General features: G+C 51.9%; 48 protein-coding genes, 2 tRNA genes and 1 riboswitch (2 of these 51 running past the window's edge). Of the genes, 28 read left to right on the top strand and 22 right to left on the bottom strand.

The genetic code is table 11. The annotated features are described in order from the left end of the window. Together DRET_RS04900 and DRET_RS04895 are read right to left on the bottom strand one after the other, a co-directional pair. Positions 1–59, bottom strand: partial view of a hypothetical protein gene (locus DRET_RS04900; protein ID WP_015751418.1) — the beginning only. Its footprint begins 178 nt before the window's first position; 59 of the gene's 237 nt are visible here — the first part of the coding sequence; it begins with the start codon at positions 57–59; its stop codon lies beyond the left edge, outside the window. 227 nt (positions 60–286) lie between these two features. Further along, on the bottom strand, positions 287–2,044 hold the full coding sequence (locus DRET_RS04895) for an ABC transporter ATP-binding protein (RefSeq protein ID WP_015751417.1): 1,758 nt from the start codon (positions 2,042–2,044) through the stop codon (positions 287–289). A 128-nt stretch (positions 2,045–2,172) separates the two neighbouring features. On the opposite strand from DRET_RS04895, the gene DRET_RS04890 reads away from it, so the two are divergent. Further along, complete coding sequence (locus DRET_RS04890; protein ID WP_015751416.1) at positions 2,173–2,874, top strand: DUF1614 domain-containing protein; 702 nt, start codon at positions 2,173–2,175, stop codon at positions 2,872–2,874. 645 nt (positions 2,875–3,519) lie between these two features. Here DRET_RS04890 and thpR read toward each other — a convergent pair. The 5 genes from thpR to DRET_RS04860 form a co-directional block, all read right to left on the bottom strand. After that, positions 3,520–4,104, bottom strand: coding sequence for an RNA 2',3'-cyclic phosphodiesterase (gene thpR, locus DRET_RS04880; protein ID WP_015751415.1), 585 nt, complete (start codon positions 4,102–4,104; stop codon positions 3,520–3,522). A gap of 81 nt (positions 4,105–4,185) precedes the next feature. Continuing rightward, a complete protein-coding gene (locus DRET_RS04875; protein ID WP_015751414.1) occupies positions 4,186–4,923 on the bottom strand; it encodes a hypothetical protein in 738 nt (245 codons plus the stop codon). A gap of 165 nt (positions 4,924–5,088) precedes the next feature. Then, on the bottom strand, positions 5,089–5,571 hold the full coding sequence (locus DRET_RS04870) for a CinA family protein (RefSeq protein WP_015751413.1): 483 nt from the start codon (positions 5,569–5,571) through the stop codon (positions 5,089–5,091). 14 nt (positions 5,572–5,585) lie between these two features. Continuing rightward, positions 5,586–7,007, bottom strand: a complete 1,422-nt coding sequence (locus DRET_RS04865) for a sigma-54-dependent transcriptional regulator (RefSeq protein ID WP_015751412.1) — start codon at positions 7,005–7,007, stop codon at positions 5,586–5,588. A 234-nt stretch (positions 7,008–7,241) separates the two neighbouring features. Next, positions 7,242–9,647, bottom strand: a complete 2,406-nt coding sequence (locus DRET_RS04860; protein ID WP_015751411.1) for a c-type heme family protein — start codon at positions 9,645–9,647, stop codon at positions 7,242–7,244. A gap of 269 nt (positions 9,648–9,916) precedes the next feature. Here DRET_RS04860 and DRET_RS13645 point away from each other — a divergent pair, with 269 nt between their 5' ends. The 7 genes from DRET_RS13645 (at position 9,917) to ltrA (ending at position 15,563) form a co-directional block, all read left to right on the top strand. Next, on the top strand, positions 9,917–10,093 hold the full coding sequence (locus DRET_RS13645) for a hypothetical protein (protein WP_015751410.1): 177 nt from the start codon (positions 9,917–9,919) through the stop codon (positions 10,091–10,093). Positions 10,094–10,115: 22 nt separating this feature from the next. After that, positions 10,116–10,352 carry a DUF5395 domain-containing protein gene (locus DRET_RS04855; RefSeq protein ID WP_041282308.1) on the top strand — a complete coding sequence of 79 codons (237 nt, stop codon included), beginning with the start codon at positions 10,116–10,118 and terminating at the stop codon, positions 10,350–10,352. Between the two features lie 21 nt (positions 10,353–10,373). After that, positions 10,374–11,855, top strand: a complete 1,482-nt coding sequence (locus DRET_RS04850; protein WP_015751408.1) for a putative sulfate exporter family transporter — start codon at positions 10,374–10,376, stop codon at positions 11,853–11,855. Positions 11,856–12,149: 294 nt separating this feature from the next. Continuing rightward, positions 12,150–13,430 (top strand): serine--tRNA ligase, encoded by a 1,281-nt coding sequence (gene serS / locus DRET_RS04845; protein WP_015751407.1) that lies wholly within the window; start codon positions 12,150–12,152, stop codon positions 13,428–13,430. 64 nt (positions 13,431–13,494) lie between these two features. Further along, positions 13,495–13,570, top strand: a tRNA-Lys gene (locus tag DRET_RS04840). 12 nt (positions 13,571–13,582) lie between these two features. Next, a tRNA-Glu gene (locus DRET_RS04835) sits at positions 13,583–13,659 on the top strand. A gap of 647 nt (positions 13,660–14,306) precedes the next feature. Continuing rightward, a complete protein-coding gene (gene ltrA, locus DRET_RS04830) occupies positions 14,307–15,563 on the top strand; it encodes a group II intron reverse transcriptase/maturase (protein WP_244147912.1) in 1,257 nt (418 codons plus the stop codon). Here ltrA and DRET_RS04825 read toward each other — a convergent pair. From DRET_RS04825 to DRET_RS04815, 3 genes are all read right to left on the bottom strand, one after another. Beyond that, the gene (locus DRET_RS04825) at positions 15,548–16,663 is read right to left on the bottom strand and encodes a tyrosine-type recombinase/integrase (RefSeq protein WP_015751406.1); all 1,116 of its coding nucleotides are present in this window, start codon (positions 16,661–16,663) and stop codon (positions 15,548–15,550) included. The genes ltrA and DRET_RS04825 overlap by 16 nt on opposite strands. A 350-nt stretch (positions 16,664–17,013) precedes the next feature. Continuing rightward, positions 17,014–18,012 carry a site-specific integrase gene (locus DRET_RS04820; protein WP_015751405.1) on the bottom strand — a complete coding sequence of 333 codons (999 nt, stop codon included), beginning with the start codon at positions 18,010–18,012 and terminating at the stop codon, positions 17,014–17,016. A gap of 454 nt (positions 18,013–18,466) precedes the next feature. Further along, entirely contained in the window at positions 18,467–18,796 is a 330-nt protein-coding gene (locus DRET_RS04815; protein WP_015751404.1) for a hypothetical protein, read from the bottom strand. 100 nt (positions 18,797–18,896) lie between these two features. Here DRET_RS04815 and DRET_RS12930 point away from each other — a divergent pair, with 100 nt between their 5' ends. From DRET_RS12930 to DRET_RS13320, 6 genes are all read left to right on the top strand, one after another. Continuing rightward, entirely contained in the window at positions 18,897–19,172 is a 276-nt protein-coding gene (locus DRET_RS12930; protein ID WP_015751403.1) for a helix-turn-helix domain-containing protein, read from the top strand. Continuing rightward, on the top strand, positions 19,162–19,803 hold the full coding sequence (locus DRET_RS04805) for a lactate utilization protein (RefSeq protein ID WP_015751402.1): 642 nt from the start codon (positions 19,162–19,164) through the stop codon (positions 19,801–19,803). The genes DRET_RS12930 and DRET_RS04805 overlap by 11 nt, the downstream gene beginning before the upstream one ends. Before the next feature lie 915 nt (positions 19,804–20,718). Next, a complete protein-coding gene (locus DRET_RS13325; protein WP_015751401.1) occupies positions 20,719–21,123 on the top strand; it encodes an outer membrane protein assembly factor BamE in 405 nt (134 codons plus the stop codon). A 17-nt stretch (positions 21,124–21,140) separates the two neighbouring features. Next, positions 21,141–21,683, top strand: a complete 543-nt coding sequence (locus DRET_RS04800) for a hypothetical protein (protein WP_015751400.1) — start codon at positions 21,141–21,143, stop codon at positions 21,681–21,683. Beyond that, positions 21,680–22,099, top strand: coding sequence for a hypothetical protein (locus DRET_RS04795; protein WP_015751399.1), 420 nt, complete (start codon positions 21,680–21,682; stop codon positions 22,097–22,099). The genes DRET_RS04800 and DRET_RS04795 overlap by 4 nt, the downstream gene beginning before the upstream one ends. A 459-nt stretch (positions 22,100–22,558) precedes the next feature. Next, positions 22,559–23,959: an ISKra4 family transposase gene (locus DRET_RS13320; RefSeq protein ID WP_015751398.1), complete on the top strand. Its 1,401-nt coding sequence runs from the start codon at positions 22,559–22,561 to the stop codon at positions 23,957–23,959. A gap of 128 nt (positions 23,960–24,087) precedes the next feature. On the opposite strand, the gene DRET_RS04785 is transcribed toward DRET_RS13320, so the two are convergent. Next, complete coding sequence (locus tag DRET_RS04785) at positions 24,088–24,885, bottom strand: arsenite methyltransferase (protein ID WP_015751397.1); 798 nt, start codon at positions 24,883–24,885, stop codon at positions 24,088–24,090. A gap of 147 nt (positions 24,886–25,032) precedes the next feature. Next, positions 25,033–26,346, bottom strand: a complete 1,314-nt coding sequence (locus DRET_RS04780; RefSeq protein ID WP_015751396.1) for a radical SAM/SPASM domain-containing protein — start codon at positions 26,344–26,346, stop codon at positions 25,033–25,035. Between the two features lie 233 nt (positions 26,347–26,579). On the opposite strand from DRET_RS04780, the gene DRET_RS12925 reads away from it, so the two are divergent. The 5 genes from DRET_RS12925 to DRET_RS04750 all read left to right on the top strand — a co-directional run bounded on the left by DRET_RS12925 (position 26,580) and on the right by DRET_RS04750 (position 32,618). Then, positions 26,580–27,059: a MerR family transcriptional regulator gene (locus DRET_RS12925; RefSeq protein ID WP_015751395.1), complete on the top strand. Its 480-nt coding sequence runs from the start codon at positions 26,580–26,582 to the stop codon at positions 27,057–27,059. A gap of 171 nt (positions 27,060–27,230) precedes the next feature. Beyond that, positions 27,231–28,442: a glycine/sarcosine/betaine reductase selenoprotein B family protein gene (locus DRET_RS13900; protein ID WP_244147925.1), complete on the top strand. Its 1,212-nt coding sequence runs from the start codon at positions 27,231–27,233 to the stop codon at positions 28,440–28,442. 454 nt (positions 28,443–28,896) lie between these two features. Continuing rightward, on the top strand, positions 28,897–30,369 hold the full coding sequence (locus DRET_RS04760) for a multicopper oxidase family protein (protein WP_015751392.1): 1,473 nt from the start codon (positions 28,897–28,899) through the stop codon (positions 30,367–30,369). 62 nt (positions 30,370–30,431) lie between these two features. Then, positions 30,432–31,013, top strand: coding sequence for a hypothetical protein (locus DRET_RS04755; RefSeq protein ID WP_015751391.1), 582 nt, complete (start codon positions 30,432–30,434; stop codon positions 31,011–31,013). Positions 31,014–31,394: 381 nt separating this feature from the next. Beyond that, complete coding sequence (locus DRET_RS04750; protein ID WP_015751390.1) at positions 31,395–32,618, top strand: PQQ-dependent sugar dehydrogenase; 1,224 nt, start codon at positions 31,395–31,397, stop codon at positions 32,616–32,618. A gap of 195 nt (positions 32,619–32,813) precedes the next feature. Here the strand turns inward: DRET_RS04750 and DRET_RS04745 are convergent, their stop codons facing one another. Next, on the bottom strand, positions 32,814–33,614 hold the full coding sequence (locus DRET_RS04745; protein ID WP_015751389.1) for a hypothetical protein: 801 nt from the start codon (positions 33,612–33,614) through the stop codon (positions 32,814–32,816). Positions 33,615–33,832: 218 nt separating this feature from the next. Then, a riboswitch (cyclic di-GMP riboswitch) is annotated at positions 33,833–33,907 on the bottom strand. A 415-nt stretch (positions 33,908–34,322) separates the two neighbouring features. Then, complete coding sequence (locus tag DRET_RS04740; RefSeq protein ID WP_015751388.1) at positions 34,323–35,489, bottom strand: multidrug effflux MFS transporter; 1,167 nt, start codon at positions 35,487–35,489, stop codon at positions 34,323–34,325. Between the two features lie 652 nt (positions 35,490–36,141). Between DRET_RS04740 and DRET_RS04730 the strand changes: the two genes are divergently transcribed. Then, positions 36,142–36,990, top strand: coding sequence for an FCD domain-containing protein (locus tag DRET_RS04730; RefSeq protein ID WP_015751386.1), 849 nt, complete (start codon positions 36,142–36,144; stop codon positions 36,988–36,990). Between the two features lie 324 nt (positions 36,991–37,314). On the opposite strand, the gene DRET_RS12920 is transcribed toward DRET_RS04730, so the two are convergent. Beyond that, a complete protein-coding gene (locus DRET_RS12920; protein ID WP_015751384.1) occupies positions 37,315–37,782 on the bottom strand; it encodes a DUF4174 domain-containing protein in 468 nt (155 codons plus the stop codon). A 517-nt stretch (positions 37,783–38,299) separates the two neighbouring features. Between DRET_RS12920 and DRET_RS04715 the strand changes: the two genes are divergently transcribed. Next, entirely contained in the window at positions 38,300–39,010 is a 711-nt protein-coding gene (locus DRET_RS04715; RefSeq protein ID WP_041281902.1) for a metallophosphoesterase family protein, read from the top strand. A 406-nt stretch (positions 39,011–39,416) separates the two neighbouring features. Here DRET_RS04715 and DRET_RS12915 read toward each other — a convergent pair whose 3' ends face one another. After that, positions 39,417–41,828, bottom strand: a complete 2,412-nt coding sequence (locus tag DRET_RS12915) for a PAS domain-containing hybrid sensor histidine kinase/response regulator (RefSeq protein ID WP_015751383.1) — start codon at positions 41,826–41,828, stop codon at positions 39,417–39,419. Positions 41,829–41,876: 48 nt separating this feature from the next. Continuing rightward, on the bottom strand, positions 41,877–43,109 hold the full coding sequence (locus tag DRET_RS04705) for a Tll0287-like domain-containing protein (RefSeq protein ID WP_015751382.1): 1,233 nt from the start codon (positions 43,107–43,109) through the stop codon (positions 41,877–41,879). Positions 43,110–43,473: 364 nt separating this feature from the next. On the opposite strand from DRET_RS04705, the gene DRET_RS04700 reads away from it, so the two are divergent. From DRET_RS04700 to DRET_RS12910, 5 genes are all read left to right on the top strand, one after another. Next, positions 43,474–44,859, top strand: coding sequence for a sigma-54-dependent transcriptional regulator (locus tag DRET_RS04700; RefSeq protein WP_015751381.1), 1,386 nt, complete (start codon positions 43,474–43,476; stop codon positions 44,857–44,859). Positions 44,860–45,412: 553 nt separating this feature from the next. After that, complete coding sequence (locus DRET_RS04695) at positions 45,413–47,755, top strand: HAMP domain-containing methyl-accepting chemotaxis protein (RefSeq protein ID WP_015751380.1); 2,343 nt, start codon at positions 45,413–45,415, stop codon at positions 47,753–47,755. A gap of 114 nt (positions 47,756–47,869) precedes the next feature. Further along, positions 47,870–48,367 carry a chemotaxis protein CheW gene (locus DRET_RS04690; RefSeq protein WP_015751379.1) on the top strand — a complete coding sequence of 166 codons (498 nt, stop codon included), beginning with the start codon at positions 47,870–47,872 and terminating at the stop codon, positions 48,365–48,367. A gap of 68 nt (positions 48,368–48,435) precedes the next feature. Beyond that, the gene (locus DRET_RS13630; protein WP_015751378.1) at positions 48,436–48,921 is read left to right on the top strand and encodes a hypothetical protein; all 486 of its coding nucleotides are present in this window, start codon (positions 48,436–48,438) and stop codon (positions 48,919–48,921) included. Between the two features lie 50 nt (positions 48,922–48,971). Continuing rightward, positions 48,972–51,182: an MEDS domain-containing protein gene (locus DRET_RS12910; protein ID WP_015751377.1), complete on the top strand. Its 2,211-nt coding sequence runs from the start codon at positions 48,972–48,974 to the stop codon at positions 51,180–51,182. A 995-nt stretch (positions 51,183–52,177) separates the two neighbouring features. On the opposite strand, the gene tnpC is transcribed toward DRET_RS12910, so the two are convergent. The 5 genes from tnpC to DRET_RS04655 form a co-directional block, all read right to left on the bottom strand. Continuing rightward, positions 52,178–53,728 (bottom strand): IS66 family transposase, encoded by a 1,551-nt coding sequence (gene tnpC, locus DRET_RS04680; protein ID WP_015751093.1) that lies wholly within the window; start codon positions 53,726–53,728, stop codon positions 52,178–52,180. 49 nt (positions 53,729–53,777) lie between these two features. Next, positions 53,778–54,131, bottom strand: coding sequence for an IS66 family insertion sequence element accessory protein TnpB (gene tnpB / locus DRET_RS04675; RefSeq protein WP_015751094.1), 354 nt, complete (start codon positions 54,129–54,131; stop codon positions 53,778–53,780). Further along, the gene (gene tnpA / locus DRET_RS04670) at positions 54,128–54,469 is read right to left on the bottom strand and encodes an IS66 family insertion sequence element accessory protein TnpA (protein ID WP_015751376.1); all 342 of its coding nucleotides are present in this window, start codon (positions 54,467–54,469) and stop codon (positions 54,128–54,130) included. Before tnpA ends, tnpB begins: the two co-directional genes overlap by 4 nt. A 753-nt stretch (positions 54,470–55,222) precedes the next feature. Further along, entirely contained in the window at positions 55,223–55,426 is a 204-nt protein-coding gene (locus DRET_RS04660) for a hypothetical protein (protein ID WP_015751374.1), read from the bottom strand. A gap of 31 nt (positions 55,427–55,457) precedes the next feature. Next, positions 55,458–55,808, bottom strand: coding sequence for an HU family DNA-binding protein (locus DRET_RS04655; protein ID WP_015751373.1), 351 nt, complete (start codon positions 55,806–55,808; stop codon positions 55,458–55,460). Between the two features lie 386 nt (positions 55,809–56,194). Between DRET_RS04655 and DRET_RS04650 the strand changes: the two genes are divergently transcribed. Beyond that, positions 56,195–57,067, top strand: a complete 873-nt coding sequence (locus tag DRET_RS04650; RefSeq protein WP_083777128.1) for a DMT family transporter — start codon at positions 56,195–56,197, stop codon at positions 57,065–57,067. Positions 57,068–57,410: 343 nt separating this feature from the next. Continuing rightward, positions 57,411–57,671: the start of a PAS domain-containing protein gene (locus DRET_RS04645; protein ID WP_015751371.1), read on the top strand. The gene runs 1,044 nt beyond the window's last position; only the first 261 of its 1,305 coding nucleotides appear in the window; the start codon lies at positions 57,411–57,413; the stop codon falls past the right edge of the window.

The following is a 57,671-nucleotide window of genomic DNA, read 5'->3' as shown; positions in this document are numbered from 1 at the left end:
TCTGGAAAAATGATGGGTACCGGCTTGCCCGCAAAGTCCTCAAACATGATGTAATGCATTGCCTTCACTCCTTTCTGGCTTGAATAAGCCTGTATCCCTGACCATTTTGTACACGACCCGACTCACGGATCAAAAAAACCACGTCGCGACTCCAGCGACCCGCGCTTCTGGCATCGCATACCAAACGCAATGTGGACAAGCACCATGCCCACTTTCACGGTCCACACGGTTCGCCCGTCGAGTCCCTCTCCAGGCTCAAGCCCAACAAGCCCGGCAAAAACGGTGGCTATTCGCACAGCGCTCCGCCGCTTTGCACCCGCCACAATCCGGCATAGACCCCTTTTTGGGCCACAAGTTCGTTATGGGTGCCGTATTCGGCCACGCGGCCATCGACCAGAACCATGATCGACGAGCTCTGACGCACCGTGGACAAGCGGTGGGCCACGGCAATCACCAGACGGTCGTGTTGCAGACTCTGGAGATTGTCCTGAATCAATTCCTCGGTCTTTGTGTCCACCGAGGAAGTCGCCTCGTCCAAGACAAGAAGCGGGGGATTGCGCAGCACCGCCCGGGCCAAAGAGATCCGCTGCCGCTGTCCCCCTGAGAGGCTCAGCCCCCGTTCGCCGAGCAAGGTCGCAAAGCCCTTGGGCAAAACCTCAATAAACTCCAAAGCCCCGGCGATACGGGCCGCTTCGCGGACCGCTTCACTGGAGGCCTCGGGTGAGCCAAGCCGGATGTTGTCCTCGACACTGCCCTGGAAAATAAAGGCGTCCTGGGAGACATACCCTACCTGCCCGCGGACGCTGGCCAGGGTCAGCTGGTCGAGATCCCGACCGTTGACCTTGATGCGGCCCTGTTCCGGGGCGTACATGCGCAGCAGGAGTTTGACCAGCGTCGATTTTCCGGCCCCTGTTGGCCCGACCACTCCCAGCATCTCTCCCCGACCTACAGCAAAAGAGACATTTTGGAGTATCGGCATCTCGGGCTGATAGGCAAAACTGACGTTTTCGAATTCTAGACGTTCAATGGGCTCAGCAAGGGCAACGGCCCCGGCCGCATCCTGAATAAGCGGCTGCCGCTGAAAGACTTCCTGAATGCGCCGCGCCGACGCTTCGGCGCGCTGGACCTGATTGAGCAACCGCCCCACGGCGAAAATGGGCAAAATGAGCCGCATGGCCAGAAGAATAAATGTCGCATACTCCCCGAGACTCGGTCCGGCCGGGCGGGCCGCAAACCATCCGCCAAGTCCAATGAGCAGGGCAAAGGCTGTTCCCGCGATCAGGTAAATCAAGGGAATGAACCTGGCCCGCTCCCACAGGGCGGAACAGACCGAATCCCGGTACAGGGAGGATTGTTCGTTGACGAAATGGTCCTGCTCGGCCTCGGCTGTATAGGCTTGAATGACTTCCATGCCGTTGATATTGTTTTCGACCAGACTGTTGATACGCCCGACGGCCTGTCTGGCCTGCCGGTACTGCGGCTGAACCCGGCGGGCGAAAAAACGCACCGCCCACAATGCCAGCGGCAGCGGAACAAACAACACCAAAGCCAGTCGCCAGTCCAAATAGAGCAGGATGCCGTAAACACCGAAAAAGGTAATCACGATCCGCACCAAGCTCGTGCTGGTATCCGAAAAAAAGGTCTCCAGACTGTCCACATCGTTGGAGACCACGGCCAGGATATCCCCGGTCTGCCGTCGACCGAAAAACGTCATGTCCAGACGTTGCAAATGCCGGTACAACGCCGTGCGCAGATCATGGCGGACCTTCTGGGCCATGGTTCCGAGATTGTAACTGCTCAAGGACTGGAAGACAGCAAGCCCGGCAAACGTCGCTAGGACCAGCAGGGCATAAGTCACAAACCGGTCCGGCAAGACACGCCCCTGCTCAATAGCGTCCACGACCTGCCCGACAATGAGGGTTGGCAGGAGGTCGAAAAATCGGGCGCACCCGTTGGCTCCAAGCCCCACGGCGATTTGTCGCTTGTAAGGCCAGGTCAAAGGCAGCAGTCGCCACAAGGCGGATTCACGAATAGCTTGGTGCATGGCTCACGCAGGAAACAGTTTAAAGGGGTGTATCGCACTCCCGGAAAGCACCCTCTAGGGCAAGCCGGGCAACCAATCTCGGAGAAGAATTCTTACCACTTGTTCATAAGAACAACAAAGGAGCCTGTATGCCGAGGCCCCCGTACTTGTATTTCCCGTTTTTGATGTTCGCCGCCCTGGTTCTTGTCGTTGGGCTGGTCTTCCTGTTCGCCCTGATTCAGGTCGGAGCGATCAGCATAGCCTTTGCCAAACTGGGACTCAATCCCAATCAGGCAGTCCTGGTCCTGTTCGCTATCTTGTTCGGCAGCATGGTCAACATTCCCGTGGCCACACGTCCACGCCCCCGATCTCCCCAATCCTCCGCTTCCAGATTACGGCGTCCCTACTGGCGTCTGCCGCAACCCCAAAATACTGCGGCCACCCAGCAGCGTATCGGGCTCAATGTCGGCGGGGGTCTTATTCCCGTTCTCTTGTCCCTGTATTTTCTGCAGACCATCGGGGTTTCCCTATCCCTGCTCCTGTGTCTGGCCCTGGTCACCGGCATTACATACAAAACCGCTCGCCCGATCCAGGGAGTGGGAATCGGGGTTCCAGTCCTGATCCCGCCGGTAGTCACTGTCATGGCGGTCTGGCTTTTCACCCCGCTGGAACAGCAACCCCAGACAGCCTATATCGCCGGCACCCTTGGCACCCTGCTCGGCGCTGACCTCCTGCACCTGCTGTCCCCGCGCACCCGGCCATTATTGGACGCCCCGTTTCTGTCCATCGGCGGCGCCGGGACCTTTGACGGCATCTTCCTGACCGGCATCCTGGCCGTCCTGCTCACCTGATCGCGCTCTCTTCCCGCCCAAACTGGTTCCGGGGTTTTGCCTCCGGACTGGAAGGTTCCTGCGCCCGGAGAGCAATCGTCACCTCTACCCTGCGCGCGAACAGGCGAACACCCTCCGCCTCAAAACCACACCACGCGCCTTTTCCAGGCCGAGGGGCAAAATTCCGGAACCAGACCCAGACTGCCGCCCCGATCCGGTTCCGGGGTTTTGCCTCCGGACTGGAAGGTTCCTGCGCCCGGAGAGCAATCGTCATCCCTGCCCTGTGCGCGAACAGGCGAACACCCTCCGCCTCAAAACCACACCACGCGCCTTTTCCAGGCCAGAGGGCAAATTCCGGAACCAGCACCCAGACAGCCGCCCCAAACTGGTTCCGGGGTTTTGCCTCCGGACTGGAAGGTTCCTGCGCCAGGAGAGCAATCGTCACCCCTGCCTTGCGCGCGAACAGGCGAACGGTCTCTGCCTCCAACCCACACCACGCGCCTTTTCCAGGCCGAGGGGCAAAATTCCGGAACCAGCACCCAAAACCCAGGCCCGGGGTGTGCACGGAGACAAAGACAAACGTCCAGGTCCCTGCCGGAATACAAGCTGGAACCTGGACGCTTCAGTCAGCAATTCGTTTGCCAGACCGAGAGAAAATATCCACAGTCATGGCGATGCGCCGCTCGCATGGCGATCGCGCAAGGCATACCGCTGGACCGCGGTGTAAACTGGCCCCTTGGGTGTCAATTCGCTTTGCCAAAGCACAAACTCGGCGATCTGGCACGAGGGCCATTGCTTCTCGCCAAGGCTCCGAAATAGCGCCTCCCAGCTGTCCCCGCGTTCCTGCTTGACCCGCGCCAGAGTCAAGTGGGCCCGAAAAGGCCGCCCGGGCGGCTGTATCCCCAATGGGGCCAATACAGACCAGATCTGGTCGGCCAGCGCCGCACTTTCTTGCCTGCCGTGCTGCAACCCCACCCAGAGCACCCGCGGCTTCTTGCCCGGCGGGAAAGCGCCGCCCCCGGCCGCTTGGAGCGTGATGGGCGCACTGTGCACAGCTTCCAGGGCCTGGCGCACCCGTTCGGCCTCGGCGGAGCGTGTGTCACCGAGAAAAGCCAGGGTCAGGTGCCAATTGCCGGGCCGTGTCCAGCTCAGACGCGACCGTAGCTTGGGCGCCCATTCATCCCGCAGTGCTTCCAATCCCTGTTGATAGGTTTGCGGAAGCGGAAGTCCAATAAATAACCGCTGACTCATCGTTCGCCTCCCGAAATTCTGTCGCAATCAGGCGGCACCGTGTCTGCCATCCCGTCCCGGTGGCATTCCACGTTCGGAAGCTTACTTTTTGCGCCGCATAAAGACGACATAAATCAGGACCAAAACGCCGCCAATGGCAAAGGAGGTCCCAAGCACGCGACCGAGTTCCCGGAAATTGATGCCCCGAAACAACGGATACTGGTCAAGTTTGCTCTTGGCATAGCCGTAGCCTTCCTCCATACGGACGCTGTCCACCATGCGTTTGAACTTGGGCTGACAGGTCGGAGATTCGTCCTCATGACAAAAAAGACTCAGCTGAAGCAGACCGTTATTAGTGTAGTACATGGCGTTGGCCATACGCAGGGTGCCGGCCCCTTTGAGGGCAAAATCCATGTCAGCGCGCAACAGACGCCGCTGCGCTTCGTAGTGAAAATCGCTCAAGGTGCTGTTGGCGATATGCTCTGCGGAATCGGATTTTTTGAGGTTGGCCTTGATCTGACTGTTCATCTGCTGGATCTCAGGTTCCGGGACCCGTCCCTGGTCGTGGACGCGCACCAGGATATAGGGGTAGTCCAGAGGTGCTCCGGACCGGGGATAGAGGACATAATCGAAAGGGATATCTTTCAGATCCTGACCGTTGGACCCGGTGACTTCTTCCTTCATCTTTCCCGCTCCCTCCCGGTCCAGAACCACCCAGTTCTGGGGGGCGGTCAAACGGAACCCCTCGTCGAACGAGACGGACTGCTGGGCCAGACCAGTGGAAACAGCACAACAGGCCACACAGACAAGACTCAGAAACACAACCCGAAAACAGGACATATGTTCTCCTTTCTCCTCGCCCCGGCGCTCCACCGCGGCGTTTCGCATTGCACGCTTTGCACCGACACTCCGCGTCGTTTCGGCCTCACAGCCGGTCGCTTCCTGACAGGAGTTCGGCCCCGGCGACGGGGAGACTGCCGTTTGAGGCTCGCCCCATCCAGCGTTCTATTGACGCACATACGTTTCCAATCGCTCCAGGGCCATCAACGCGGACTGATTTTTGACCGCCGCGCGGTCGCCCTGAAATACAAACCGTTCACTATACACCGCCTCCGGCAACCGCCAGGCGATCCAGACCGTGCCCACCGGTTTGGCTTCCGAGCCTCCGCCGGGTCCGGCCACCCCGGAAAGCGCCACAGCACAGTCGGCGTGGCACTGTCGGGCCACCGCACAGGCCATGGTCTCGACCACAACCTGACTGACGGCGCCATGCTCCGCCAGGGTCTGCTCGGCAACCCCGAGCAGCTCACGTTTGACCGCATTCGCATAGGCGATGATGCCGCCGGCAAACCAGTTCGAACTCCCAGCCACCGAGGTCGCCCAATGCCCGACAAGTCCTCCGGTGCAGGATTCGGCCGTGGCCAGGCACCAGCCGCGCCGGACCAGGTTCTCCCCCAGTCGCGTTAGTAGCGGTATGGGAATCTCCATAACCTCCCCCTTCATCACGACGATGAGGGCTGCCGGAAATCCTTGGCCTGGATATCCAGCCGCCGCAGAATCTTTTGTAATGAAACCCGTTCCAGACCGCTTAGTCGGGCGGCCTCGGACACATTGCCCTCGGTCTCCCGGAGCACCGCCTGGACATAGGAACGGGTGAAATCGTCCACGACCTGGGATTTGGCTTCCTTGTAGGGCAAAATCCTTTGCTCCTCCGGGCTTTGACTGTTGCCGCCGTCCACGATGCGCACCACATGGTGGTCTACCGGCCCCTGTCCGGAAAAGACGACCAGCTTACGCATAAAATTCTGCAATTCGCGGACATTGCCGGGCCAGTTCCGGGCACTGAGAAGCGACATCGCCTCCGGACGGATCTCCTTGGGATCCGTGCCCATTTCCTGGCAGGTCTGGCGGACAAAGGCGTGGGCCAGAAGGGGGATGTCTTCCTTGCGCTCCCGCAGGGGCGGCACTCGGACGGTGAGGACATTGAGACGGTAAAAAAGGTCTTCGCGAAAACTACCGTCCTGGATCTTGTCTTCCAGATCCTGATTCGTGGTCGCCACTATGCGCACATCAATGGACACGCTCTTGCTCGCCCCGACTTGGCGGATCTCCTGCTCCTGTAAGACGCGCAAGAGTTTGGTCTGGATGTCCGGAGTAATGTCTCCGATTTCATCGAGCAACAAGGTTCCCTTGTCTGCTGTCAGAAAAACCCCTTTGTGCTCCCGGTTGGCCCCGGTAAACGCCCCCTGGACATGGCCGAACAATTCACTTTCCAGGAGTTGATCCGGGATCGCCGGGCAGTTCACAGTCAGCCACGGCTGGTTGGCTCGGGGACTCATCTCGTGGACTGTCCGGGCCACCAATTCCTTGCCGGTTCCGGATTCACCGAGAACGAGCACCGTGTAGTCCGTGGCCGCGACCATCTCCAGGTGGTCTTTCAAACGAGTCATGGCCGCGGATTCCCCGACCAGGCGGGACCCGGATGCGCCGGAGCCGACCTTCTCCCGCAACCGGTGATTTTCCCACAGCAACCGGCTGCGCTCGAGTGCTTTTTCCACCACCCGCTGCAGGTCCTGATAATCTACGGGCTTGGTCAAAAAGTCGTAGGCGCCCACTTTGAGGGCCTCGACAGCGCGTTCGATGCTGCCATATGCCGTGAGCAGCACAACGCTGACCAAGGGATCGATGTCCAGAGCCTTGGGCAAAAGCGTCATCCCATCCATACCCGGCATGCGCAGATCAGTGAGCATAACCCCGATGCGGCGCTGGGAAAGGTGAGCAAGGGCCTGCTCCCCGTCATGGGCGACAAGACAGGTGCAGTCGGGAAAGGCCCGTTCGAGAATCCGCTTCAGGCCCACGGCAAAATCCTGTTCATCGTCGACTATCAGTATATCGAATACAGGAGCCTCTGCCGTCTCAGACATCGGCGACCTCCTGAGGTAGTGTCAATTTCAAAATCATCACGTCTTTCCGCTCACTCTCGTAAACCCAATACAAACCGCACCGTTGCCATAGCTGTTTATTCAGACTGCTCTCAAAGGTCAGCGGCCCCGGTCAGCAATCCCGATCCCGATTTTGATCCCGATTGGGATGCCTCATTCCTGTCGAGGAAGGGGGGCCTTCGACCTTTGCGCCGCTCTTGGAATTCGTCTGGAACGCTACTGGTCTGCCGAGGCCGGAAAGCGGATCGTAAAACTTGCCCCGGCTTTCGATTCGACATCGATGCGACCGCCCAGTTCCTCGACCAGTCCGTAGACCACCGCCAGACCAAGCCCGGTGCCAGCCCCGACGCTTTTCGTCGTATAAAAAGGATCGAAGATCTTCTCCATGTCGTCCTTGCTGATGCCGGGGCCGTTGTCGGTAATGCGCACCCGCACGGTGTCCGGGGCCTCCTGACGGGTCTGGATCACAATCCTCCCCTCAGCGGGATCCACCGCGTCCATGGCGTTCATGAGCAGATTGGAAATGATCTGCTCCAGGATCGAACAGGTGCCGTTCACGGTGGGTACCCCTTCACCCAGATCGGTCTCCAGCGTGATCTCCCGGGCGGCGGTCTGCACCGAAAACACATCCACTATGGATTCCACGACCTCGTTGATGTGGCAGGCTCCCTTGGGGGATGGCTTGCGTCTGGCGAAGTTGAGCAGATCCTGGACCACTTTCTGGGCCTGCTTGGCATGTTTTTCTATGGTCTGCACATCAGAGAGCGCCTGATCGTCCTGAACTGTAGTTCGCAGCAATTCCACGTAGCACAGGATGACGCCGAGGGGGTTGTTGATCTCATGGGCCAGGCCAGCCGCGAGTTTTCCCACGGCGCTGAGTTTTTCTGCGCGCTGGACCTGTTGCAGCATCTGCTTTTCCGAGGTGTTTTCCCGGGCATAGACAACAACGCGGTCCATGACTTCCTCGAATTTGGGCAAGGGATACACGCTGACCCAAAAGGAGCGCCCGTCAGGGAAGGTGATATCCTGCGCCCAGGGACGGCCTTCGGTTAACGTGCGCTCGAGCACTGGCTCGCCGTCGCCTTCCAGACCCAGGGCCCGCCGCAAAATGGCCGGATTGGCTTTCTGTTCGCCGTCGGTATCCAAAAACGTCTGAGCCCCGCTATTGGCGATAAGCACACTGCCCCGCCCGTCCACCAACAACAGGGGATCGGAAATGCCGTCAAAGACCGACTGCAAAAGATCCTTTTGGCGCATGAGATCATACAGAGCGTGGATATTCTCCAGCGAGATGCCGACCTGCTGTCCCAGGGCCAGCAAAACCTCTTCACTATGGCGCTCCCGCGGGTCCGTCTCCCAGACCAGGCTGAGCACTCCCCAGAGCTGATCCTGGGATCGCACCGGAATATACACGGCATGGCCGTCGAAATGGAGATGCCCTTCCAGGGCAAAGTCCTTCCACTGTTCCGGCAAAGGCGCGATGCTGTTGGGGTCGGGCCATCCAAAGGCCTGATTGGACAGCGCCAAACAATAATAGTTGACCTGTTTGGCCTTGAATCGGCGCCCGAACAGTTCCAGCGTCTTGAGCAGGAGATCGTTGGTGTCCTGGCTGTTGTTCAGGTGGTCGAGCAGGTTGACGAAGAGATGGACGTCCGCATGGCGATCTTGGGCCTCCAGGCGCAGTTCATGCGTCCGCTCGGCAACACGGTGCTCTAAATTTTCCGCGTAATCTATGAGTTGGCGCCGGGTATCCTTGAGATAGGCGGCAAGTTCCTCGGTGCCGAGAATGAGTTCCTCGATCTCATCGTGGTCCTGGAGCTTGTCCAGGAGTTGCTCTTCGCGCTCACCGGGGAAATGGCGCCGGAAGACGCCTGTCAGGCGTTGCAGATTGTGGACGATGAGGCGCTGGAAATAGACCGAGATCATACCGCTGAAAATGAGCATGGCCGCCAGATAGAGCATCAGGTAGCCCAGCGTGGTGTCCTTGATCTGAGCCACAGCATGCTGGACTGGAAACCCGGCGCAAACCACGCCACTGGTCTCTCCCACCGTATGCCCGAATCCCCGCGAAGTATCGTATTTTTTCAAAAGCTCCTTCGGCGCGTCCTGGGGCTTGCCGTGGCATTGCATACACCGCTTGGTGAAGGTCACCGGCCGCGCCGAGAGATAAAAGCGCTGGCCGTTGAGCGTCTCAAACCCTTCCCAGTGCGAACTCTTCGGGTTGGACCGGAAATAGCGGATCAACTCCTTTTCGAAGTCGTTCGGCGCGTAGTCCGGGTTTCGGGCGTTGAAGGCCACGCGCCGGTAGTAATACTCGGCGTTATTTGGTGCAGAAAGGCCTTCCATGACTTGCCGGGAGATGTAGGACGAAGACATGGCCTGAATAATGAACTGCTGTCTCGGCAATTCCTCGAACATGGTCGGGCGCAGAGTGGTACGCACATACTTTTGCACCGCGTCGACATTGTTCAAAATCAGATTCGACTTCTCGCTGACCTCGGAGACATACAGGGCGTGGAGGTGAAAATACAGGATTCCCACAAAGATAAGCCCGAGCAACAGTGCTCCTGTGCCGAGCCCGATCAGGAACTTGGTTTGGATGGTCAGTGTCTTCCAGCGCATGGGGGAAGGTGTTTCCTCCTTTTTACGATAAATGACAAGTGTAGCCGAGCAGCAGCGAGGTGTAAACGCGAGTTGGCACCTCAAGCCCCCCCGCTCGCCCGTCGATCCCTGTCACACATCAATTTCAACCCCATGTCATTCTTGGCACGTCAGTTGCTAATGGAGCGCCGCAAGCGGGCTTGGCACCCAGCTCCGGCTCCCTCTCAATATCGCCGGGCCTGCTTTGAAAGGCACGAGGCAGTATGACGTTCAATGCAAAAGGAGGCTACATGTCTGAACAGGAAAAAGGCTCGCTCACCGGTGGTGAATACGATGCCGAAGATGTGTTCGAAGGCGCTGAGCCCTGGGAACCGATCGAGACCAAACTGGTGCTCGGTTCCTTTACCGCGGCGATTATCGCCCTGGTTATCTTCGGGTATCTGATCAACACCTTCTTGCTGCACTAATGAGGGAAAAACAGTGATTGAAATGGTCTTGCGCCACGACGGCGCCAATTGGATCGCTTCCAATGAGCACGTCACCGCCTCCGGAGACTCCCTGGAGGATCTCGACGTCGCGGTCACCCGGACCATCAAGGGGCATGGGTCGTATCAGGGGACCGGAACCCACCGGGTATGGATGTATTTTGACAACAGCACCTTGCCGGGCTGGATCCGGCAGTACATGCCCCATTATTTCAATCGGACTATCGACGTTCACACATAACGGATTTTGAAGGAGGTCTCTATGGCATCGCCTGCCTTTCAAAACAGGCGCTGGTACTCCGGCATGGCCACCCAGGAGGACTGGTGGGCCGTTTGGCTAGGGTTTATCTTTTTCGGCCTTGGCCTGCTGTCGATTTTCGGCGGCATCGACCTCGTTGGCTGGGTCGCCTATCCCTCGAAATGGGTCAATATATCCAACGCCGTCAGCCCGCTTGGTGACGCGTACCAGGGCCTTGGCAGTATCGGCAGTATCCTGGTGACCTACCTGCTGTTCACAGCAGCCACCTGCACCGGGGCGTACTTCCAGAAACTGGACATGAAGAAATACTTCCTGGGCTGGACGGCGATCTTCGCTATCACCTATATGGTCTGGGTCATCGGCCACCACGCCTTCTTCGCCGCCAACGTGACCAACCGGGCCAAGTTCGGCCTGGACTTCAGCCTCTCCCTGGGCGGCGGGGCGTCCTATATCCTGGCCCTGATCGTCGGCTTGATCATCGGGAACTTCTTCAAGGGCTTCGCCCGCTTCCTCAGTGAAGCCGCCAAGCCGGAATGGTACATCAAGACGGCCATCGTCTTTTTGGGCGTCAAGGTCGGCTACATGGCCCTGAAGGCCGCCGGTTTCGTGCTTGAACTCGCCCTGGCCGGGGCCGCCGCGACCATCGTGGCCTACCTGATCTTCTGGCCCGGCACCTATCTCATCGCCCGGCGCGGCTTCAAGCTGCCCCGGAAGATGGCCGCGGTGCTCTCCTCCGGTATCTCCATCTGCGGTGTGTCCGCTGCTGTGGCCACCGGTGGCGCTGTGCGGGCCAAACCCCTGGTTGTGGTCATGGTTTCGGCTTTGATCGTGGTCTACGCCGTGATCGAACTCGTTGTCCTGCCGCCGATCTTCACCGGCACCATGATGGACGAACCCATCGTGGCTGGCGCCGCCCTTGGCATGACCGTCAAGACCGACGGCGCTGACGCCGCTGCCGGCGCGGTCCTTGACGAACTGATGCGCAACAAGAAGATCGCCCAGGATGGCACCCAGTGGCAGGAAGGCTGGATCACCACCAGCGCAGTCATGACCAAGATCTGGATCGATATGTTCATCGGCCTGTGGGCCTTTATCCTCGCACTCATCTGGGTCTACCGCATCGACCACAGACAGGGCGAGAAGGTCCCCTTCTCCGAGGTCTGGCATCGATTCCCGAAATTCGTGCTCGGCTACCTCTTCACCTGGTTCGTTTATGTCGCTCTGCTCTTCCTGGTTTCCCCCGAGATGCAGGAATTCGCCAAGGTCGGCGCCATGCCAGTGGAAAAGGGCATGCGTAAGCTCTTCTTCATGCTGACCTTCGTGAGTATCGGCGCTATCACGGACTTCAAGAAGCTGGCTGAGGCCAAGTTCGGGCGGATGGTTTTCGTTTACTTCATTGCCCTGTTCCTGTTCATCGTGCCCGTGGGGATCATTGTCTCCTATGTCTTCCACCACGGCATGACTGTGCCCACAGTCACCTCATAAGCGACTCCATCAGACTGAAGAACCCCATCTTCACCTGAGAACCCCATGGCCCTGTAGCCTCGGCTACAGGGCCTTATTTCATGCGCACCCTGCCGCACCAATAGCCCAAGAATCACGCCGCGCCTTATTTCCAGGCCGGAGACAAGTCCCGGCAACGCCACCCTCCATGCCGCAATTCCTCAAAGGACCAATTTTGACAAACCGCGCCCAAACGGCATACATACGGCGCAGCTTGACTCGCCTGTCAGGGGCGCTCTTCCCCGTTCAACCCCAACCCGATGTGGAACACCGCCTATGCTCGACCTCAAATTCGTGCGCAAGTCTCCTGAAACCGTCAAGGACGCCTTGCGCAAACGGAATATGGACCTCGATCTGGACGCCTTTCAGGCCATCGACGCCAAGCGCCGGGAATACCTCCAGGAAGTCGAAGACCTCAAAAGCCGCCGCAACGAGGTCTCCAAACAGATCGGCCAGCGCAAGAAAAACGGCGAGGACGCTGAGGACCTCATCCAGGCCATGGGTGAAGCAGCCGAACGCATCAAGGAACTCGATGCTCTGGCCAAGGAGGCTGAGGCCGAGGTCCAGGACTGGATGCTCTCCCTGCCCAATATTCCTGATACCAGTGTCCCCGATGGCGAAGACGATGCCGACAACGAGGAACTGCGCACCTGGGGCGCGCTGCCCACCTTTTCGTTCCTTCCCAAAGAACACTGGGAACTCGGTGTCCAATTGAGCGGTCTCGATTTCGAACGCGCCGCCAAGCTCACCGGCAGCCGTTTCGCGGTCTACTGGGGCTGGGCAGCCAAGCTCGAACGCGCTCTCGCCCAGTTTATGCTCGACATCCAGACCACCGAGCACGACTACACCGAGGTCATGCCGCCGGTTATCGTCAACAGCCAGACCATGCGCGGTACTGGACAACTCCCGAAATTCGAGGAAGACCTCTTCAAGCTCGAAGGATGGGAGTACTACCTCATCCCCACGGCCGAGGTCCCGCTGACCAATCTTCACGCCGGCGAAGTGCTCGACGAGCAGGACTTGCCGCGCGGTTACGCCGCCTTCACCCCCTGTTTCCGTTCCGAGGCAGGGTCCTATGGCAAGGACACCAAAGGGCTCATCCGCCAGCACCAGTTCAACAAGGTCGAGCTGGTCCGATTTGCCCATCCGGACCATTCCTTTGAGGAGCTCGAAAACCTCCTCGGTCATGCCGAGACTGTGCTCAAGCGCCTGGAACTGCCCTACCGCGTCGTCACCCTCTGTGGGGGCGACATCGGCTTCTCCGCGGTCAAAACCTACGATCTCGAGGTGTGGCTGCCCGGGCAGGACACATACCGGGAGATCTCTTCCTGCTCCAATTGCGGCGATTTCCAGGCCCGTCGCGCCGGCATTCGCTTCAAACGCGCCGGGGCCAAAAAGGCTGAATTCCTGCATACATTGAACGGATCCGGCCTGGCTGTAGGACGCACATTGGTCGCGGTGCTGGAAAATTATCAGCAAGAGGACGGTTCGGTGGCGATCCCGGAGGCGCTGAAACCCTATATGGGCGGGCTCGAGCGGATCACCCCCAAAAATTGAAAAAATCGGGGTCTTCATTGTTGACAGAAGCCCCGGTTTTCCTTAAAACCTGCCCTCGTTGGTCGGGTCGTTAACTCAGCTGGCAGAGTATCGGCCTTTTAAGCCGAGAGTCGCAGGTTCGATCCCTGCACGACCCACCACTTTAAAAATGCGTCCCCATCGTCTAGCTGGCCCAGGACACCGGCCTCTCACGCCGGCGACAGGGGTTCAAATCCCCTTGGGGACGCCACATTTTGGTTTCTTGGTTGCAAAGTGGTTGCAATTCGAGATTGCTGCCATCAGATAGAGCCTTCGGTATCGTCACTACCGGAGGCTTTTTTTATGGTGCGCCCGGCAGGGCGCACCCACTTGGAGGTGAAAGTCCTCTACAGGCCCGACAAGGGGAACTGTTAGCCGGACGGCAAGGGTGTCCACCGCGAGGTGGGATCTGAAGGAAGCCGCAGGCAAAACGCTGGCCTGACGAACAGGAATCGCATACGAGGCGGCCATGCCGGGTAAGGAGTCCATTATCTTCAAAGCCCTGTACTTGTACGGAAAGCATGGACGTATATGCGGCGGGCATAAGCGTGAAGGTGGGTGCGCATTACCCGGGGAGGTCTGTCCGCCTGCCATGTGCTACCGGCGTCGCGAGGCGTCGGGACGGGCGGGCAGAAGTCAGCCGAGTGCATAGTAGGTCCCCCGACCGGACTGAAGGCCCGAACATCTAACACGGGACGGGAGCCCGAAATTTCGATGACGAACGGAGCCGCAGAAGGACGGGCTGGGACGCCCGTCGCCACACCCGAGGGTAGGGGACGGAATCCCCGAGAGTACGGTAGTGGTGCGTCAAGCGTCACGGCAACGAAGGAGTACTCCCATCCGGAGCAGCAGAGTTTGATGGAAGCGGTGGTCGGACGCGAGAACATGCTTGCGGCCTACAAGCGTGTACGCGCCAACAAAGGCGTCCCCGGAGTCGACGGCATGAGCGTCAACGACGTATGGGGATATTGCACGCTCAACTGGGCCCGAATCAAAGAGGAGTTGCTGGACGGACGGTACGAGCCGCAGCCGGTGCTCGGGGTGGAAATCCCTAAACCCGGCGGCGGGGTGCGCCAACTGGGCATCCCGACGGCGCTGGACCGCCTGATACAGCAGGCGCTGCACCAGGTGCTCTCCCCCATTTTCAACCCTCACTTCTCCGAATCCAGCTACGGCTTCCGGCCCGGTCGAAGTGCGCATCAGGCCGTGCTCAAGGCACGGGAGCATGCTGCCGCCGGCAAACGGTGGGTCGTGGACATGGACCTGGAGAAGTTCTTCGACCGCGTGAACCACGACGTGCTCATGGCGCGCGTGGCCCGCAAGGTGAAGGACAAGCGGGTGCTCGTCCTCATCCGGCGTTACCTGCAAGCGGGGCTGATGCAGGGGGGAATTGCATCGAAACGAAAGGAGGGCACGCCGCAAGGCGGCCCCCTCTCGCCGCTCTTGTCCAACATCCTTCTGGATGACCTGGACAAGGAGCTTGAACGCAGAGGCCACGCGTTCTGCCGATACGCCGACGACTGCAATATCTACGTGCAAACAAAACGGTCCGGCGAACGCGCAATGGCCTCGATCACCCGGTTTCTGACAGAGCGGTTGAAGTTGAGGGTCAACGCGGATAAGAGCGCGGTTGACCGGCCATGGAAAAGGAAATTCCTTGGGTACTCGATGACCTGGCATACGCAGCCGCGGCTCAAGGTTGCGCCCAGTGTGGTCAAACGCCTGAAACAGGCGGTACGGGAGGAATTTCGACGTGGGCGGGGACGGTCGCTCAAGAAGACGATAGACACCCTTGCGCCGAAACTGCGAGGCTGGATGAACTACTTCAAGCTGGCGGAGGTAAAGGGAGTTTTTGAAGAACTGGACATGTGGATTCGCCGCAGATTGCGCAATATCCTGTGGCGGCATTGGAAACGACCCTACGCCCGAGCAAGGAACCTGATTCGCCGGGGACTGACTGAAGAGCGCGCCTGGAAATCCGCCATCAACGGCCGCGGGCCATGGTGGAACTCCGGCGCATCGCATATGAACCAGGCATTCCCCAAGAAATACTTTGATTCACTTGGACTCGTGTCACTGCAAGATCAACTTCGCAAAGCTCAAAGTGTCAGGTGAACCGCCGTGGTACGGAACCGTATGCCCGGTGGTGTGAGAGGACGGGGGCCGCAAGGCCCCCTCCTACTCGATTCCGTGACCTTGGCTTTTTGGCCGCTGAACACATTATCCAGATCCGCCTGCACGCCACGCAGTTCATGCAGGTATTTGGCCGTGGTGTTCGCTGACTTGTGCCGCAGGACCGCCTGGATCGTGGTCAGCGGCACATTGTGAGCATCGAGCCAGCTTGCAGCCAGATGCCGTATCCCGTGGAAGCTGAACAAGGGCACCCCAGCCCGGTCACACCAATAGGGAATCCAATGCCGCCGGTATTGGTACTTGCGGCCGCCTTCGCGGCAAAACACAAGCCCATGGCCGTTGCCTTTGCCCCGCTCTTTGAGCAAGGCCTCGCGCAGATCCCGGGTCATGGGGATTCGATCCGCTTCCCACGCTCCACCCTGACGTTTCCGTGTCCAGAGGGCGATTTTGGAATTTGCAAAATCGATGTCTTCCCATTGCAACCGGAAAATCTCATCCCGGCGCGCAGCCGTATGGAGGTAGGCGAGCAGCATGGCCCGGTCGGTTTCATCCATGATTTCCAACACCGCCTGGACATCCTCCATGGGTGGCACGACGCGCGGTCGCTTCTGGTAGCTGTAGCGCTCCACCTTGCCAAATGGCGACGCCATGTCCGGCCACTTGTCCAGATAGCGGTTGCCCCAGTTCCACGCCGCAAGCAGATTTTTGCGCACTTGGTTGGCCACATACCCACTCCGCCGTTCAGCCACATCGTCCAGGATAGCCAGGGCATTGCCCACGGTTATATGCCGGACTTCTGTCTCGCCGCCAACAGCTCGGACCAATAAATCCAACGCATACCGCTTTTCCTCGTAGGTGCGCTCGCTGTGACGCTTTTTCGAAAAATCGAGGTAATCGTTACCCCATTCCAAGACCGTGGGGGTTGTCCGTTCTTCCTCGATTTTGATCTCGGCCTTCCACTGCGCCTCGAGTGCCAACGCTTCTTCCCGTGTTGCGCAGACTCGGCTTTTGTTCACACCTTGGCGCCGTACTTGCGCTAACCACCCGACCATCTTTCCGTTCCGTTTTTTCTTGCTCGGCATTCACACACTCCTTCAGCGCTTCTCCAAAGAGTTTCTGTCGCACTATGTCTTTGTCAAAGAACCATTTTCGGGCAAATTTGACCCCGCCCAATTCGCTAGCCTTCTTATAAACAGTTTGTACGTCAAGTCCTAATGTGTCTGCTACATCCTGTGCTGTCCATAAATCATCCATATCTACTCCTTTAGCGATTGTTACCGAATCCCACGCCATTTCCATAATTTTTAGTCCTTACTTCATAACTTCTCACCTCCATTTTAAATTTTAAATACAGTATACCGTTCTATATGCAATCAGTCAAAAAATAAACAAGGCTTTTAATAAACAGACGTATTGATTTTTTTGCCCAGCACTACCGAGGATTTTTGTTTGGATTCTTGTGAGGCCGTGGTGTTTTTTCGGCCCGCACATCCAGGATCGAGCTTCCTCTCCCGCCTTGCCTTACTGATCCGTACTCAAGTTGACTCCGGCAAGAGGCATGTCCAAGCACCTTAGCTATCATCTCGTCATCGAAACGTTCTGATTTTTTGAGGGTGGCTGAAAGTATATGCCGGAATGTGTAGGGGGTGACGTGATGCTTGCGCCTGGGCCAAATTTTGCGGCTCAGGCGTGATACATAATTATAGAGCGCCTTGGCGTTTGCTTGAATAAAGACGCCATCTTCTGCAGCATTGGGTTGCGCAAGGTAATGACGGACAAGAAACATCTCCGGACTGTCTGGCGGCAACCCTTCACAATCAAAAGCGACAACTCGCTCTTTTTGGCCAGAAGAGCCATCACCTCGGCATTTTGCCCCCCAGATAGTCACAAAAAGAACCACATGTTTTTCGTGAAATGTGATCTGAACCCCCTTCTGTAGCTCCGCGGGCCGAACACCTGAAATGAGCAGCAAAGCAATGACCGGCGCATATTTGTTGCCTTTGTCGACATTTTCCCAATACTGCTGTGTCCACTGAGGTGGAAGTCCACGCACATGCTTACGTTTTGATTGTTTGGGCTCAAAGTCTGTGGGTTTATCACCCTTAATAGCTTGGGCTTCGTCATATTCCCGGATGGCTCTTTCAAGGCGCTTGACTGTGCCCGTCCACCCGTGAGCTTTTGTTTTTTGCTCTCGATCTTGCTTGGCCAACAAAGATCTAATGCTGTAATCAACGCAATAATTATATGCAGATAATCGCTTATAGTATGTATTTGCGGTGCGCGCTTCTTTCAGCAACTTCTTGTCGTTCATAACTCGCGCCCCTAGGTTCATATAATCCTGGTGTGTTTTTTGCGCTACATGCCGTGGTTTTGCTGATTTCAAAATTTGCCGTGCTCGCTTAATGACTGCATATGCATTTTTTGTATCCATAGTTTTCTCCATTTTTTTGTATAGGATACAAAAATTTATTTTGTGCAGTCAAAAAAATACGAATTTGATTTTAAACACATTTGCTACAAAAGCCCCAAAAAACCAAGCGCACATGGTTCGGGATGCCGAACCATGTGCGCTTGGTTCTTTGGGTTAATTATTGGAATCATATTTTTATTGACAGCATATTGTATTTTTGCGAGCAATGTGCAGCCTTGAGCTGACGCTCATCAAGCGTTACTGCGTCCAGTAACTCTTGACCGGCTGCACATTCTTCCACATTTTCGTTTCTCTCGCTGTAACAGTGGAAGAAAGTATACGTGTAATGTGGAAGAATGTTTTCTTTTTTGCTCGCAATACTATGCGAAAAGGCATGCAAAATACTCAGTATTTTACATGCCTTTTTACTATGCATTTTGTAACCAAAAATTATTCAAAATTTTGCCAACAATTTTTATTTGCCAGTAGCAGCTTGTAGCCAACAAGCAGAAATATTTTCAACTTTTTTATACAATGCTTGCTGCTGATCACTTATTGACTTCATCTCCTTCAAGATTTCTTGAAACGATTCCTGTTGAGTTTTGTGGGGTGGTTCCGAGTCTGGTTGTTGCTGACTATCAAGCTTGCCATATTCATGCTGCCTCCGGATCCTGCTGACTTGCCGACTGAGGTGGCTGGGGCTGATGTCGTAGCGATCGGCCACCGTGGTCAAACGGTCAACCCCGGCGAGCACCTCGCCGATTGCTCTCATTTTGATTTCATAGGGAATTGTTTTTTTGGGCATCCTTTCCTCCTTTTTGTTTTTTCTTGTGTTAATTTATTAACATATACACCGTCAAGTAATCTCAGGTATATTTGGCCACTTTTTTCAAGGAGGTGGTCAGATGTCGATCCGGGAGCGACGGCAGGCGATTCAGGGACCAACAAGCCTGGTCAAAAAACTGATGGAAGAGAAAGGGGTCACGATAGCCCAATTGGTCGAACAAACGGGACTCTCGTCACGTTTGATTCTTCGAGCCCGTGGAGAAGAAATCAAACTTTGCAAACTGGAAACGCTGGCTATTTTAGCGGAAGGTCTTGGGGTCGGAATCAAAGACCTTTTTGAGGATATTGACTCCTCTCCTGAACATTCCAGCGAGGGAGGCGGACATGGCCAGTGATCTTTTAGAGCAGACAGTCAATTCCCTGAGGCTCAACAAGTTCAACGTGTATACCGTCGAGAGCCCTAAAGAGGCCCGGGACACCATTTTGCGCACGATCCTGCCGGAAATAGGCCCTGGATTGGTGTCCTACGGTGATTCATTGACCCTTCAGGCAACAGGTGTGCTCGATGATCTTCGTTCAATGGCCGGTTCTCATGGATGGGAATTTCTTGAGACGTTCGAAAGGGGCTTGGCCCCAGAGGGCATTTTGGAACGACGCCGTCGCGCACTCCAGGCTGACATCTTTTTTACCGGCACCAATGCCCTCACCTCCAAGGGCCAGCTCGTGAACCTGGACATGATCGGAAACCGTGTGGGCGGCATTGTCTGGGGGCCACGGCGGGTCATTCTGACGATCGGCACGAACAAAATTGTGGAGGGGTTGGACCAGGCCATGGCCCGAGTACGACTAATAGCCGCGCCGCAAAACGCCCAGCGCATTGGTGCTAGCACTCCCTGTGCACAGACTGGTGAATGCATGGATTGCAACAGCCCTCATCGCATTTGCAACGTATGGTCGATCACGGAAAAGAGCTGGCCAGCAGGTCGGATTTCCGTGGTGCTCATCAAGGGAGAGTATGGGCTCTAATGGGCCCATGGCAATGAAGTCGAGTGAAATTTGCCTCTTCACTGTCTGACATGAGCATTGGCATTTCCTACATCCCACCCCCCCGCTCAACTCCTTCCAGATCGCTCCTCCTTGCCTTTCTCAATGGGTATAATCCGATACTGACAGTTTTTCCTCACTCTCACGCGTAACCCTGTCAAATTGGGTACATTTCGACTTCCACCACCCTTGCCCCCGGTAGCTAATTCTGATAGCAAAATCTGGCGCGTTTTAATGCGCTATATAAGCGCCTGTTTATTTTATTTTTCTTGGTTAACTTCTATTTTCCAAAAGCCATAGAGAAGGACTTTTTCTGCGCAGGCCAAAAAACCAATCTTCTGAACTCTCGGTTTAGTTTCTGGCGATAGGACTCAATTTATTGAAAAGCAACAAAGACCATATATGCAAGCTGGTCATCACATGGTCACTGCCGACTAATCAAGGCAGTGCTGACTGATGAGGATCAAAGTCGAGAGGTAATCAGTGCCAAGCCTAAACCGTGCTTCATGCAAAAACCATGTTTTCGTGGGTTATTATACTGTATAGTATTGTAGTGATAGAGGGGATGAGCTCAAAAGAATGGGAAGAAAAATATACACTTTAAAATACTGGGCCTGAAATAAGGACTACTTGGCTAGGATGAGGGCCGAAATAATCAGCTCAATTCTGATGCATAATAGCTTCACATATCCCAAACAATAAATATAATCGCAACTTTATGACGCTATTTAAATTTTAACGTTTCTATGAATTATTAGAACTTAATTAATGCATAGCTCAAAAGGGGTTTTGGACATGGATAAAATATGAAAAAAACAAAAACTTGCAATTGACGACAATAAACTTAAATTCAATTTTCAAATCTATTTTAATTTTAGCAATGCTTAAGGAGATAGTATGAAAAAAATTATTTTTTTTATTTCAATTTTGTTTTTAGTAAGTGGATGTGGTGCAATGCACCATAAGTCAGTCGTTGGTAATCAAGCAACTGATGAAAATTTAACTGTTGGGAAGGTGCAAAGAAAGATCAAACCAGGTATGAGCAGTTCGCAAGTTGCAGAAGCTTTAGGATCACCAAATATAGTTTCTACGGATGAAAAAGGACGTGAAGTCTGGATATATGACAAAATATCTACATCTAATGTATATTCAAAAAGCTCCTCATATGGAACCATACTTATATTAGGAGGTCAATCAAAATCAGGTGCTTCTACAACAACACAACGCACACTTACTATCATAGTAAAGTATGATGGGCATAGCAAAGTCAGAGATGTAGCATACCACTCTTCAAGATTTTAATCAAATAGGCACAGACGATGAAATTTAAATATGTTTTCAGATTAATTGCCTTAATGTCAATTCTTGTTTTTGTTTCAGCTTGCCAGCCAAAAATTCCTGATGGAGCCTTGCAACTAAATAAGCAATCTCTTGAATATAGACAGCTACAGACAAAAACCTATGATACGGATGATGAAAAAAAAGTGCTATCTTCCTGTGCAGGCTTGCTACAAGACCTGGGGTTTAACATTGATGAAAGCGAAACGAGCCTCGGAGTGTTGTGCGGCTCAAAACAAAGAGATGCCACTCAAGCTGGTCAAGTTGTAGCATCGATATTGGTAGCAGCGCTGACAGGTGCAGCAACTCCAATTGATGACACCCAAAAAATGCGCGCCTCAGTTATTACAAAAAAAGTAGGGGAAGAAAAGGAGAGAGTTTCAGTACGTGTTACATTTCAACGTATTGTTTGGAATACTCGTGGCCAGATAACAAAAAAAGAATGTATCTCTGAGCCTGAAGTATATCAAGAATTTTATAGTAAACTTTCCAAGTCGCTTTTTCTGGAGGGCCATAAGATATGAATCAAAAATACTTGATAGTTTTATTTCTTTTTATTTTTACAATTTCAGGATGTGCTACTACCCAGGAAAGGTTGCTTGATTCGAACGAAAGCCAAGTACAGCTTAGGAGCATACAAACTAGAGCATTTGACACCACTGAAAAGGAAAAAACACTTCGAACTGTCATTTCAACATTGCAAGATTTAAGCTTTGTCATTGACAAGGCAGACAAAACAATTGGAACTGTTACCGCAACTAAACTAAATCGCTACGCTCTAAGGATGACTGTAACAGTTCGAAAACGCGGAAAATCACAACTACTCGTAAGAGCAAATGCTCAATACCAAGACAGACCTGTCATTGACCCAAAACCGTATCAAGACTTTTTCACATCCCTAGAAAAGGCTATGTTCTTAGAGGCCCATAGTGTTGAATGAGTTATATTAATATAACTCAACTTTCGGAGGAGAGCTATCAATCGGCTTAGCAGCTAAATAGCTGGTTTCGCATGTGTTTTTTATGATTCCTTGGTCCGGGTGGTCCGGGTTACAGTTTCGATAGACACTGATTTGGGACAATAGTGCCTAGCCTAAAATCTCTAGGGATATGAAATTTTCAAACTCCGGAACATGGTCATTCACGTGGCCAGGTACGCTCTAAACGGAGGAACCACGAAGATTCTTCCGACTCGAGAGTGCTTTTGGAGGGGGGCTGACAAACGCAGTGGAGCCCCCCTCTTTTCGCTCTGTCACGCCGATAAGCATACGGCCAGGCTGGGTGCATTCGTTAGCTGCGACCGTTTTTAAAAAGCCAAATTGCTAAATAACCAACTGTTATTTATTGAAAAGCTTCGGTAAATACTGTAATATCTCCGCAAATCTACCGGAGGTATTACCATGCAGTCTGCTCTAAATCAGAGCGATATTTATAAAGACCGTGCTCATCGGAAGTACTTTAGCGATATGAAAAAATTATTTGACTACGTATACGATATAATTGACGTACTCGGGATGTCACTGTTTGGAAATATTGAAAAGCTCCGGGTGCATAAGCTATACAATATCGATCCAAAGATGCTTTCAGCGATCATTGAGACCAAGCTAGAGCATTACTTTTCTGGCTTCGAATGCCCTCTATGTGGTTGCAAGTGTCGTCATAATAACAAATTAAAGAGACATATTGAAACTACTTACGGAACCATATCATTTGATTCACCTTATTATAAATGCAAAAATTGCGATAAATTTTATGAACCGTACGTCTCTGCGTTGAACATTCGAAAGGGAAAGTACCAATACGACGTCCAAAAAATTGTCGCCAAAGTGGCCTCGTCGGTGCCTTTCGATGAAACAGCGGAAATCTTGTACGATACGCATGGTCTTTCCCTCTCCCAGGCTACAGTTCATGAGTTGACCAATGAACTAGCCGCCCATGCTCGACTTGAAGAGATCAGCCCAGAAGCAGCAACTATCCATGAGATTATCGAACAGGCTACCCGCCCCAATAAAGCCAGGCCGGTGCTTGTTTTCGCCGCAGATGGAGCCATGTCCCCAACTCGAACAGAAAAGGGCAAGCCCAATGCGTGGAAAGAGGCCAAAGGTATACGGGTCTACTTGCTTGATGGGCAGCATTTAGCCCAAGTGCTGAGTTGGCATCAGATATGCGACAAACACCGCTTCAAATCTTTTTTGCAGCAGATTAAACAGCAAAACCTTTTCCCGGAAGACAAAGTTCGGATCTGCTGTATAGGCGACGGAGCCGGGTGGATATGGGAGGCGATGGAAGAGGCTTTCCCAGACGCGCGGCAAATTTTGGATTATTACCATTGCCAAGAACATATCCACGAATTTGCCAACGCCCGCTTTGCTGACAAGGCAGCCCGGGACAAGTGGCTGCGTGAAACGACAAATCGGCTCTTTCAAAATAAACTGAGCAGTGTTCTCGCTGGATTGAGGCGAATGAAGCTCACCGGCGAGGCAGCAGAGAAGCGAGACGCTCTGTGCTCGTATTTGTCAAAGAACAAGGACCGCATGGATTACGGGAAAGCCAAGCGGGGCGGCTATCCTCTGGGCAGCGGGGCCATAGAAAGCGCTAACAAATTTATAAGCCACATACGGCTCAAACGCTCAGGAGCCTGGTGGAAAGTCGACTTGGCTAACAATATCCTGGCTTTGCGCTGTTCGAGGTACAACAAATCCTTCGATCGCTTCTTTGCCGCCTATGAAAAAAGCCAAAGGCAGGACTTAGGGCCGGCTCGACCCCACCTATCGCTTTGTCAAGGTGCCGGTCGCAAGTAGCGAATGCACCCCTTTTGGAGGGGGGGGCTGACAAACGCAGTGGAGCCCCCTCTTTTCGCTTTGCCAAGTCGAGAAGCATACGGTCAGGCCAAAGGTATGACCGTCGCCCACCAAAATACCGGGGCCGATCACACCCCCGGTTTCACCGCTTCAATCGTCGCCGAAACCACCCAGTCCTGCACGTCGGTGCCTGGGGCCCACTGGGCGATAAAGGTTGTACTTTCGTCGCGGGGCTGGATACGGATCTGGGTAAATCCTTGGACTTCGAGCATGTTCTCAATCTCGGAGACCAAGGATGCTCCGGCGATGCAACTGGTGTACAACCGCATATCCGTGCGAATCGTCTCCGGCAATTCCGACCGGGCAACCACATCCGCAATCGCGACCCGTCCCCCGGGGCGTAGGACCCGGTACATTTCGGCAAACACCTGGGGTTTGTCCGGCGAAAGGTTGATGACGCAATTGGAAAGGATCACGTCCACTGACGCGTCGGCAACAGGCAGGTGTTCAATTTCCCCCAGCCGGAATTCCACGTTGGCGTAACCGCCCTGCTCGGCATTGGCCCGAGCCTTGGAAAGCATATCCGGGGTCATGTCCACCCCGATGACCCGGCCGGTCTCTCCGACAGCCCTGGCGGCTAAAAAGCTGTCGAAACCACCTCCACTGCCCAGATCCAGCACAGTTTCCCCGGCCTGGAGGGCACCGATGGCCTGGGGGTTGCCGCATCCCAACCCCATGTTGGCCCCACCGGGCACGGCTTGAAGCTCTGCTTCGCTATATCCCAGTTGGGCGGACAGATCCTTGATATCCGTAGCTGCCGCTCCACAACACCCCGGGCCGCAACATCCCTCGCCCTCTTGAGCGACGTGCCCGTATTGCTCTCGCACCGCCCGGCGCGTGGCATCCTTGGTATCCTGTGTTCCCATACTCATTCTCCTCGCTCTTGAACTTATACACCTTCCGCCTCAACGACGGCATGCAAACCCTCAAAAGACCCTACGCCCTTCCAATGCAGGATAAAAAAGACTTCTGGACCCAAGCACAATACGATGAGCCTGTTTGTTGCGCCCGGCTCAGCGCAGGCATTGCACGATGCCCTGTCCCCAGGGGCAGTCGCCACAGGGAACTTCCAGGGTATAACAATCCGTTTCAAATGCGTCGGTGTCCACCATGTTGCAAGGGAAAAATGTACATTCCCAACAATAGGGGTATTCGTAGCTCACAACCTGTTTGCGAAAGCTCCTGTATTCCGGGCAATTCCAAACAGCTTTCAAATCCTCCCGGTCCACATGGCCGAAGACTTTGGCCTGAATCGGTTTGCGCTGCCCTTTGCGCCAAGTGGAATACGTGTGCCACAGATAATAACAGGGATGGACACTGCCGTCCCAAGCGATGAAGGTACACCCGTCTTCAACGAATGCGCAGTGGCGTTGAAAGGTCGGAGCCAACGCCGGCAGAGACAGCTCCACGCCGCACTGCGCCGCCCGCTGTTCGGCCCGAACAAAACTCGATTCCACCTCGTCCACGGCGATATCCGCCTCTTGAAGAAGCAGCCCCAGATTCAGGGCTATGCCCTGGTTCGCGGCTTCTTGAACCATATCCTCGACAAAACGGACCAGACGCTTTTCAGCGGACGATTTGTTGTACTTCCACCGCACCTGGAAATAGTGAAATAAATCCAGCCCCTGCTGTTCAGCCTCCCGGCGCTTGCGTTGGAATAACGCCCTGGAAGCATCCGTACTCAAGGGGAAAAGGCTCTGGGAGAGTGCTGCTTCGCCGTACGGCAGAAGATGGGTAACCAGAAAGAAATCGACCCCTTGTCCGGCGGCCCACTCCACCGCAGCCGGCAATTGCTCAACATTGTCGCGCTGCAGCACATATTGGGCCCCAAGCTGCAGGGAGCGTCCGCTTTCCCGTCGCGCCCGATCCAGAATGGCAAAGGCCTGCTCGAGATCCCCGAGCTGCCCTCCCCGCCTGATACGGGAAAAGAGTTCCGGGGATGACCCGTCCACGGAAAGACAGATCCTGCTGAGCCCGGCTTGGAGCAGGCTGCGGGCTCGTTGCGGCGTCATCAGGACCCCATTGCTCTGCATCCCGATTTGCGCCGTCTGCGGAAGAAGCGTTTGAGCTTGGGCGATCAACTCCTCCAACCGGGGATGCAAAAGCGGTTCGCCGATGCCGCTGAAGGTGACCGCCTCCGCCTGTGGCAGGACCGAAGCCAGATGAGCAAAGGTGGCCGGGGGCATATCCCCCTCGCAGATGGCCTGCTCGCCGCTTTGCTTGACGCACATGCGGCAGGCCAAATTGCAGCGGGTGGTCGGCTCCAGGACGATCCGTTTGGGCGAAGCCAGCACTGCGCTTTCTTCATTCCCTTTCACGGTAGACATAATTGTGGTCTCTTTGTTGTTCAAAATACCCCCCATTCCTGGGAAAAAAGCGCACTGTCAACTCTGGAAAGGCCTTGGTACTCCGACCATAGCCACAACCGCTCTTCACGTCACCCGTCGAATCAGATCCGCTTCGCACTGAAGCGATCCAGGGATTTCCCACCCCGTTCAGGACACTGTCGCAGCTTACTTTGCATCTTGACGGTTACGTAACTGTATAGTCAAAAGAGACTATGCCTGTCGCACCCACACCCCAGTTGCTGCAAATCGGCGAGGTGGCCGCCAAGGCGGAGGTCACCGTCAGGACGGTACGCTATTACCTGGAAAAAGGCTTTATCCATCCGGCCGACAGGAGCCCGGGAGGATTTTACCTCTTCTCGCCACAGGCCGCGGACACAGTCTTTTATATCCAAAAACTCAAAGACGCCGGGCTGGCCCTCAAAGATATCGAACACATCTACCGGGTCAGGGGCCAAAGCGAGACCGGGGCCGAGGCTTCAACCACGGTCGTACACTACCTGCGCCAGGAAAAGACACTTTTGGAACAAAAGATCCGAGATTACCAAAAACTGCACAGCGAAATCGAAGCCGCCATCGAATTGGCCACAAAATGCCACGAATGCCCACACCGTCCGACCCGCGAAACCTGCCTGGCCTGCCCGGTGCTCACGAGCCGAGACACACTGCCTTTGCCGATCCAAGCCATTATCTGACAGGGCGTTGAACGACTCCCAATGGCAGCAAAACTGCAATACGTTCCCCCCCGTATGTGCGAATACCTACGCTGCGACCTTGAACGTTTTGTCGCCGCCCATCGGGTTTTTTGAACGACCTGCGTTACAAGGAATTTTTCAACAATCAGCGAAATGCCCGTGGAGGAAATCATGGCCCGACTGGAGCACATTCCCGAACCTATGCATTCCCATTTGGTGAACCTGCCCTGCCCAACGTTTGCAACGACACCGTGGGTTCCGGGATGTGAACTTCCCCGGCGCAGAGTAGCCATCATCTCCACAGCTGGCCTGCACCGCCGAGGCGATCGGCCGTTTACAGGTATGGAAGGCGACTATCGGGTCATTCCCGGCGATACCCCGGCCAGGGATCTGGTCATGACCCACATCTCTTCGAACTTTGATCGCACCGGATTCGCCCAGGATTGGAACGTAATCTTTCCTTTGGACCGGCTACACGAGTTGGCTAACGAACAGGCGATCGGAAGTGTGGCCGATTTTCACTATTCCTTCATGGGCGCGGCGACCCCGGAGGCCATGGCTGCTCCGGCACACAACCTGGCCCAACTCTTACTCGGCGACCAAGTAGACGCCGCATTCCTGGTCCCGGTCTGACCATTTTGCACCCGCGCCGTGGGCGCGCTTGGTCACTATCTGGAGGAAAACGGCATTCCCACCACACAAATCAGTCTTATCGCCGAGCACACCCAGCACATTAAGCCGCCCCGGGCGTTGTGGGTCCCCTTCGAACTCGGCCGGCCTTTGGGCACACCTGATCACCCCCAGTTCCAAACTCGGGTCCTCCTGGCGGCCTTACGGCTCCTGGAGGCACAGCACGGTCCTGTCCTCGAATCCTTTCCCGAAGACGCCCCGGAACCGGCACAAGACGAAGCAGGAGAAACCACTTGGGCCTGCCCGATCCCCTCTTCCGCAACCGCCGCAAAGGAAACGACACAAGAGCGCCTCGTCGAATCTCTGCACCGGGAAGTGGCGGAACTCAGGCCCTGGTACGACCTTGGACGAGAACGAAACGCAAGGACGGCGATGGCAACCTACACCCCGGAAGGGGCGGTTTCCCTGCTTGCGGACTATCTCCTGCATGGCTCTCCCACCACGCCACCACAAGAGAATACCCCGGGGGAGGCCTTGCGATTGGCGGTTCAGGATTTGCAGACCTTTTATTTTGAAGCCGCCTCTTCCCGTCCGGACGCCGGTGTGCCAAGTAGCCAAGCCTTCGACAACTGGTTCTGGAATGAAACCGTCGCCGCGAAAGCGTTACACACCGTCAAAGAAATTTGCATGGAATCCGCCGACAAGGAATTGCGTTCGACAGCGACGGTATGCCTTGTGCCCATGCCCCGCTGAGAGCGGGGCCAGATCTCACAGCCCCTCTTCCTCGCCTTACACGCCAGGCCCGGCGAGACCTTTTTCAGCGGTCCTAAGCGTGACCAACCGCATCCTACTCTCTTCTCCATGCCCCATCTTCGACCCATGCACGCCAATCAGCTAAGCTATACCCTGACTGATTGGCGCTAAGCACCCTATCTGCCTAATGGGGGACGGCAAAAACAATCAGACTTGCATATCCGTATACACGAGCTTGAATTTTTCGCCATTTTGCTGCCATTGAGGATTTTCAACGGATCCCCCACTGCGACAAAATCTTTTCGCCAAACTCGTGCTTGACCCTCGATACTTCGAGTGGTCTAGGGTAAGGATGGACTCTGAACAGCTCTCTTAGCCAGGTCCACAGCTAGCGACAAATCGTCAGGGCTGCTCCCAAAGGCCCCACAACGCCCTGCCAGCATTGGAGAAGAGTATGGATCGAAGAGCATTTCTGCAGTTTTTGGGCGCCCTGGGGCTGGTAACAGCTTCTGGTTCCTTGTGGCCGATGCAGGCCGGGGCCGCCAAACCCGACCTGGACGTTGAACTCCAAGCTATCCAGGACAGTCTTTCCGTTTTTCCTGGCGAAAAGACCGACATTTGGCGCTTTGCAGGCAAAGTCCTCCAGGGCGATCCCAACCAGCTGCAGCAGCTGGAGGAAAGCTGGCTGGGGCCAATATTCCGGTTACGAACAGGGCAGCGGGTCCGCATCCGGTTCAAAAACCGCATCCCTCAGGAATCCATTGTCCACTGGCACGGGCTGCACGTTGCTCCGGCAAATGACGGGCATCCCAGGCTGGCTGTCCTGCCTGGGGAGGAGTATGTCTACGAGTTTACGGTCACCAACAGAGCTGGCACCTACTGGTACCATCCCCACCCCCACGGTTTGACCGGCACCCAGGTTTACGGCGGAATGGCCGGACTTTTCGTGGTCAGCGACGAAGAAGAACAGGCCCTGGGCCTTCCGACAGGCGACCGCGACCTCCCCCTGGTGATTCAGGACCGGACGTTCAGCCCCACCAACGACCTCGTCTACCTGCGCTCCCCCATGGAACGGATGAACGGATTTTTGGGCAACCGGATCATGATCAACGGGCAGGCGGACCCCACCTTTGATGTCCAGGAGGGCCCCTACCGACTCCGGCTGCTCAACGGTTCGAACTCCAGGATCTACCGCCTGGCCTGGAGCGACGGCAGGAACCTGGAAATCATCGCCACAGACGGCGGATTGCTCGAAAGCCCGTGGTCTGTTCCGGATATCATGCTCGGACCAGGTGAACGTGTGGATCTCTGGGTCGATTTCGCAGGATCGTCCCAGGAGACGCCGATTGCTCTGCAGAGTCTGCCCTTTACTCCCGGCAGCGGCCACATGGGGATGATGTCCAGCCGGGTGAGTCCACCTCTTGGCGCTGGTTTCGAACTGGCCCGTTTTCAGGTCCGCCGAACCGGCCGGACTCGGACTTCTCCTCCGCAACGCCTCGCTCGCCTCGAACGCCTGGACCCCGCTGAGGCCGTGAACCGCGACAATCCCAAACGTTTCTTTTTGACCATGAACCATATGCAGCCGACCATCAATGGACGAACCTTCGACATGACGGAAGTGGCCCCTGATGAGATGGTACGCCTGGGAAGCACTGAAATCTGGGAATTTATCAATCAGGGATCCATGATGGCCATGCCCCACCCTATGCACATCCACGGCCTGTCATTCCAGGTTATCGGTCGCTTCGGCGGCCCTGGCTACCGATTTCTGGACCGTGGCTGGAAGGACACCGTCCTGGTCATGCCTGGAGAGCGAGTGGCTGTGATCATGCGTTTTGCCGATCACAAGGGGCTCTATCTTTACCATTGCCACAATCTGGAACATGAAGATCTGGGCATGATGCGCAATTATCTGGTCCGGTCTTGATTCCCGCGCCGGATTTTGTTGGGGTGCACACTGTCGAACCTTTATTCTCAGGAGGACAAACCATGAAAAAGATGCTTCTTATTGCGGTCATGACCGCGGCGTTGATCGTCTCCGCCGGGGCGGTTCTGGCCCAGCAATCGGGTTACGGACAAGGCTATGGTCCCCAACAACCCCAAGGCCAGGGCTGGTTTTGCCCCTGGTGCGGACAGCAATACGGGCAACAGGGCATGGGGCCTGGCATGATGCGGGGCTACCGTGGCCAGGGCATGCATGGCTGGCAAGGCAGGCAGATGGGCCCCGGCATGATGCACGGCTGGCAAGACCAAGGCAGGGGCCCGGGGATGATGCCCGGCTATCGCGGTCAAGGCCGCATGCACGGCGGACAGGGTCCCGGTTGGAGAGGGGAACAATGGGGTCGCGGCCAATACGGTCCCTACGGCGGAGAGCAGGAGATGGCCCCGCTGACCAAGTCCAAGGCCCGGAACCTTGCTGAAGATTATGTGGCTGGCAATCCGAACCTGAAGATAGGTGCGGTCAACGAAAAAGACGGGGTTTTTGAAGCCAGGATCGAAACCAAAGACGGCTCCCTGGTTGAAAAACTGCTTATCGACAAGGAAACCGGGTGGATGAAGAAGGCGTACTAGGATCAGCATTCAAACGCCGAGGGCTCTGCCCTCTCTGGGCAGTGGGCAACGCCGTTTGTTGCCTGCTGCCTTTTTTTGGATCACGGCAACGCACAAAACGCGCTGCTCTGCGCTCCCTGGCGCACTCGTCTTCTCTGCTCCCTGACGCTATCAGGCGCCCACATCCCGAGTGTGAGTCTTTTGGAACGAGCGGTCCGGGTTACAGTTTTGTTGGACACTGAGGTGGGACAATGGCACCACCACATACCAAAGTTTTGTACCAGATTAGCCATGTCATGTATTTTGCTTTTCTGCTACGCAGGCAGAATAGATGCCATTTACGCAAACAGGTGAAAACGATGGTATGTGACTTACCACCCCTAAGATTGGAGGAGATCACCCATGAAACCAGTATGTTCTTCGATACAACACCTGGTTCCTTTATTTATCCTGGTGTTATTGTCCATCCCGGCCGGAGCTGCCGACAACGCCGTGACGGGCAATGCCGGGTCAACGCTTTATGTTGAAAGTTTTGGGGCGTTTGATGAACCCTGGGCCATGTGCTTTCTGCCGAACAAAAATCTGCTTGTCACGGAGAAAAAAGGCAATCTGATCCTGTTCAATGTGGATGACCGCACCCGGACAGCGGTTCAGGGGGTGCCCAAGGTGGCCTACGGCGGCCAGGGGGGATTGGGGGATGTTATTCTTCACCCGCAATTTGAGGACAACCACTGGATATACCTTTCCTATGCTGAGCAGGACGCATCAGGCAAGAAAGGTGCGGTTGTGATCCGGGCAACGCTTCGTTTCAACGATGCCGGGCCTGCACTCGAAGGCCATCAGATTATCTGGAAACAGATCCCTAAAGTACCCGGCAGCGGGCACTACTCGCACCGGCTGGCATTCAGCCCGGACGGAAAATTGTTCATCACCTCTGGTGATCGCCAAAAGCAGACCCCGGCCCAGGACTGGACCCAGAATCTGGGCAAGGTTATCCGTTTAAACGAGGACGGATCTGTTCCGCCTGACAACCCATTCCAGAATAAGGGAGACCTTGCCAAAACCTTCTGGACGCTGGGGCACCGGAACATTCTGGGGATTGCCTTTGATCGCCAGGGCCGGCTGTGGACTCATGAAATGGGACCCAGGCACGGGGACGAGTTCAACTTGATTGTCAGGGGAGACAATTATGGTTGGCCCATTGTTTCCTGGGGCGACCAGTATTCAGGAATTCCCATCCCTGATCATGACACCCGCCCGGAATTTAATGCACCTGAAATGTACTGGGTTCCCACCGTTGCCCCTTCAGGCCTGATTATCTATGACGGTGCCCTTTTCCAGCAATGGCAGGGTGATGCATTCCTTGGCGGGCTGCGATCCCGATCTCTGGTCCGCATTGAAATGAACGGGACCAAGGCCCATGAGGCAGAACGCTTTGCCATGGGCAAACGCATCCGGGAAATTGAGCAGGGTCCAAATGGTGCCATCTGGCTTTTGGAGGACAAACAGAACGGCCGCTTGCTTCGGCTGACGCCCAAGAACGGCGAGATTGTTGATCGGAATGCGTTGATACCGGGTCGCACGACAGGGGCCAATTGCTGCTTACAGCGGAGACTCGCAGGGTAAAAAAGAGGCTTTTGTGGGACATATTCAATGACATTTGAGTAGGCTATGCAGTTTCGATTCGAAAACAGGTGGTCCCCGCCCTGCCTAGGGCGGGGAAACTAACCCGACAGTGGTCCGGGTTACAGTTTAGCCAAAAAACTTCAATAGGGTTCCCCGCCCCCCGTTGGGCTCATCAAGCATTCTTGCTGGTTTGTCTCATAGTTGTTCCTCCCTGTTATGTTTTTTGACAGCAAGGAGGAAGTCGTTGAGCGTCTTGATGGCCGACTCTTCCCATTCCCCCTTGAAATACGCACCATACTGGTATCCCTCCGGAGATGGCGACCGATTGGCTATCATCGTTAAGGGAATAACTATCTGTCCTCCGGGGTATAACTGGGTTTGATCTGAGCTTTCCACGAGGGGCAAATCCAGTTGGGCCCCGGCAATCTCATTGGTCTGGCTGAGATCATGGTGACCGCGGAAGCGGATCCCTTTTTGGGAGATGTCCAGGACCGGCATGTCGTTGAGGGTGGCCTTGTACGTTGGCCAGAGTCGGTAGCGTTGGCTGCTACGCCGCTCTTGGTACAAACATGGGGGCAAGGCGAGCTGATAGATTTCTTCAGTCTCGCTACAGAGTCCATGGGCCGAAGTTTCGAAAAAAAAGAGATGGTAGTCGTATTTGAAACTCCAGCGCAAAGGAGCTACCTCGCGAAGAAATGTCGCACAGCCAGAGTCTGATGAAATATTTTCGACTATGGCCGTCTTTTTCTCCACTTTGCGTAAAATAAATTCCCTGATCTCGTCATATTCATCCTGCGGGATATGAAGAATCAATTCTGGGCTTTCGGTGGTCGACATTCGCTCCAGCACATGGTGGACTTGATCGTTGGCAATAACTTTCCCTTGCAGCGGAGTATTATACACCACTGAATGCTTGTCTTGATCCGGAAATTTTTCAACAAGATGGTGTGCCGAACCGCCATGGAGGCCCTTGAGGCGGGAAAAAAGAATCGACATGCAGTGCCCCTCCCCGAGTTGGTTGCTAGACTTTGGATAGGGCAACGCGCCCTGACCAACCGAAGTGTGCCGTATGGCAACGGTATCAGAGGAAATGAACGCGATACACAAAACCAGGAGAGGCAAAGGGGCGAAAGGTAGGGATTGACGATGGGTGAGGCGAATAGGCCAGGAAACGGGTTTTGAGAAAAACGCTTCCTGGGTCCCGAAAGATCCCATCCGGCAACCCGGCTGTCTCATTGAGACCCGTGGCTTTCCGTCCCCGCCTCACGACGGGTTTGGCTTTGTCAGTCCGTAGCGAATAACTCTTTTATGCCAGTAGCTTACTTAGAAACAAGAAGTAAAATAGCACTCCAGATATCAAAGTTCAATAGGGTGCTCTGGGAGTAGGTTGATTTGATTATATGCTTTATCTACCTGTAATGTTAACAAATAATTCGCTTGAAAGTTTGTTAACAGTTGCCGATGAAACAGAGAGATAAATTTTCAATTCATGATCAGCATAACAGCCTAGCTGCATAGATTTTTTTTTTCGCTGCTCAGCAGTCCCGCTCAAATTCAGGCCTTCTGAGCAGGCCAACGCGATATAAAGCCTTCCCCATTGGCTTGAGGTGGAGGTATTGTCTCAAATCAGTGGGGAAGCGAAATGTGCCCCGGAGCACTATGCAATTTACGGCAGGTCAGGGAAAAAGTCCCCGAAATTTTGGGCTATGTCGCAGTTTGGATATACAGTTTGCGTTTCAAGCCCCACCACAAAATACTTCCCAACAGGCCACAGACGCTTCCCATTATCCCCAGCGCCGTGATTTTGTCTTCCCATCCCAGAGAGATCACGCCCATCGCTATCGCTCCAGCGGTCATCAACGTAAACATCAAGAGGGAGGAAGCGGCCCCTGCTCCCTGCTGGACCTGTTTAAGCACTAAGTTGTTGCTCGGTGGGCGGCTCAAGCCCGCCGAAAAGGAGATGGCCAACATCGGCAGGGCCAGGGACCAAGGGGATGTATGTGGCACCAGAACAAGCAGCACTCCGCCCAGAGTAACCCCGAGATAGCACAAGGTCAGAATAGTTTGTGATTTGATTTTACCGCTGATGCGGGTGCAGACAAGGGACCCGCTCATGAGTGCCAGGGCATTAAAGCCGAAAAAGTACCCGTAGGCCTGTTCGCTCAGGCCCAAGCGGGAGATATAAATCTCCGATGACGCTGCAATAAAGGCGAACAAAGGCACAATGGCCAGAGAGACAACGAGGACCAATGCGATATAGGCTCGATTGCGCAACAATTGAAGATAGTCGGCGATCAGTCTGAGTTGCGGCGTTCTGAGGTCGGGATGGAGCGTTTCTTCCATTCTATGCACACCGATCAAGGCGACAATGCCGAAGCCGGCAAGAAGGATGAATATCCAGCGCCAGGAAACAATTGCCATAGTCCAGCCGCCAATAATTGGCGCCGACATGGGGGCCAAGGCAATGACCACCCCGATCGCGGCCAGGACTTTCTCTCGTTCGTGGAATCCGAAGACATCCTTGGACAAGGCCAGCGCCAGAGAAGCTGCTGAAGCTGCTCCTGCGGCTTGGAGCATGCGCAGGACGATGAGCGTCAGTGCATTGGGAGCCAAGGCGCAAAGGAAACTGGCTACGACATAGAGAGATATGCCTGCTTTTAATACCAGGCGGCGCCCCCATCTGTCGGACAAAGGGCCGTAGACGAGTAAAAAAAAGCTGTAGGTCACGAAAAAGACGATCAGTGTCAAGTTGATATACCACAGCGGCTTATCCCACAGCCGAACCAGGTTGGGGATAGCTGGAAGATACATATCTGTTGAAAGTGGCGGAAAGGCGGCCAAAAGGGCCAAGAAAATTATCCAGCGTTTCATGGGAAAAGGTACCGTTTGTTTGTTTTGGGTCAACTTGCTAGAAATACAAGTGATCGGTTGAGATGCGATCGGCCTGGAAATGAACATTTTCCAGGGTCGCAGAAAATTCTGCCCAAGTAGTCCGAAAGGAGTCATCGGAGATGACGCAGCAATTTAGAACAGCAAAGTCAATGAGGTCCTCGGCAAAGGCGAGGGCATGAGGGTGTAAACTATTCAAAGCGGTGTGAAAAGCGCACACGGTGCCGAGCAAAATTTTCTCCATCGTCTAAAATAACCGCTGGGAAGTAAAGTAACGTAGGTTTGGACCTCCACTCATTTTTTTATGTCATTTTCCATGCCGGATAGCTTTTAGGCAGATAAATCCTAGTGCCGATGCATGAAGGCTAATTGGCTTACCGCTTTGCCTGAGATTGGAAGCAGAAAATGTCTATAGCAAGAACGTTTTATTCATTATATACATGTTTCATTTGGTTTTGATCTCATATGAAGCTTGCGATTTTGATTGATAAAGATTATAAAGAACAGGCATTAAGAATAACTTCCCAGGCCAGCCTGGCGACCTTTGTATCGAAGGTTATTGAGTTTAAAAAGATATATATTTGGAATGATTTTTACATTTAGATAAATTCATAAAAAAAGTGGAGAATTCAACATGAATCTTTCCCTACCTTCTGACCTTAAAGAGCTGATAGAAGAACAGATAAAGTCAGGACAATATGTTAGCGCTGAAGAACTGGTATGTGATGCTTTGCATAATAAGTTTGCAAACGCTATCCAATTTGAAACTCTATCAAATCGAAAAACCGACCCTCAGCCTGAGTTGGTCTTTAGCAAAATTCACGAAAGTATATATAGCGAATCTTTGAAACCAGGAGAATACCTGGGAACGGAAAATGATATCGCTCAGATGATGCAAGTTGAACGTTTATCTGCAGAGAAAGCAATGAAGGCACTGTGGGAGGCGGGATGCGTAGAAAAAGATGAGAACGATACTTATTTTATCACATTTTCAAAGCCACACATATCAGTAAATCCTTTTTCCACTGTTACAACATGTAATGATGAATCGATATATGACCTTTTAGAGGTTCGCGCTGGGCTGGAAAGTTATGGTGTTGTTCTTGCTGTAGAGAGATCCACAGATCAAGATATTCAATTTATGGAAGAGGCGCTTTCAAAAAACAGAGCAAATAATCAAGACAAAAACAGCGCACGAGATGCAGACATTGCATTCCATCTTGGGATAGCTTATGCAACGCATAATATTATTTATATCGATCTCATAAAAAGACTTTATGAGCAAATGTTTAGTAGTATTAACGAGCTTCATTCCTTATTATATGAGACACCAAAAAATTTAGAGATTATAGAACAGCACCACTTTAAAATTCTTAGTGCTATCTCAGGCCGAGATAAAGATGGGGCTAAGCGTCATATGCTCCAGCATATTATGTTTTTGAAAAGCTTTTTGAGCACCCATGCCCGGACTGGTGCGTTGTAGCCATGTATGGAGGGTGTCAGGTGACAGCCTATTCCGAATCACCTTTTGGGATTTAGTGGCGAGGAATCCGGATGATTAGGGCGGTATTTTCCCAAAACCACGAAAGCCTGGTATACCCGGCTACTGGCGACGTGAGTGGACCGGTCGGTCATGTGCGGGTCGCGATGGCCAATGCATTCCTGGATGTCCTGCATGCGGGCACAGAAAAAAGCCTCTCTCAAAGGGATGAACTGGAACCGGCTCATTGGCCCTTTCCAAGCCTTTAACGGCGGGCCCGGCCCCGGCCCGGATTCAGTTTATATTCCATGGGCATGGTCTGGGACATCAATCAGCGGCCCCCCCATTCTTTATCTCCCGGCGCTCCCTCATCTCCTGTTGGCGCATGGGCATGGCGTCAATACGATCAAAGATATCCTGCAGATCAAAACTGCCCACCTGCCGGACTTTTTCTCCTCCATCCTTGCCGATCAGAATCAGGTTCAGATCCTGGTCCTGCACGTCAAAGCGGCGATAAAAAGAGCGGACAGCCTCGGCATGCACAGGGATGTCCCCCACCCAGCCGCTGCCTGAAGCAAAGAGATGAAAAACAAGCATATCCCGGCCTTGCAGGGCATCCTCTGCCCGATCCAAGGCGTGTTGCAGTTTCAGATAAGTCTGGTCCGTTTTTGAAGGGGCGAAGATGATCAACAAACGATTTTTCCACCGGTATTCCTCCAGGTCCAAGGACAGGCCAGCCTGCGCCGAACCCATTGCAATAGCGAGCAAAAGGGTGATTGCGAATACAATTTTCATACGCCCCTCACTTTTTTGGGATTGAAAAGACGATACGGGGTCGGACCTAACTTAAAGGATCCTGGCCCAAAGAGCCAGGATCCTTTAATGACATTTGAGTATATTGCTCAGGACATGAGCATTTTTTGCACCCAGTAGCGTGAGTGGACCGTACTCGGGTAGTCTTTTTATACCGGGCTTTCCAGAAGCCCAGAATCACATCACCCACAGCAAATTTGGCGGATGCCCTCAGGCCAAGGGGATCTCCTAATGGCTGAGTTGCCGCAATACGTTCAAACTCTTACGTACGGATAAGTACGCTGCGACCTTGAACGTTTTTTGCATCTTCTTTGGCTTTAAATCCTGTTCCTGGGGTCGCTCCAGAAGAATGCGCCACTTCCTGCCTCAGTGCCAAACACCACGTCCGGCATACCTCTTCAAAATCCTTGCCTTGTGACAAAAGGTTGTTATATTGTTCGTTTCATTTTGCGTCCCTTCCAGTCGACAGCCGAATTTCACAACACCAATGGAGACCCGTATGCTCCTTTTTTTTGCCGACGCCCACGGCGACTTCACAGAACTTTTGGACATCGCCGGGCAGTATACTCCGTCCAGCATCGAGGGCATTTTCCTGCTCGGCGACCAGACGCCGCAGCGCCCGCTGACAGAGGAACTCGCCCCCTTGGGCGCCGAGTTGATCGCCAAGACCTGGTTTCTTTTGGGCAATCACGACGTGGACACCCCAGCCTTTCTGGAAAACCATTTCTGCCTCTGGTCGCGACACCTGCATCAGCAAACGATCACCGTGGACGGCTTGCGCATCCGCGGCCTCTCCGGCGCCTTCGACGAGGCAATCTGGTTGCCCCCAGCCCCACCACACTGGCCGAACCGCCACGCTTGCGCTGAATACCACTCCCATGATGCCCAGGCCAACAAGGAACAACTGCCGCGGGGACATTGGGCCGCGATCTTCCCCGAGGACATCCCTGCGACTCCCGCCGAGGAACCGGTGGATATCCTGCTCACCCACGACGCTCCAGACACCCACCCCCGCGGATTTGCCCAGCTCACCCAAGCCGCCCGCAACAACGGGGCAGCCTTGGTGTTGCACGGGCATCTGCACGAAGATTACCAGGCACCTTTGCCCTGGGGAGGCCGAGTCTACGGCCTGGACAAACAGCAAATCTTTTTCATGACCCCGGAAATGTGGAGCAAGCTGCGCCAGCTGGACCGCGGCGGATCATTCTGACGATCGGTACAAACAAAATTGTGGAGGGATTGGACCAGGTCATGGCCCGGACAGATAGATGCGCCGCTCAACGCCTAGCGCCTTGGTGCTAGCACTCTCCCTGTGCACAGACTGGCAAATGAATGGATTGCAACAGCCCTCATCGCATTTGCAACGTATGATCGATCACGGAAAAGAGCTGGCCAGCAGGCTGGATTTCCCTGGTACTCACCAAGGAGTACTTATGGGCTCTAATGAGCCCATGGCCTGAACTCGAGTGAAATTTGCCTCTCCACCGTCTACCCCAGGCATTAGCATTTTGCATATCCAAAACGCTTCCCTACCCCCGGCAGAGGCAACCTACCTTGAAATACCCCAGAGGGTGGTCAAATTTGCGTTATCACGCCTGGGCAATTTTCGGAGGTCACTACGAAATTACTCGACGAATTGTTTTCAACAATTCTCGTAAATGATACGGCTTACCGATAAATGCTGAAGCTCGGTCAGCAATCTCTTGGGCTTGACCATGCGCTGAGTAACCACTTGCCAGTATCACTTTTATACTTGGTTGCAGTTTCTTGAGTTGGCGTAGACATGATGCGCCACCCATCCCGGGCATGTTCAAATCGAGAATAACTAAATCAATAGATTCTTCATACTTTGAGTACATGGCCAAGGCCTGTTCTCCGTTTTCGGCCATATAGACAGTATAGCCTTGAATTTCTAAGGCTTCGGCGGTCAATTCGAGAATATCCTTTTCATCATCGACGATAAGGATCGTTTCTTCTCCAGACTCAAGATCTTGGTGAGACATCTGGCCTTTTTGCTTTGCACCATCTTTTTGAGTAGACACAACCGGCCAATAAATATGAAACGTTGTTCCCTTTCCTGGTTCACTATAACAGCGGATAAACCCATCATGTGCTCTCACTATTCCATAGACCGAGGCCAAGCCCAGCCCGGTCCCTTTGCCGATCTCTTTGGTTGTAAAAAAGGGATCAAAAACATGGTTCAGTGTCTTGTCATCCATACCGTGGCCGGTATCTGATACAGAGAGGCAAATGTATCGCCCTTCTTTTGCCTCGGTGTGCATACGGACGAAGTCATGGTCTAAAAAGATGTCACTGGTTTCAACAATAAACCTGCCACCGGCGGGCATAGCCGCTTCAGCATTACTGCCCAAGTTCAAAAGAACCTGTTCAACCTGGACCGGATCAGCTGAAATTGGAGGAAGGCCGTCAGGCAGAAAGGTTTCTATGGAAATCATTTTGGGAACGCTGCGTTCCAGAATATGGAGAGTCTGTTCGACTTCTTCATTTAAATCTACACTCTGTTTATAGCTTTCCGCCTTGCGGCTGAATAAAAGCATCTGTTGAACCAATTGTGACGCCCGATCAATCGACTTCTGAATAGTTTGGATTCGATTTAGCCCAACGGCCTGCTGCGAATTACTGCGTAAGGCCATCATTTCGAGATTACCACTTATCACATGAAGCACGTTATTAAAATCGTGAGCAATACCTCCAGCCAGGCGCCCAAGAGATTCCATTTTGTTTGACTGCGCGAGTTGTGCTTGCAGTTTTGCCTGCTCCTCCTTAGCCAGCTTTTCACCACTGATATTCAGGGCTGAAAACGTGACACCTCGCGAGGGGTCTTGGGGGTCCAGAAGTGTAGAGGTAAGTCGAACATGGATCAGCGACGTATCTTTCCGTTGCCAGATTGCCTCAACATTGCCATAGCCTTCGCCGTGAAGCTGCTCGTATTTGATGTTGCCAACACGCTCAAATTCATCATTACTGGGATAAAAAACACTTGCGTGCTGATGAAGAAGCTCTTCCTTGGTATATCCTGTCATAGCACATAAACGGTCATTGACCTCGACTATAGTGCGATCTCGGTCAACAAGACCAATACCAACCGGTGCGCTTCTAAGAATACTGCTGATGAGCTCATTGCTTGCTTGAACCGCCTGTTCGGCTTGATGGCGTCCCTCCTCACGCGAAATAGCAGCTGCGATGGTGCTGAGAAATCGCTTGTCATTGTCTGATGGGGCCAGTGGAGATTGAAAAACCACGCACAATGACCCAACGGGGTCATCAGAACAAAAAACGCATTTCCCAACATAGGTCTGCAGATTATATTTGTTCACATTCGGATCGGTTTGTGCGTAGATCGAGCGTGGCAAATCTTCAATGACAAGCACATCATCTTTCTGTTGGTAAATGACGTCATAGCATATATGGCCTTCTGGAAAATCACAGGGGTCATAATCTACCGGAGTCTTCCACTGGCCGACAGAGCAGAGAAGGTCTCCCTCCAAGCGATTATAAAGAGCGCAAGTTCCACCCAACATTTGCCCAGCCAAGGCCGTTAAATTATGTATATTCTTTTTATAATCTGTGCCAAGCTCAAGAAGCACTTTGTTAATTTGAGCGAAACGCTCTTCACTGCGGCGAAGCGCAATTTCAGCTGCCCTTTGTGAAGAAACATCTTGAAAAATACAATGTGTTCTTTCAAACTCACCAAGCTCATTGTGCTGAATTTTGCCATGAAAATGAACCAAAATAGATGAGCCATCTTTTTTGATCATCTCAAATTCCACACCAAGGATTTCACCTACAGCCTTGAACCGGGGAAAGTTCTCCTTAAAGTGCTCGACCCAGTCAGGATGTAAGAGTTCAGAAAAGTTTCTTCCTATGAGATCATTCTTTTCATAGCCAAGTACATTCATAAATGCACTATTAAAATCTAAAAAATTTCCATCGCAATCAAGAGATTGATAAGGAAGTGGTGCATAGGTAAACATCGATTCCCATTTATTCTCATCACTGTGAGGCATAGATCAGCTCTCCTTGACTGGGCAACCTACTTCGCAATCAAAAAAATTTTAACTACTAGATTTCTCATAATATTCAGGATAAAGCTTCTCAGCACATTCTGGGCATATAGAATGGGTGAATTCAGCTTGAGAATATTTACTTATATAAAGCTCTATTTGGCTCCAGTACCCTTGATCATCTCGAATTTTTTTACACTGTGCGCATATGGGCAGCAGGCCGCTGAGAACTTCAATTTTTTCAGCAGCATACTCTAGTTCAAATTTTTCCCGTATAAGCTCTCTTTCTATCGCTTTACGGTGCTCAACTTCTTCATGAAGTTCTTGATTTGCCTTTTGCAGACGCTGAGTACGCACGCTCACAATATTTTCAAGCTTATATATGTGATTTTGAATTGTATTCATCATAGAGTTGAAGGATAAAGTTAAACACTGTAGCTCTTCCCCTTTTGGCAGAGGAATTGACTCCCCGTTGATATAGTCTCCACTAGCTAGACGAGCGGCTTTTTTACGTATTGTATTTAACGGACTGAAAACAAATTTTTGTGTTAAATAGTAGACGATCAGGTTTATGACTATCGTCAATAAAACAAGACACGCAAAAACTCCGCCGGCAAGCCGGTCGGCATGGTCAAAGGCATCTGAAAGGGGGACACGCACAGAGAGAACTGACGCGACATCACCTGGAGTTTTGTTATTTCCGGCCTTGTCTCCATACAAGACCAACACACCGTTGGGAACGTTCTTTGGTGAACCATGACATCTAAGACATTTTTCTTCAAAAATCTCCCCGCGTCGCATAACTTCCAAATATGGCTCTCCATCAATCCACCGGATCAAGCTCCGTCTCTTTAAATCATTATGATCACGGAGATCCTCAAGAAATTCTCGAGAAATGGCATCCGCGGTGTTTTCTGGATTTTTGGGATTCAGGGCTTCTTCTGAGTAAATGTAGCCTTCATTATTTATTTGGCGAAAATATTTTTCGATATGGCGAATCGCATAGGTGGACGACATCCATGTTGGATCAAAATACTCATTATCGCGAAATGCTTGAGATGAGGCAAAGAGGCTTGTCTTGAGTTTCTTGCTAAAGTAGGTATGCGTAGCCAAATTGCGATCAAGTATGATCTGAGCTTTGTCTCGAGCTTCAAGCAATGCTTGCTGACGCATGCTCTGGTGGCCAACCAGAGCCAACATGAGTCCAAAAATAAAAATTAGACTCCCAACTATCAGCATAAGTTGTACTTGTATAGTCTTTGGATGTAAGTCTTTCCAGCGCATTTTATTCCCAATCTATAGTATTGTTTCTCATGGAAGAATCTTGCCCGAATGATTTGCCCTAATTGGTAAAGAAATGGCTCACGACAGCCGAAGAACTCTTGTGCTATCCATATTTCGCCTCAGGGACCTGCCCATAGTGTGGAGCTATGCATCTTTCAAGGCCATTCGCTGATATGCATGGAGGATGCCAAAAGTCATCCCTGACGTGAAGGGTAAGCGAAATAAGCCTCTGAATATACAGACTGATTTCGTAATGGGGGAACTATCTGGCCTCCGTGGTGATATTTTCAAGACCTTCAATCCGCTCCCATGACCTACTGAAGGCCCCCCCATAAACAGAAGTAAACGTGAATAAAGGATTCCTATGGGCTCGGTCCTGATTATTGATGACGAAAAAATCGTGACCAGGATTTTTGCTGAAGCGGTGCGCCAAAATGGGCACCAGCCGCTGGAAGCGCACTCGCTAGCTGAAGGCTTGGCTGTGGCTTATGATCAAAACATTGATTTAATCTTGTTGGATGTACGCTTCCCAGAAGGCAATGGCATAGAGGCCGTTCAATCCTTACGGCAGACTCCCGGCGAACCGGAAATCATTATTGTCACCGGGTACGGAGACCCGGATGCGGCTGAACAGGCCATGCACTATGGGGCATGGGATTATGTCCTAAAACCTCCAGACATGGACCTGCTCGCTCAAAGCCTCTCAAGAGCCTTGGCCTACAGAAAACAACGCCAGGAAACTCGTGAATCCTTGTCTTTAGAGCGCGACCAGATAATCGGCACAAGTCCTTCTTTGAATCGTTCTTTGGACCAAGCAGCTCAGGCTGCGGCATCGGATATCAACGTGCTTTTGACCGGTGAAACAGGCACAGGAAAGGAATTGTACGCTGGAGCCATTCACGCCACATCAGCCCGCGGCAAATCGAATTTTGTGGTAGTAGATTGCGCCGCTTTATGTGCAAGCCTGGCCGAAAGTGAACTCTTTGGCCATGAGAAAGGCGCGTTTACCGGCGCTGAAAAAAAACGGAAGGGATTGGTCTGTTCGGCGGATGGCGGCACTCTTTTTCTCGATGAAATCGGTGAGTTGTCGCTTGATTTACAAAAAAAATTATTGCGGGTGCTCCAGGAAAAAAAATTCCACCCGGTCGGCTCGGAGCAAGAACTTCGCTGTGATTTTCGAATCATTGCCGCCACGAACAAAAACCTCAAAGCTATGGTTGAAGCGGAAAAGTTTCGAAGTGACCTCCTGTACCGCTTGAGTGCATTTACTCTTGATATCCCGCCGCTCCGGGAGAGAAAACAGGATATCCCCGATTTAATCGATACGTATGTCGTCGAGGCCTGCAAGGAGGAAAAGCTGCCGTGTAAACAGGTTGCTTCTGATTTCTATGACATCGCAACAAATTTTCCGTGGCCCGGGAACGTCCGTGAACTCGTAGGAGCTGTATATCGATCAGTGAGCATCGCTCGCCAGGAGCCCGTGCTTTTCGCGAGGCACCTGCCCAAAGAAATCCGTGTTCATCAACTCCGTTCTGAAGTATCACAATCCTCTCCCTCCCCTTCCCAGCCCCAAAAATCGATGCCGCCGCTACAAGATGTCCGTAATCAGGCGCTATCTCGTGCGGAAAAGAATTACTTGCAAGAGCTTGTCGAGTTTACCAACAAAGACATCTCTTCTTCTTGTGAAATCTCTGGACTTTCTCGGTCTCGCCTCTACGCTTTGCTCAAAAAGCACGACATACAATATTGATTTTCTGATTGCCAATAAATATAACACACCGTGTCATGTATTTTAGCACATACTAACACACACAGATTGCATGTTTATTTTCATTATAGCTGCAAAATTTTATAATTTAAAAAAAACACATTCATTGTTTAATTAAAGTTACTTTAATTTCAATATTGATTAACATAAAATCTTTTCAGCTCTCTTAGAGGCATAGTGACAGAATAAAGTTCAAAAAGTCCCCTAATATCCCCCCTGCCACACTTAATGCTTTTTACAAAAGAAAGTAACCCCAAGACTGTTCGGTGAAAAACATTTCCCTGCCCGATCCAAGAGCGGCCCCCGGGCTCCCGGGTATTTCCCTACTGACATTGCTCCTGAGTCCTTCCTCATAGGATTTTGTCCTACTCGGCAGGACGATGTGTTTCTTGATAGGACCCCGGCCACTTCATGCACCCTCTTTTAGGCTCCATGTCCTTATTCACAAATTGGCATGCATAATGCTCACTGGGTGTACATTCTGCGGATTCTTGCAGGCAGACCCCATTTGTACAAACCAGTGAGGAGGAATCGTATGCAACAGTTGAGCTTGGGGAAAAAAATATTTTTCGGCTTCAGTCTCGTTCTCGCGTTGGCCGTCATTTTAGGCGCCGTCGGCGTTGTCAAGATGAACCAAGCAGAAAATGGAGCCCGCACCCTGGCTACTGAATTCGTTCCGGAAGTGGACATATCGGCTCAGTTGCGCGGCGCGACAAACCGCGCCATGTATGCCATGCGTGGCTTCAGCCTGACTGGAAAAGAGGAATTTCAGCAAAACGCCAAAGAAGAATTGGCCAACGTGCAGACTGGCATCTCCAAAGCAGAAAAACTCCACCAGAATGCTGAAAATTTGAAAGCCCTTGAAAAGCATATAGCGGAATTGAACTCCGGGAAAAAAGAGTACGATGAACTGGTTGCTACCACCGCTAACCTGAACACAAAGATGGAATCGCTACGGAATTCGCTGGACACCAACGCTAATGCCTATATGCAAAAATCCAGTGAATTCCTTGAAGGGCAAAATGCAAAATTCAAGACTGATCTCAAGGAACGCATCGAGAAAATCGACACGGTGACCCAGATCGTGGCCGCAGCCAACGAGGCCCGGGTGCTCAATTTCAAGGCCAAGGCCCGCGGCGAGTTTGCCCTTATGGGTAAGGCGCAGGACCGGCTGCAAAAGATCCAGGAACTCGTCCAGTCCATCCGGGACATTACCCGCGACGCCGAGGATATTGCAAGCTTGGACGCCATCCGGGAGGCCAGCCAGAACTACGGCAGCGCTATGCGTAGCGGTGGCTCCCAGGCTGACAACCAAGCCCTGGCACAGACCATGGACCAAAATGCGGCAGCCCTTATGGACGCAGCCAACGGGTTTCTGGCCACTCAGCAGGGCAAACTGGCCACAGACATGACGCAGCGTCTCACCAAAATAACCCTTGCGAATGACATTATCGACCTTGGCAGTGACAGCCGGGTCAAAAACTTCAAAGCTCAGGCCCTTCGTGAACCCGCACTTCTAGAAAAAGCGATGGGAAATTTCCAAGCTGTGAATGAAAAGTTTGAGAAAATTCGAAAAGTCACTTTTCTGGATCAAGATATAAAACGATTGGATACCGTTCAGCAGGCTGGAAACGACTATAAAACAGCCATGGCCGGATTGCTGACGACATGGCGCAATCTGCAATCAGTTGATGTACAACGAGACAAAACAGGCAAAGAATTCATTGCTGTAACCCGCAACCTGGCAGATGCTGGATTGGACAACACGCAGCAAATTGCTGATGCTTCAATGGCCAATCTGTCAATGGCCTCAACGATCATGCTGGTGGGTCTGGGTGTGACGATTGTTTTGGGGCTATTTATTGCCTGGTTTATGACCGGATCTATCACCAAGCCGGTTATAAAAATAATTGAAAGCCTCTCCACAAACGCCGAGCATGTGACTTCAGCCGCGAATCAGGTTTCCTCAGCTGGTCAGTCACTGGCAGAAGGGTCCAGTGAGCAAGCCTCAAGCCTTGAAGAAAGCTCCTCTTCTTTAGAGGAGATGGCGTCCATGACCAAACAAAACGCTGAAAATGCCCAACAAGCCGACCAGGGCATGGTTGAAACCGTCACAGTGGTGGATTCCGGCGTCAAAGCTATGGAGCAGATGCAGCAGGCTATCGAAGATATCAGAAATTCTGCCGCCGAGACTTCCAAAATCATGAAAACGATTGATGACATTGCTTTTCAGACCAATTTGCTGGCCCTCAATGCTGCAGTGGAGGCGGCTCGAGCAGGTGAAGCAGGAAAGGGGTTTGCGGTTGTTGCAGAAGAGGTGAGAAGTCTCGCCCAGCGGAGCGCAGAAGCTGCCCAGAACACCTCTGACCTTATCGAACAGTCGCAGACGCGAGCCGAGAATGGCGTGCAGGTTTCCGAACAGGTCGCCGGATATTTGAATGATATCAAGCAACATGCTGAAAAAATGAAGACATTCGTCGGCGAAATTTCAGCAGCGTCAAAAGAACAAGAGCAGGGTATTGAGCAGGTCAACACGGCTGTGGCCGAAATGGACAAAGTGGTCCAGCAAAATGCCTCTGATTCAGAAGAATCCGCGAGTGCTGCAGAGGAACTCTCCGCCCAGGCCGAAGAACAAATGCACACCGTGCAGACCTTGTCGCAACTGATCTACGGGGGAGCGCATAGTGGTGCCACATATAGACACAAACAGCCCAGCGAAAGCAAGCAAAACTCTGCTGCTTCCACCAGGCTGTCAGCATTGGCCTCTGGCCAAGGACAATCAAAGAACCGTCCCCAACAAGAGCCCTCGAAAAACGAAGCATATCAAAACCCCGAATCTGTTATTCCCTTAGAAAATGATGATTTCAAAGATTTTTAAGCCGTATACAAGACCAGCTATTGCTCTCTCATAAGTGGATGACGTATTCGTAACACCATAGGCAGTCCCCTGACCGATTGAAGGAAAGGGGGCTGCCTTCCCAGCGGAGGCGCTATGCAAAAATCAGTCAATACAGATAAAACCGCTGCAACCGGATGTGCTGGAAAATATTTGACTTTTTTTCTAGCCGATGAAGTGTATGGAGTCCCTATCCTTAAAGTTCAAGAAATAATTGGCCTTAAGGAACTCACGAAGGTTCCGAAAGTTCCTCAATATATAAAAGGGGTTTTGAATCTAAGAGGGAAGGTCATCCCAGTTGTAGATCTTCGCTTAAAATTTGATATCGAGGAAAAAGAAGATACACGAAGTACGAGCATTATAATCTTTCAAGTTCAGAAAAATGGCTCAGATGTTATTGCTGGTGTAAAAGTTGATTCTGTTAATGAGGTTGTAGACATCAAAGAAAGTGATATAGAGCCAACCCCAGCTCTCGGAATGCAAGAAGCAGAAGAACTTGTCATAGGTATGGCTAAGATTCATAGCACTGTTCATATGTTGATTGATATGGATCGCATACTTAATACTGATGCAATTTTAAATATAGCCGAATAATACAAATCAGTGTCTGCGTGATTAACGAAAATCGCGCAGACACTGGTTGTATTTGGAAAAGGTAAATTATGAATTGTCCATGGTGCAAAGGACAAATAGAGGACAAGGAAATTCAAGATCCATCTAAATCTCATGGGATATGCTTTGATTGCGCGCAAAAATTGCTTTGGCGTAAAGCCCAAAAACTCAACGATTTTGTCAACAAATTTGACTCTCCAGTTATTTTGATCGAAGAATCGGGCCGAGTGGCTGGCGCCAACTCTTTGGCTCTTGAGATGCTTGGGAAGACTTCAGAAAGTATATTTTACCAAAATGGAGGAGATGTTTTTGAATGCAAATGGGCACAACTCCCTGAGGGGTGTGGAAATACGATTCATTGCAAGTCTTGCACGATACGCAATACCGTCATGCACACGCTGAGTACAGGTGAATCTTGTCACAATGTCTCAGCCTATCCTGATTTGCATTACTTAACAGGGACCGATAAGGTTGAATTTATCATTTCTACAATACTTGTTAACGACTTTGTTGTACTTCATATTGAAAATCCTTAGTTATTTTAAAATCTTACCGCCAACACCACTCAAAGCGTTGAGGGGGATTTATGCAAACGAGCTGGCTGGAAAAGATGCAAACCTACGCCACCCCTCATAACCACTTATGTTTGATTTACGATTCCCTGAACGCCTACAGGGAAGTCGCTTCTGAATTTATTGCAAATGGCCTAAACAACAACGAAAAGTGTATTATAGTTATAGATAGATATAATACTAAAATGCTTGAGCGGGATCTTGCGAAAAAAAATATAGATTTGATCCAGTATATGGATACTGGCCAGATATCTGTGCTGAATGTAGAGGATCATTATTGTGAAGATGACAGCTTTGATCCAGAAAAAACGATCCAAAACTGGATCACTGAAATCGAAAAAGCCTCGCAGGAGGGATATAGAGCCCTTCGTGCGTTAGGTGAGGCTACTTTTTCCTTAAAAAGTCAAGATGGACAGGGGGCTCTTATAAAGTATGAGAACTTACTCAATAAACATATTTTCTCCCACTATCCATTTGTATCATTGTGCGTATACGAAAAAGACAAGTTCTCAGCCAAAACTATTCGTGACGCCATTCGCGTACACCCGATTTTAATCCATAACACGAATTTTTTTGAGCAAAACATTTACTATGTCCCTCCGGAAACATTTGAAAAGAAGGACACGGACTTTTCAGAAGTCGAGAGAATGCTGCATAACACCTCAAAAAACAACTCAAACATTCAAAAATTGCGTGATAGTGAAAAAAAATACAGAACCCTTTTTGAAAACTCTATCGACGCAAAACTTATAGTCAAAAATTTCAGCATTGATGATTGCAACTTAACTACAATAAAAATGTTTGGCTTTAATGACAAATGTGAAATCATTGGTCGTTCTATATACGACCTCTTCCCCAATGAACAGCGTGAGAACATTTTTTCTCAAAAAATATTGGACAATTCTTTCATATTTGCTACCTCTCAGCCTGTAGAAAAGGAAAATTTTCTCTGTAAACGAAAAGACGGGAAAATTTTTGAAAGCTCTATGTGGATCAAGACATTATATGAATTTTCAAAAAATTATTTAGTTAGCATTCGTGACGTTTCAAAACAAAGAGAACTTGAGAAGCAACTTCATAACGCGCAACGCTTAGAATCAATTGGACGACTAGCAGGAGGCGTTGCACACGACTTCAACAATTTACTCAGCCCCATACTAGGCTATTCTGAACTATTGATGCGTGGAAAAATAAGTCAAGACAGATTTTACGAATGCATAGGCCATATTTACGAATCCGGCAAGCGAGGCAGAGAATTGACACGGCAACTTTTAGCATTTGGTCGTAAGCAAAATCTTGCGCTACATGGTCTTGATATTAACCAGATTATATATGACCTGCTCAAACTTCTCAGGAAAACAACCCGTGAAAATATTCAGATCGAAACAACATTAAATGCTTGCTCGGCTGGTTTTTTAGGCGACATCGGCCAAATAGAACAAGTCATCATGAATTTGACTATAAATGCCCAAGACGCCATGCCGAATGGCGGTAAACTGTCTATTGCAACCGATCATATCTATGCCGATGAAAATTTTGTCGAAAACCTTCCCAAGATGGCACCCGGCCACTATGTCAGGCTTGTCATCTCTGACACCGGGCATGGCATGGATGATCACACACAAGAACATATATTTGATCCTTTTTTCTCGACAAAGGGCAAAGAAAAAGGGTCAGGTCTTGGACTAGCCACTGTGTATGGTATAATCAAACAACATGGTGGATTTATTTTTGTTGAGAGCTCCCCACATAAGGGAACCTCTTTTTCTATCTATTTTCCTGAAAAAGATATTGAGCAAGAGGAAGAATCGAATATGTGCACCACAACGCAGCTTGTAAAATCTTTTAATAATGAAACCATTTTGCTTGTTGAAGACGATCAGCTTTTAAGGGAACTTGCAGTGGAGATGCTTGAAGAGCTTGGGTATAAAGTTTTCAAAGCTCAAAATGCGGATGAAGCGATAACCATTTTTGATGAACTAAATTCTATAGATTTACTTTTCACTGATATTGTCCTGCCCGATAGAAACGGTCGCCAAGTCTATGACGCTCTCATTCAAAAACAAAAAAATATTAAAGTCCTCTACATGTCAGGATATACTCAAGATGTTATTGACAGCCATGGAATTTTAGAAAAAGGAGTTCACTTTTTACAAAAGCCTTTCTCTATTTCCGAACTTTCTGTTCATGTTTATAATGTTATACATTCTGATAAATTCAATTGATACTTCATTTTTCATTCTTAGCTATTTTAATTTAAAATTGGATATCATGATTTTGAACGGGTCACCACTTTTGCTCACATATAAACTCAATAATCATGCTGCTTATCCGGCTGTTTGCAGTGACAGATGGAAATTGAATATCTCGCAAAGTGCTCTTTGGCATTATGTTTAGTCATATCTCCTGCCCTTCATCCTAAGTAGCCCGAGGCGCTCGGTCGGAATGGGGTAAACTGCAAGCTGGAGCATAGAAAATTTTAACATGTTTGATCAAATTCATGATCACCCCAACTCGCCCTTCGAACATAACTCGCCACCACCCTCCCTAATGAAAGCCTCAACAACAGGCCTTTTGGCTGTGTCGTACCACCGTCATAAAACAAGTTCGCCGGTTGCAAACTGGTTGCATCCGGCGAACTTGTCCAAAAGCCCCTCCCGTGGTTGAGCGATTTAATGGGCGGGGTCAACTATAAGCATTTATAATGTATGCGCAATTGCCTCTCACGCCGGCGACGGGGGTTCAAATTGCTTTGGGGACGACACATTCCCTTGATGGTTGCACTAAATTGGCATCACTCTTCTACAAACCACCAGAGATATGAACAAAGCCTTCGACAGCATGACTGCCGAAGGCTTTTTGATTGTCCGCCACCTTGTTTATTCACGAGCCAATCAGCACGAAATAATCGTTATCCTCAGTCCAGTCCAGGGCCACACCTGAGCAAGGGGCCAGTCCTCAATAATATATGACCGCCTCTGACACCAGGTTATCGTGGCGATACAACGCCCGACGCACGCCGAACCATTTCAAATACAGAAATTTTATCAGACCAAGGAACTTTTCAACAACCATTTAAAGATGACTTGACCGTTTATCCTGGTTCAAAAAAAGGTAAGCGTCCAATTAACCCCACATGGTAGAGGGGAGCAGGAAATGGTAAGGCCCGCTTGGTAGGTGCTACCAAGCGGGCCTGGTTGGGACGAAGTCGGTTGTTGGGCTAGCCTGCGGAAGGCGTTTGGATCAGGGCGGGATCGATGTGCTGGGGCAGGAGTGCTTGAACATCCTGCTCATCCTGAGCCCGGGGCAGGTGCTCAAAGAGATGGCACAGATAGGCATAGGGCTCCAGGCCGTTTAGCTTGGCGGTTTCCATCAAGGAGAAAAACAGGGCTCCGGCGTGGGCGCCATTGGGATGGCCGGCGAACAGCCAGTTCTTCCGGCCCAGGGCAAAGGGTCGGATGGCATTTTCAACAAGGTTGTTGTCCGGCCTGATCCTACCGTGTTCCACATAACGCACCACGCGGTCCCACTGGTTCAGGGCATACGCGATGGCCTTGCCCAACTGGCTTTTGGGAGGAGTGCTCAGCGATCCTTGGTCCAGGATTGATTTGATTTCATCCAGTATGGGGACAGCATATTGTTCCCGCTGCTCTTTGATCCGACCCGGTTCCAGTTTTTGCTGGGCCAGCGTCTGCTCCAGGTTGTAGAGTTGGGCGATGCGATCGAGGACCTCCTGGGCAACGCCGCCTTTGGCCTTTGCCCGTTTGGAGATCTTGATAACATCCATAAATTTGCGACGGACATGGGCCAGGCAGCCCACATGGGTGATCCCCGGCCGTTCGCCCAGGGCTTCGTAGGCGGCATACCCATCGGTTTGGATATATCCAGTAAAGTTCTGGAGGAAGTCCAGCGCCTTGCCGCTGCGGCTGGGATGGTATTGATACAACACGGTGGGGCGCTCAGCCGATCCGCCCAGAAAGACCCACATGTAGGATTTGGTGGTGTTGGCTTTGCCCGATTCGTTGAGTACTTGCACCGGGGTTTCGTCGATGCCCAGGAAGTGATCAGCCAGCAGATCTTTTTTAAACAAGCCGAGCAAGGGCTCACAGGCCCTGGCTGCAGACATGGCCCACGCCACCATGGTGGAGCGGGAGAGATCGACGCCCAGTCTGGCAAACTGTTTCTCCTGGCGATAAAACGGCAAGGCGTCCACAAACTTGGCCACCAGGATGTGCGCCAGCAAGCTGGGGGTGGCAATCCCCTGCGGGATCAGCTGGGCCGGCATGGGCGCGGTGACCACAGCTCCCTGCTGGCTTTCGACGCCCTCACAGCCCCGACAGGCGTATTTGCGGCGGATATGCTTGTGCACACAAAGGCGTGAGGGCACATAGTGCAGCTTTTCGCTGACTTCCTGGCCGATACAAGTCAGTGAGGTACCGCAAGCGCAGACCTTGTCTTCCTCAGAGATGTCGTGGACGATCTCCTCGCGAGGCAGATCAGGGGGAAGAGGCTTTCTGCCGCGTTTTTGGCGGGTATGCTCGGGAACGGTAACGCTGTGCTGTTCTTTGGATTCGGGCTCTGCCATCTCAAAACCAGGCAAAGGCAGGTGGTTTTCCAAAGATTGTGCATTCGAGCTTTTTTCAGACTTCGTGCCAAATATCGCTTTTTGCAGAAGGTCAATTTTCTCTTTTAAATACGATACGTGGTACTGATAGTCAGAAATGATTTTTTTCAGCTCTTGTGTGTCGTTGGGAAGGTCTTTCGTGTTCATGGCTGCGTATACATATATGCAAAGATGCACCAGATGACAAGGGTTGCAATTAGAATAATGTGTTGTAGTTGAGTCTGTTATGGCCTTTTGTTTTTGCCAGGTCTAGCCCGTCCAGAAGCCAGAGAAGTTCGCGTTTCCGAACCGCTAAGACCTCTTTTTCCGACTGAGGCCATTGGAAGATGTGTTTTTCGAGCTTTTTTTGCCATAAACAAAAGCCATTGAGATCCCAGTAAAGGATTTTAATCATGGTTTGTTTACGGTTGCAAAAGACAAAGAGATGGCCAGAAAAAGGATCGTGTTCCAGTTGGGCCTGGACCATTATGGAGAGACCGTTGATGGCCTTGCGCATGTCCGTGTAGCCAGTGACCAGATAGACATTGGCCTGGCTCTGCCCCAAGATCACGGCATCTGCTCCAGGGTCTGGATGAGCTTTTGCAAAACAGGCGGGTGGAAATCCCCTCCCACGGCGACGTGGAAGCGTTCACCAACGGTGATCGTCAGGCTGGAGCGGCTCGAGACGAGATCGCTGGCTTGAAACGGCAAGGCAACGGCGGTGCCCTCTTCTGGGGCAACTCGCTGGAGCCGCTGGCAACGGTAGTAGAACCTATGCTTGGTTAATTCATTTTGCCGGCAGTATTCGGCCTTGCTCAAGCCGCTTTCCTGCCACTTGCGAATGTGCTCCAGCCAGTACTCGGCCGTGCTGGATACGTTTTGCTTATCGCCCTGGGAATGGTCGTCCATAAAGGCCTCCTTGGTTTGAAGGAGACCTTTACCATATGGGGAAAATAGCGAAAGATGGGTTTAATTGGACGCTTACGCCGGCGACGGGGGTTCAAATTGCTTTGGGGACGACACATTCCCTTGATGGTTGCACTAAATTGGCATCACTCTTCTACAAACCACCAGAGATATGAACAAAGCCTTCGACAGCATGACTGCCGAAGGCTTTTTGATTGTCCGCCACCTTGTTTATTCACGAGCCAATCAGCACGAAATAATCGTTATCCTCAGTCCAGTCCAGGGCCACACCTGAGCAAGGGGCCAGTCCTCAATAATATATGACCGCCTCTGACACCAGGTTATCGTGGCGATACAACGCCCGACGCACGCCGAACCATTTCAAATACAGAAATTTTATCAGACCAAGGAACTTTTCAACAACCATTTAAAGATGACTTGACCGTTTATCCTGGTTCAAAAAAAGTGTTTCCGATCCAAACAAGTGATCGCATGAGAGAGGGCCCGGGCATGCGAAAACGCACAAAGCCGTATTTGAGATACATTCGCTGCCCACCGACTTCGCTCAGATCTTGCATCATATTTAAGAGATGCAGGCGATCAAGCAACGCAAGCTGTCGAAAAATGTAGCCTATGGACATCCTCCGAAAATGGATTTCCATTTTTCCCCCGCGCGCTTGGATTTCGATCTGCTTCTCTTCTGAGTCAAGAGTCAGATGAGCTTCGATGTCACTATGCCGGTCCATCGCATCAGCCCTAGGTCGCTTCCCGAGTTCTGATTTTTACAGTTCCATTGAGTTTCCATTTGACGTGCTCAGATTCTCCAGAAGCAACAACTGGAACAAAAATTTCGAGATCATTAAATTCATAACTGATTTCCGCATGTCGGCCGGTCAATTTGTCGTACAAACTGATCGCCAAATCTGACCATGTCGTCGGCTGAGATTTTTCTTCTGCCATTTCAAACTCCTTACGAATATGTTTATCTGCTTCACTCCCCAACAATCGCATTTAACGCTTGATCTGGTTCAAAAGTAACAACATTTTTCCCGTCTTGCTTTTCCACTCGGAATTTCCCAAGACCATGAAGATCGACATTGTCTCTGTTTTTGAGGCCCATGGCGATCACTGCCTTGACAGCATCGAACGCCATATAGGCATCTTCAACATTTTTAAAAATGTCTGGCATAGCAGTGGTCAAATTATTAATGATATTCTTTGTATAGCCAGTAATTGGCTCGTAGAGCACACGCTCCCTGACAGCAGCCACATCTGGTGCTACAACTTCGCACTCATCCGTTGTACATGCCATACATACACCTGGATAGTCTTGATTCGCCATGACATAACCTCCTTTTATGTCAGCAAAATAAAGAAAAATATCTCCAGCCTGTTTAAGGCTACCAAGGCAAAGTCAAAAAATCAATGGGTTGGTTGCCATAAACGGGATCGAATCTGAAAAGCAACAAAGGACAAAACACATTTCATTTTGCCTCAAAGAGGCACGTACAAGAAGCAGTAGTACCTCAATACTCTTAAATATCGATCGTTTTGGGAGGTGGTTGCACTCGCCAAGCTCATACACGCCACTAGCTGACGTGAATTGGGGAACGGCTCGTAATCTTGCCCCCAACCGGGTTTTTCTCTATATCCTTCGCTTCTGTCTCGTCAGAAAAACCCGGGTTACACCAATGGCCCAAGCGCGTAGAGCAAAGGAAAACCATACATATGAGTTCGACGTTAATCAGTCTTCTGTCTGGATTGGGAGGAATGTTCGGGTGGGGGATCTATGATTTTTTCGCCGGCGTGTACTCGAAGACAATAGGGCCATATAAAACGTTCTTCTGGTCCCAGTTGGCTGGGCTTTCGTTTATTCTGCTGGTCTTTTTTCTGCTTGGCAATCCCTTCCCGGCAACGTTGGGCGCGCTAGCCCTGCTCCCGATTGCAGCCATCTTCTATTCCCTGGGCTATATCTTTTTCATGAAAGGCTTTGAAATCGGGAATATCTCGATAGTTGCCGCGATCATGAATCTCTGGGCGGTCTTCACCATGCTCACCGCCTTTCTTTTCATGGGCCAGCGTTTGACCCCTCTGCAATCCCTCGGCGTGACGATGATCATTTGCGGGGCCATTTTCGCTTCACTCAATTGGCACGGGATAGACACAGGGAAACGCTTCCAACTCTCGGCAGGGGTCAAGGAAACGATTCTGGGCGCGTTTTTTTTCGGGACCTTCTGGAATATCAGTGAAATCATTTCCGAACAACTCGGCTGGCTTCCCACGACACTTTTCGTGAAAATCGGGATTATCCTGTTTTTGCTCCTTTTGTCCTATCGCTCCGGGCAAAAACTCGGCCTGCTGACCGTCGACACCAGGACCAAGTCTATGATCCTGTTGATCGGCTTCATTGAGGCTGGCGCGGTCGCTCTTGTCAATTATGGACTGACCGTCGGCGACGCGATCCTTATCACCCCGATCGCCTCTGCTTTGTCGGTCGTTACCATAGCCTTGGCCGTTGTCCTGCTCAAAGAAAAAGTCTCCACACTTCAGGGCGTTGGCATCCTGACCGCGGTGTCAGGCATCATCATAACCGGCGTATGACTGGCCCGTACCCCCTCAGGACGGGGTCCCTCTTGTGTCACCTCTCCAATTGACCAAATTGCCCTGCCGTATCACGAAAATGCCCTCGCACCCCTCAGATACAGGCCTATTTGCGTATTGATGGTCGGACTGAATGGCGATACACTTCTTCGGCGGCGTTTCTGCGCCTGCGTGTGTGGCAATGCCTTTGGCAGGGCCTGACAACGGGAAACACCCGTTGCCGAGCACCCCCAATTGCCACCATCACCGAAGTGCCATCATTGGACCCCACCCCGGCGTGATACGCATTGATTCAAAACACGCATTTGCCCCGACGACCTCTGACCCACTGCATGAGCTGAAAATGACGACAGATGAAAAAGAAAAATACCTCGGACTGGCCACTGCCGATATGTCCATTGACGACCTTTTGAGCTTTGTCAACGATTTTCCGGCACTGTTGTGGCGTATTGAAATCGCAAAATCTCGCATCGAGTTTCTCAACAACAACTATATTGTTGCTCAGGGCCTGGATGGGAAACTCCTGCTCAAAAATATCCAGTACCAGCAAAAGATGCTCCTCACTGAAGATGCCTATCTTCTGGATACATTTATGAACGCTGTT

The organism is Desulfohalobium retbaense DSM 5692, from assembly GCF_000024325.1.
Taxonomy (GTDB): domain Bacteria; phylum Desulfobacterota; class Desulfovibrionia; order Desulfovibrionales; family Desulfohalobiaceae; genus Desulfohalobium; species Desulfohalobium retbaense.
This window is presented reverse-complemented; position numbering and strand designations above follow the sequence as displayed.

Coding starts and splice junctions, on each gene's coding strand:
- DRET_RS04690 (WP_015751379.1), top strand. CDS start 47,870: ATGCAAAAATCAGTCAATACAGATAAAACCGCTGCAACCGGATGTGCT.
- DRET_RS04820 (WP_015751405.1), bottom strand. CDS start 18,012: ATGGATACAAAAAATGCATATGCAGTCATTAAGCGAGCACGGCAAATT.
- DRET_RS04660 (WP_015751374.1), bottom strand. CDS start 55,426: ATGGCAGAAGAAAAATCTCAGCCGACGACATGGTCAGATTTGGCGATC.
- DRET_RS04705 (WP_015751382.1), bottom strand. CDS start 43,109: ATGCGCTGGAAAGACTTACATCCAAAGACTATACAAGTACAACTTATG.
- DRET_RS04745 (WP_015751389.1), bottom strand. CDS start 33,614: ATGTCGATTCTTTTTTCCCGCCTCAAGGGCCTCCATGGCGGTTCGGCA.
- serS (WP_015751407.1), top strand. CDS start 12,150: ATGCTCGACCTCAAATTCGTGCGCAAGTCTCCTGAAACCGTCAAGGAC.
- DRET_RS04715 (WP_041281902.1), top strand. CDS start 38,300: ATGCTCCTTTTTTTTGCCGACGCCCACGGCGACTTCACAGAACTTTTG.
- DRET_RS13320 (WP_015751398.1), top strand. CDS start 22,559: ATGCAGTCTGCTCTAAATCAGAGCGATATTTATAAAGACCGTGCTCAT.
- DRET_RS04825 (WP_015751406.1), bottom strand. CDS start 16,663: ATGCCGAGCAAGAAAAAACGGAACGGAAAGATGGTCGGGTGGTTAGCG.
- DRET_RS12915 (WP_015751383.1), bottom strand. CDS start 41,828: ATGCCTCACAGTGATGAGAATAAATGGGAATCGATGTTTACCTATGCA.
- DRET_RS04755 (WP_015751391.1), top strand. CDS start 30,432: ATGAAAAAGATGCTTCTTATTGCGGTCATGACCGCGGCGTTGATCGTC.
- ltrA (WP_244147912.1), top strand. CDS start 14,307: ATGGAAGCGGTGGTCGGACGCGAGAACATGCTTGCGGCCTACAAGCGT.
- DRET_RS12910 (WP_015751377.1), top strand. CDS start 48,972: ATGCAAACGAGCTGGCTGGAAAAGATGCAAACCTACGCCACCCCTCAT.
- DRET_RS04870 (WP_015751413.1), bottom strand. CDS start 5,571: ATGGAGATTCCCATACCGCTACTAACGCGACTGGGGGAGAACCTGGTC.
- DRET_RS13630 (WP_015751378.1), top strand. CDS start 48,436: ATGAATTGTCCATGGTGCAAAGGACAAATAGAGGACAAGGAAATTCAA.
- DRET_RS04695 (WP_015751380.1), top strand. CDS start 45,413: ATGCAACAGTTGAGCTTGGGGAAAAAAATATTTTTCGGCTTCAGTCTC.
- tnpC (WP_015751093.1), bottom strand. CDS start 53,728: ATGAACACGAAAGACCTTCCCAACGACACACAAGAGCTGAAAAAAATC.
- DRET_RS13645 (WP_015751410.1), top strand. CDS start 9,917: ATGTCTGAACAGGAAAAAGGCTCGCTCACCGGTGGTGAATACGATGCC.
- DRET_RS04895 (WP_015751417.1), bottom strand. CDS start 2,044: ATGCACCAAGCTATTCGTGAATCCGCCTTGTGGCGACTGCTGCCTTTG.
- DRET_RS12920 (WP_015751384.1), bottom strand. CDS start 37,782: ATGAAAATTGTATTCGCAATCACCCTTTTGCTCGCTATTGCAATGGGT.
- DRET_RS04815 (WP_015751404.1), bottom strand. CDS start 18,796: ATGCCCAAAAAAACAATTCCCTATGAAATCAAAATGAGAGCAATCGGC.
- thpR (WP_015751415.1), bottom strand. CDS start 4,104: ATGAGTCAGCGGTTATTTATTGGACTTCCGCTTCCGCAAACCTATCAA.
- tnpA (WP_015751376.1), bottom strand. CDS start 54,469: ATGGACGACCATTCCCAGGGCGATAAGCAAAACGTATCCAGCACGGCC.
- DRET_RS04740 (WP_015751388.1), bottom strand. CDS start 35,489: ATGAAACGCTGGATAATTTTCTTGGCCCTTTTGGCCGCCTTTCCGCCA.
- DRET_RS04865 (WP_015751412.1), bottom strand. CDS start 7,007: ATGTCTGAGACGGCAGAGGCTCCTGTATTCGATATACTGATAGTCGAC.
- DRET_RS04650 (WP_083777128.1), top strand. CDS start 56,195: ATGAGTTCGACGTTAATCAGTCTTCTGTCTGGATTGGGAGGAATGTTC.
- DRET_RS04875 (WP_015751414.1), bottom strand. CDS start 4,923: ATGTCCTGTTTTCGGGTTGTGTTTCTGAGTCTTGTCTGTGTGGCCTGT.
- DRET_RS12930 (WP_015751403.1), top strand. CDS start 18,897: ATGTCGATCCGGGAGCGACGGCAGGCGATTCAGGGACCAACAAGCCTG.
- DRET_RS04700 (WP_015751381.1), top strand. CDS start 43,474: ATGGGCTCGGTCCTGATTATTGATGACGAAAAAATCGTGACCAGGATT.
- DRET_RS04855 (WP_041282308.1), top strand. CDS start 10,116: ATGGTCTTGCGCCACGACGGCGCCAATTGGATCGCTTCCAATGAGCAC.
- DRET_RS04890 (WP_015751416.1), top strand. CDS start 2,173: ATGCCGAGGCCCCCGTACTTGTATTTCCCGTTTTTGATGTTCGCCGCC.
- DRET_RS04850 (WP_015751408.1), top strand. CDS start 10,374: ATGGCATCGCCTGCCTTTCAAAACAGGCGCTGGTACTCCGGCATGGCC.
- DRET_RS04860 (WP_015751411.1), bottom strand. CDS start 9,647: ATGCGCTGGAAGACACTGACCATCCAAACCAAGTTCCTGATCGGGCTC.
- DRET_RS04795 (WP_015751399.1), top strand. CDS start 21,680: ATGAATCAAAAATACTTGATAGTTTTATTTCTTTTTATTTTTACAATT.
- DRET_RS13325 (WP_015751401.1), top strand. CDS start 20,719: ATGAAAAAAATTATTTTTTTTATTTCAATTTTGTTTTTAGTAAGTGGA.
- DRET_RS04785 (WP_015751397.1), bottom strand. CDS start 24,885: ATGGGAACACAGGATACCAAGGATGCCACGCGCCGGGCGGTGCGAGAG.
- DRET_RS04760 (WP_015751392.1), top strand. CDS start 28,897: ATGGATCGAAGAGCATTTCTGCAGTTTTTGGGCGCCCTGGGGCTGGTA.
- DRET_RS04750 (WP_015751390.1), top strand. CDS start 31,395: ATGAAACCAGTATGTTCTTCGATACAACACCTGGTTCCTTTATTTATC.
- DRET_RS04655 (WP_015751373.1), bottom strand. CDS start 55,808: ATGGCGAATCAAGACTATCCAGGTGTATGTATGGCATGTACAACGGAT.
- DRET_RS04805 (WP_015751402.1), top strand. CDS start 19,162: ATGGCCAGTGATCTTTTAGAGCAGACAGTCAATTCCCTGAGGCTCAAC.
- DRET_RS04730 (WP_015751386.1), top strand. CDS start 36,142: ATGAATCTTTCCCTACCTTCTGACCTTAAAGAGCTGATAGAAGAACAG.
- DRET_RS04800 (WP_015751400.1), top strand. CDS start 21,141: ATGAAATTTAAATATGTTTTCAGATTAATTGCCTTAATGTCAATTCTT.
- DRET_RS12925 (WP_015751395.1), top strand. CDS start 26,580: ATGCCTGTCGCACCCACACCCCAGTTGCTGCAAATCGGCGAGGTGGCC.
- DRET_RS04780 (WP_015751396.1), bottom strand. CDS start 26,346: ATGTCTACCGTGAAAGGGAATGAAGAAAGCGCAGTGCTGGCTTCGCCC.